This window comes from Pseudomonas saudiphocaensis (genome assembly GCF_000756775.1).
GTDB lineage: Bacteria > Pseudomonadota > Gammaproteobacteria > Pseudomonadales > Pseudomonadaceae > Stutzerimonas > Stutzerimonas saudiphocaensis.
The window spans coordinates 2,890,075-2,947,575 of the sequence record NZ_CCSF01000001.1 but is presented as its reverse complement, the minus strand read 5'-3'; the positions used below and the strand labels follow the sequence as shown (position 1 = coordinate 2,947,575).

Here is a 57,501-nt window from a genome sequence, read left to right as displayed (position 1 = left end):
CGGCGTGCCGTCCGGCGTGGCAGGCCGCAGACCGGTCCAGAACTCGCCGGTGGTCGGATCGCCGCCCTGGGGATAGAGGTCACCGACGACCATCTCCAGTGTCTCGCGGCGACGCGGATCGAGCGACAGGTCATGCCCGGCGATCTCGGCCATGCCGCCAACGCGGATGCGGTTGTCGAAGCGGGTAATGGCTACCTTGTAGGTCTCGTCGAGAATCGTCGAGTTGGGCGCCATCTCGGCATTGGCGATGGGAACCGTCAGCGAGTAGCCCTTCAGCGGATAGATCGGGGCCTTGATGCCCAGCGGCTTGAGCATCTGCGGCGAATAGCTGCCCAGCGCCAGTACGTACTGGTCGGCGCGTTCCAGCTCACCGTCGATCCAGACGCCAGCGATACGCTCGCCGTCGTTTTCCAGACGCTCGATGTTGCAGCCGAAGCGGAACTCGACGCCCAGTTCGCGGGCCATCTCGGCCAGGCGGTTGGTGAACATAAAGCAGTCGCCGGTCTGGTCGTTGGGCAGATGCAGCGCGCCCGCCAGCTTGTGCTTGACGCTGGCCAGGGCCGGCTCGACGCGAGCGATGGCGTCGCGATCGAGCAGCTCGAACGGCACGCCGGAAGCTTTCAGTACGGCGATGTCCTTGGCGGCTGCATCAACCTGCGCCTGGGTGCGGAACAGTTGGGTAGTGCCGCGCTGGCGGCCTTCGTAGCTGATGCCGGTTTCAGCGCGCAGCTCGTCCAGGCAGTCGCGGCTGTACTCGGACAGGCGCACCATGCGTTCCTTGTTCACCGCGTAGCGGCTAGAGGTGCAGTTGCGCAGCATCTGCGCCATCCACAGGTACTGGTCGATATTGCCGGTGAGCTTGATCGCCAGCGGAGCGTGGCGTTGCAGCAGCCACTTCATCGCCTTCAGCGGGACTCCCGGCGCGGCCCAGGGCGACGCATAGCCCGGTGAGACCTGGCCGGCGTTGGCGAAGCTGGTTTCCATGGCCACGGCTGGCTGACGATCAACGACGACGACCTCGAACCCCGCACGCGCCAGGTAATACGCACTGGCGGTACCGATTACACCGCTACCCAGGATCAGAACTCGCATGAATCTTTGCCCTCCATCCGGCACGCCCGGATGCAACCATTTATTGTTGGAGGGGAGTGTAAGGCGCTCAGAGCAGTGTTATTCACTGATTATCGCGTTATTCTTGCTAAAAATTCTCGGCAAAAATCCTTTTACAGGAGTTACATCCACCATGACCGGCCAGTCAAAAAACCGCCGCGAATTGGACCGAATGGACCGCAGCATCCTGCGCATCCTGCAGCAGGAAGGGCGGATCTCCTTCACAGAACTGGGCGAACGGGTCAACCTGTCGACCACTCCATGCACCGAGCGGGTGCGCCGTCTGGAGCGCGACGGAGTCATCCTCGGCTACCACGCCCGACTCAACCCGCAGCTGTTGCGCGCCAATCTGCTGGTGTTCGTAGAGATCAGCCTGGACTACAAATCCGGCGACACCTTTGATGACTTCCGCCGCGCGGTGCTCAAGCTGCCCCATGTACTGGAATGCCATCTGGTTTCCGGAGACTTCGACTATCTGGTGAAGGCCCGTATTTCGGAAATGGCCTCGTATCGCAAGCTGCTCGGCGACATCCTGCTCAAGCTGCCCCATGTACGTGAGTCCAAAAGCTATATCGTCATGGAAGAGGTAAAGGAGTCGCTGGCGCTGCCAGTGCCTGAGTAACCTCCGGCCCGACCGCCCATATGGCAGGCTCTTTGCTCCGCAATTGGCTGCCGATCTACTCTTCCCAGGTCATTCACTTCAGGAGCCATCCATGCGTGCTCGCCAAGCCGCCGTTCATGGACCAGACCACGCAGCGTCCTATTACGCTGCCAGTGCCAACCGACAGCTCGATCTGCCTCGCCTGGAAGGTGAGCAGACAGCCGATGTCTGCATCGTCGGCGGCGGCTTCACCGGGCTCAATACCGCCATCGAACTGGCCGAGCGCGGCCTCTCGGTGGTGCTGCTGGAGGCGCGTCGCATCGCCTGGGGCGCCAGCGGTCGCAACGGCGGCCAGCTGATTCGCGGCGTGGGACATGACGTCGAGCAGTTCGCCCCGCTGATCGGCGAAGCCGGCGTGGATGAACTCAAACGCATGGGCTTTGAGGCGGTGGACATCGTCCGCCAGCGCATCGAGCGCCACCGCATCGATTGCGACCTGACCTGGGGCTATTGCGATCTTGCAACCAAACCCAGGCACTTGAGCAATTTCGCAGAGGAATACGCGGACCTCCAGCGCCTGGGCTATCCGCACCCATTGCGGCAAGTGGCCAAGGCCGACCTGCACCAAGTGATCGGCTCGGATCGCTATCTGGGTGGTCTGCTGGACGCAGGCTCGGGCCATCTGCATCCGCTCAACCTGGCGCTGGGCGAGGCGGCAGCGGCGCAGGCGCTGGGCGCACGGCTGTACGAATACTCTGCGGCCGAGCAGATCGACTACGGCGCGGAAATTCGCGTGCGCACCGCAACCGGCAGCGTGCGCGCCAAGCAACTGGTACTGGCCTGCAATGCCTACCTTGGCCAGTTGCACCCACAACTTGCGGGCAAGGTGCTACCGGCCGGCAGCTATATCATCGCCACCGAGCCGCTGCCCGAACCGCTTTGCCGGGAGCTGCTGCCGCAGAACAGTGCCGTCTGCGATCAGCGTGTGGCGCTGGATTACTTTCGCCTCTCGGCGGACCGCCGGCTGCTGTTCGGCGGCGCCTGTCACTACTCCGGGCGCGACCCCAGCGACATCGCCGCGTATATGCGACCCAAGATGCTGGAGGTGTTCCCACACCTGGCGGGCGTCAACATCGACTATCAGTGGGGCGGCATGATTGGCATCGGCGCGAACCGCCTGCCGCAGATCGGTCGCCTGCCTGACCATCCCAATGTCTATTATGCGCAGGCCTACGCCGGCCATGGCCTAAACGCCACGCATCTGGCCGCGCGCCTACTCGGTGAAGCCATCAGTGGCCAGCTCGAAGGCCGCTTCGATCTGTTTGCCCGAGTACCACACCCGACCTTTCCCGGCGGCCGCATGCTGCGCTCACCGCTGCTGGCATTGGGTATGCTCTGGTACCGACTCAAGGACCAGTTCTGAATTCCGCCGCTTCGCTGGCGTCCAATCGTGAAGGTATTCCAAGGGACTGACAGGCCGTTGAACATCACAGTCAACACGCACCATGTGCAATCACCCAGGCACAGCCCGGATGGCGCGCCACATTCGCCACCCCTCTTGGCATCTGCCAATCTGTACATCTGCCTGCTGATGGCGGCAATGCTGCTGCTCGCCGGCTGTATCGGCCAAGCTTCACCACAAAGCCATTCGCCCTCACTGCCCAACCACTCGTCCGAACTGACACAACGGGTCGAGGCCATTGTCGCTACCCAGCCCGTGGGATATTCAGGCTTTCGTCTGCTGTCATCGAGTAGCGAAGCCTTTGCCGCACGGATGAAGATGATTCGCCACGCCGAAGTCAGCCTCGACGTGCAGTATTACATCGTCCACGACGGCCTCAGCACCCGCGCTCTGGTCGGCGAGCTTCTGCATGCAGCCGATCGCGGCGTACGCGTGCGGATTCTGCTCGACGACACCACCAGCGACGGTAACGACTACCAGATCGCGATCCTCGCCGCGCACCCGAACATCGCCATTCATGTCTTCAATCCGCTGCACCTGGGCCGTAGCAATTTCGTCACGCGCTCCCTAGGCCGCCTGCTGCACCTGTCCCGCCAGCATCGACGCATGCACAACAAGCTGATAGTGGCCGACAGCAGCCTGGCGATTGTCGGCGGACGCAATCTGGGCGATGAGTATTTCGAGATCGACAAGGGGCTCAACTTCACCGATCTCGATCTGCTCAGCGCCGGCCCGGTCGCCGAACAGCTGGCCAACAGTTTCAACCAGTACTGGAACCATTCGCTGAGCGTGCCCATCCGGCAGTTTCTCCACAGCCCGCCAACGACGGCGGAACTGAGCGAGGCCCGCGAGCAGATCGTGTCGTACCTGCATACCGAGCAACGCATGGAAACACCGCGCTACCAGCGACTGATGCTCGATCTGCAGGAGCCGCTGCTAGGGCAATGGCTTGAAGAGCTGATCTGGGCACCCGGCGCAGCACTTTGGGACCACCCCGACAAGATCGAGGCCTCGGGCATTCCCGACGACCATCTGCTGCTGACCACCCAGTTGCAGCCCAGCCTGAACGCGGTAAAGGAAGAGATGACGCTGATTTCGGCCTATTTCGTGCCGACCGCAGACGGCGTCTCCTTCCTTAGCCGGCACGCCGAGGAAGGGGTGACCATCCGCATTCTGACCAACTCCCTGGAAGCCACCGACGTCCCAGTGGTGCATGGCGGTTACGCGCCGTACCGCGAGCAGCTGCTGGAAGCCGGCGTGAAGCTGTTCGAACTGCGCCGGCAACCAGATCAGGACACCTCGATCAACATCACGGGCGAATCCGAATCCAGCCTGCACAGCAAGGCCGTGGTGATCGACCAGCGGAAGGTCTTCCTCGGCTCGCTGAATCTCGACCCGCGTTCAATACTATGGAATACCGAGGTCGGCGTACTGATCGACAGCCCGGAACTGGCCAGCGAAGTTCATCGCCTGACACTCGAAGGTACCTCACCTACGCTGAGCTACGAGGTTCGCCTGGTTGAGCATGAAGGCGGCAAGCGGATGATCTGGATCGCCGAAGATGAAGGGCAACAGAGAGTTCTCACTCGTGAGCCCGGTGGCGCCTGGCGTCGTTTCAATGCCTGGCTAAGCCGGGTAATCGGTTTGGAGCGCATGCTCTAGCGCGCTGTCTGCCGCGGGGCGGCAGCCACCATACCGGGACCTTATGGCATACCGGCCAAGCTTGCGGATCAAACTGACGTAAACGTCCAAATCATCACCTGGGGTGACACTAAAATGCCATCCGCCGGACTAGTCTATCGTGCAGCGCCACTTAGCTGGCACCTGCCAAACAGGCTGCTGAAAGCCCAGAAGCAGTGCATCACTGCCGCGTTCGCCGTCGGGCCGCACCCATAAGCATTAGCCGCAAGCAGCTCTGCGCGGTAGCTTTAAAAATGCCAGCGAAGGCAATTTTCCATAGCGGAAAATAAGAATAAAAAAGGAGAGCGACGATGCATCCATCCAAACGCATTTGGCTACTGGCTCTGCTGATCGGCTGGCTGCCAACTCTAAACAACCCAGCTCACGCCCAGAATTTCGCTGCTCTGGAGAGCATGCAGGTCTATGCCAGTCGGGCGACCAGCAGCCTGCTGCTCTATCGTGGCGAGGGTTTCCAGCAAGCTCACCTCAAACGCCTGGAGGGCGATCTTTCTGCCTTGAACGCCTCCCTGAGCAGCCACCCCGGCACAAACAACGAGCTGCGCGAGCTGCACCAGGTACTGCAAGACACACTGCGCGAAGGTGCCGGTTTCGGCTACGAGGAAGACGATGTGCCCTGGGGTTGGACGCTGCAGATGAGCAAGGCCCTACGTGACTTCCTGAGCGCTGTGCGCAGCCAGCAGGGAACCGATATCCAGGCCGAACTGCCGGCCAAGGTCGAATATCTGGCCGTGCAATACCTGAGCCGCGCCTACGTCGGCTCCTTCGAGACCGCTCGCGAGCAACCGGACACCTATCTGGGGCAGGACGAACGCAGGCTGGTACCCGCCATCGACGCGCAGATCAACAGTCTGGATAGCAGTACCAACCCCGCCGCCGTGGCCAAGTTGAAAACCCGCTGGGGCTTTCTCAAGAGAGCGCTGGAAGACATGAACAGCGGCAACAACAGTTTCAATACCGCTTCCGGTCGCCCGTTCGCGCCGATCATGGTCGATCTGCACGCGCGCAACCTCAGTAATCAGTGGATGGATCTGGAGCCCTGAAACGCGGGGCTGTCAGGCCGTGTGAAAACTAAAGCGCTCGGCCAGGCTGCGTTTTCACACGACCTGTCGTGCCCCGGCCTTACGGCTCGGGGCGATATCCCAGTCGCAGGCCGCCCCAGTGGCGGCCGCGGACCATGATCGGCACCGACAGGTCATGCATCAGCTCGCCGGTGTCACGGCTGTAGGTCTGCAATAGCACCTTGCGCTGGTGGCTGCCGCAGCGCCCGCCGGTACGATCGTTGAACAGCCGCTTGCTGCGGCTCTTGGCCCTGTCTATAACCGGATCACCCACAGGCGGGTGGTTGAAGGCGCGGTTATGCGTTGGCACATAGCCGTCCGGTGTAATGGCGATGGCATAGACCAGGGCATCGTTGCGATCCAGCAGCGGCTCCTGGATTGCCGGCAGCACCTCGTCGGCATAGCGATCGAAACGGGTGCTGTAGCGTATCGGGTCGGTTCCCGGCTGCGCCTTGTAGTCCCGATCGAAGAGATCATCGACCGTCAGCCGGCCGGCCGCCAGATCCGCCTCGAAGCGCTCACTGATGGCATTCGCCCCCTCGCGGGCCAGATCGAAGATACGTTGGTGATAGTCGTCCAGCTGCACTTCAGCAAGCTGCTCGCTGACCGCCTCGGCCTGGCCCACAAGCTTCTCCGACGCCTGTTCCAACTGGCTGGTCTGCTTCTCGCTGTCGAGAGCATCGGCGCGCAGCTGATCCAACGCGGTAAACAGGTGCGCAAGGCGTTCATGGTTACTGCTGGTACCTGCCGTGATTTCCGCCACCTGGGTTTCCACGCTGACGGCCAGCTCGGCGATTTCGGTCAACTGACCGCCAGTGCCGGCGACCTGCGCGGCCGCTTCATCGAGTTCACTGGCCTGCTTCTGGATGTGGCTGACCACCGCCTCGCTCTGGGCACGGATATCGCTGACCATTCGCCCGACCTCTTCGGTGGCGCTGCTGGTACGTCCGGCAAGGTTGCGCACCTCGTCGGCTACCACCGCGAAGCCTCGCCCGCTCTCACCCGCGCGGGCCGCCTCAATGGCGGCGTTGAGCGCGAGCAGGTTGGTCTGGCTGGCAATGGACTGGATTACGTCGGTGATCTGCCGGATTTCCTCGGTACGTGACGAAAGCCCGTCCAGCAACTCGCGGCTGGACTCGGTCTGTGCGCTGAGCTGCTGCATGCGCTCGATGGCCTGTTGCAACGCGGCGCGCCCATCGTCACTGCTTTTGCGCACCCTCTCGGCGGCTTCCAAGGCCTGCTTGGCGCGGTCGGCACTGTCCTGTTCGGTGGCGGTCATCGCCTCGGCGCCGTTGGCAATCTCGCTGATCGCTGCCAGCTGCGAGTGCAGCCGCACGGCCAGCTGCTCGGCGCTGTAGGACACCTGCGCAGCCGCCAAAGCGTTGTGGCAGGTGTGCCGCGAGAGGCTCTTGCTCATTTCGGCAAAGCCCTGACCTTCGGCCGCAGCCTCCAGCTTGTCGTCCCCTGAGGCGCCCCAGGGCACCAGCCAGGGCCAGAGGCCGACCAGCAGCAACAGGGGGACCAGGAATTGGAGCGACAGCTCCAACCAGACATGAAGCATCAATAACCCCAGCAAGGTCACCGCATGCAGCAGGCAGACCTTTGGGTGAAGGCGGAAAGCCGGGCTCATAAAGGCCTCTTCTTTTAATGGGTTGCGAAATCCCTTGTACTCATCCACGCCGGAATTGAACAGCCTTGCCTTGGTAGCATTAGGCCGTCATTCCCACCACCAGCTTAACGGCACCCTTCGCAAAGGCTTGAACTTGACTCCGGTTTCTACATCCAGCCGCGCTCGGCCATGGATAAGGGCTCACCATCGCCGACAATGAAGTGATCGAGCACGCGCACATCGATCAGCGCCAGCGCGTCAGTCAGTTTTCGCGTCAGTTGTCGATCCGCCTGGCTCGGTTCGGCCACCCCCGAGGGATGGTTGTGGGTGAGGATCACCGCCGCCGCGTTCTGCGCCAGCGCCCGCTTGACCACCTGCCGGGGGTAAACGCTGGCGCCGTCGATGGTGCCGTGAAACAGCACTTCGAAGGCTAGGACCCGGTGTTTGGAGTCGAGGAAGAGACAGGCAAACAGTTCGTGGGGCTCGTGACGCAAGCGTGCTTTGAGGTAATCGCGCACCGCCTGCGGGCTTTCCAGCGCCGAGTCGCGACGGATGCGCTCGGCCAAATGGCGCCGCCCCATCTCGAGCACTGCTTGCAGCTGGGCGAACTTGGCAGGGCCGAGGCCCAGATGGCTGCTGAACTGTTCCAGATCGCTTTCCAACAATGCGCGCAAACTGCCGAACTCGCTGAGCAGCTGGCGCGCCAGATCCACTGCGCTTTTGCCGGTAACGCCGGTGCGTAGAAAGATCGCCAGCAATTCCGCATCGGACAAGGCCGCTGCGCCCTGCTCCAGAAGCTTTTCTCGCGGTCGCTCCGCCGCTGGCCAGTCACGAATGCTCATGTTTCCTCCCTGTGAGCAGGCGCGCCGATTGAGCACTCTGAAACCGTCTGCCTCGCCATCGCGGTGTTGAAAACAGGCACATTTACAACGGGTAGACCGTGCTGTTTCGCCTTGCGCTGGTTGCCTCGCCAAGGTTTTAGAAGTGCCCTATTCCCTGTGGGCGCTGTGATATCGTGTCGACCTTTTATCCCCAGTCTCCGGCGCTTGCCGGAACCAGTTCACAGCGTAACAAGGCAGGCCTATGCAGCGGCTTTATCGTAAACGCATCGTCCTTGGCGTGGGTGGCGGGATCGCCGCCTACAAAAGTGCCGAGCTGGTACGCCGGCTCCGTGATCAGGGCGCGGAAGTCCGGGTCGTGATGACCAGTGGCGGTCGCGAATTCATCACTCCACTTACCCTGCAGGCGCTTTCCGGTCACCCGGTCCATCTCGACCTGCTCGATACGGCGGCAGAAGCTGCGATGGGCCATATCGAACTGGCGCGCTGGGCCGATCTGGTATTGATCGCGCCGGCCACCGCCGACCTGATGGCGCGTCTGGCGCAGGGCGTGGCCAACGATCTGCTGACCACCGTGGTGCTGGCTACCAACGCTCCCATCGCCCTGGCGCCAGCAATGAATCAGGCCATGTGGGCCGACCCGGCGACCCAGGCCAATCGCCAGTTGCTGGAGCAGCGCGGCATCCGCCTGTTCGGGCCCGGCTCAGGCAGCCAGGCCTGCGGCGACATCGGTATGGGCCGTATGCTCGAAGCCGACGAGCTGGCCCACGCCGCCGCCGACTGTTTCGACACCGGTCTGCTCACCGGCCTGCATTTGCTGATTACCGCCGGCCCGACTCAGGAAAACATCGATCCGGTGCGCTATATCACCAACCACAGCTCCGGCAAGATGGGCTTCGCCCTGGCCGAAGCGGCTGTCGAGGCCGGTGCCCGCGTGACCCTGGTTTCCGGGCCGGTGTTCCTGCCGACGCCTGACCGCGTGCAGCGCATCGACGTGGTAAGCGCCCGCGACATGCTCGCTGCCTGCGAAGCGGCGATGCCCTGCGACCTGCTTATCGCTGCCGCTGCAGTCGCCGATTACCGTCCGGAAGTAGTCGCACCGCACAAATTGAAGAAAGACCCCACCAGCGGTGAAGGCCTGCTCCTGCAGATGGTGCGCAATCCCGATATTCTCGCCACCCTGGCCGGGCGCGAAGACCGCCCGTTCAGCGTCGGCTTTGCCGCCGAAACTGAAAATCTGCTGGAGTACGCCACACGCAAGCTGCGCGACAAGAACCTCGATCTGATCGTCGCCAACGACGTTGCCAACCCCGGAATCGGCTTCAATAGCGAGGAAAACGCGGTCACCGTCATCGACCGCCAGCAGCGTGAAACCCGCTTCAGCCAGGCCAGCAAGGGGCATATTGCCCGCCAGTTGATCGCCTTTATCGCCGACCGTTACCGACAGGCCTGACCCACCATGCACAAGCTCCAGGCAAAAATTCTAGACCCCCGCCTCGGCCAGGATTTCCCCCTGCCCGCCTACGCCACCCGCGGTTCCGCCGGACTCGACCTGCGCGCCATGCTGCAGGCCGACGCCACGCTGGAACCGGGCCAGACCCTGCTGATCCCCACCGGGCTGTCGATCCATATCGCCGATCCGGGCCTGGCGGCGCTGGTGCTGCCGCGCTCCGGGCTGGGCCACAAGCACGGCATCGTACTGGGCAACCTGGTCGGCCTGATCGATTCGGATTACCAGGGCGAGCTTATGGTGTCCTGCTGGAACCGCGGCCAAAGCGCGTTCAACATCGCCGTCGGCGAGCGGATCGCTCAGCTGGTGCTGGTGCCGGTGATCCAGGCGCAGTTCGAACTGGTCAGCGAATTCGACAACAGCGAACGAGGCGCTGGCGGCTTCGGTCATTCCGGCAGCCACTGAGACACCTCATCCAGGACGACCGAGGAGCTCCATGAAACTCTTCAAGCGCACCGCCAAGGACACCGGCGTACTCAACCCCGCCGCCACCGCCAAACCCTCCACCCGTCGCCCCCAGGGGCTAAGCGCACTGACGCCTGGACTGCTGGCGGGCCTGACCGGGCTCGCCGTAGCCTCCGCGCTGCTCTGGCTCACCTACCAGGCTGGTCAGCAACAGCAGGCCGCGCAACTGGCCCAAGCCTGGGGCCAGAGCCAGGCGTCGGCCCTCCAGCAGGCGCTGAGACAGCTGGCTGCCGACACCCGCAGCGCTGCCGCTGATCCGCAGCTCCTCGAAGCCCTGGGCAGCGGGCAGCCCGAACAGCTGCGCGCTGCCGAGCAGGCATTGACCGACAGCCCAGGCGTAGTCGACGCCCACCTCAATCGTCGTGGTCAGGCTCGTCAGAACACCGAGCGCCCCGGCCCGTTGAATTTCGCCGCGCTGGATATGCTCAAGCGGGTAGAAAATGGCCAGTCTCCGGCGCCCGAGGCGTTCCGCGTGGGTGATCACTGGCTGGTCTACAGCGCCGCCGCCCTGCGCGCCGATGACCAGCAGCCAATCGCAGGCACGCTGCTGCGCGTGACCAGTCTTGAGCGTCTGCTGGCTGCGCTACCAAGCCTGCCCGCCGATGCGGGACAATTGCGTCTGCAACAGCAGTTCGGCAACGCTGCCGCTCAACTGCTGGTGCAGCGCGGTGGCAACGGCCAGGAAAGCCAGGCCCTTAGCCTGCCAAGCGGCAACCCGAACTGGACCCTGAGCTTCCTGCCCGCACCACAGCTGGGCGCCATGCAGGTGTCGCCCGTTCTGTTACTGGGTGCTGCTCTGGCCGCGCTGTGCGGCCTGCTGCTGGGCCTGCAGCTGGTGCTGGGCGCGCAGCAGCGGCGGCTGCGTGAAGATGTCACACATCTCGGGCAGATGGTGCAGGAACTCTCCAATGGCAAGGCCATCAAAACTCCGACCTTGAGCCTTCCGGCGCTTGATGCGCTGGCCAGAAGCCTGGCCCGCCTGACACTACAGCCCGCAGCCAGGGCCGCCAGCACGACGCGGCCGGCTGCGAGTCAGGCTCCATCCACCGAGTACATCGATCCTCTGTTTCAGAACACCGATATTCTCGACATCGACATTCTCGACGAAGACCAGGATTGGCTAGGTCTCGATACGAAGGAGCGAGAAACCGCAATGAGCACCAAAGCCCCGCAACTCCCTGCCAGCATCTTCCGCGCTTACGACATCCGCGGCGTCGTCGGCGATACCCTGACCCCGGAAACCGCCTATTGGGTGGGTCGCGCGGTCGGTTCTGAAAGTCTGGCCAAAGGCGAACCAAACGTATCGGTTGGGCGCGATGGTCGCTTGTCCGGCCCTGAGCTGGCCGAACACCTGATCCAAGGCCTGGTGGACAGTGGCTGCAGCGTCAGCGATATCGGCATGGTGCCGACCCCGGTACTCTACTACGCGGCCAACGTGCTGGCGGGGAAATCCGGCGTGATGCTTACCGGAAGCCACAACCCGCCCGACTACAACGGCTTCAAGATCGTTATCGCCGGCGACACTTTGGCCAACGAACAGATTCAGGCCCTGCGCCTGCGCATCGAGAACAACGACCTGGCCGAAGGCGTCGGCCAGGCCGAGCAGGTCGAGGTGCTGGAGAGCTACTTCAAGCGCATTCGCGATGATATCGCCCTGGCCAAGCCCATGAAGGTGGTGGTCGACTGCGGCAACGGCGCCGCTGGCGTCATCGCCCCGCAGCTGATCGAAGCCCTGGGCTGCACGGTGATTCCGCTGTTCTGCGATGTGGACGGCAACTTCCCCAACCATCACCCCGATCCGGGCAAGCTGGAAAATCTCGAGGACCTGATCGCCAAGGTCAAGTCCGAGAAGGCCGACCTGGGCCTGGCCTTCGACGGCGACGGCGACCGCGTCGGCGTCGTGACCAACACCGGCACCGTGGTCTACCCCGACCGCCTGCTGATGCTGTTCGCCAAGGACGTGGTTTCTCGCAACCCCGGTGCCGACATCATTTTCGACGTCAAATGCACGCGTCGCCTGACCCCGCTGATCAGCGGCTACGGCGGTCGTCCGGTGATGTGGAAGACCGGCCATTCGCTGATCAAGAAGAAGATGAAGGAAACCGGTGCCCTGCTGGCGGGCGAAATGAGCGGCCACATCTTTTTCAAAGAGCGCTGGTACGGCTTCGATGACGGCATCTACAGCGCCGTACGTCTGCTGGAAATCCTCAGCCAGGACAAGCGCAGCGCCGAGCAGGTGTTCTCTGCCTTCCCCAATGATCTCTCGACTCCGGAGATCAATATCCAGGTCACCGAAGAGAGCAAGTTCACCATCATCGAAGCCTTGGGCCGCGAAGCCCAGTGGGGCGAGGCCAGCGTCACCACCCTTGACGGCCTGCGCGTCGATTATCCGAAAGGCTGGGGTCTGGTGCGCGCTTCCAACACCACACCGGTACTGGTGCTGCGCTTCGAGGCGGAAAGCGAAGCCGAGCTCAAGCGCATACAGGACGTCTTCCGCGCCCAGCTTTATACTGTCGCGCCTGATCTCCAACTGCCGTTCTGATTTGCGGAGCCCTGCATGACCCTCAGCCGTGAAGCTGCCACCCAATTCGCCCAAGTCCTGTCCGAAGCGCTGCCCTATATCCGTCGCTTCGTCGGCAAGACGTTGGTCATCAAGTACGGCGGCAACGCCATGGAAAGCGAGGAGCTGAAAACCGGCTTCGCCCGCGATATCGTGTTGATGAAGGCGGTCGGCATCAACCCGGTGGTGGTGCACGGCGGCGGCCCGCAGATCGGTGACCTGCTCAAGCGCCTGAACATCGAAAGCCACTTTATCGACGGCATGCGCGTGACCGACGCACAGACCATGGATGTGGTGGAAATGGTGCTGGGCGGCCAGGTCAACAAGAGCATCGTCAATCTGATCAACCAGCATGGCGGCCACGCCATCGGTCTGACCGGCAAAGACGCCAATCTGATCCGGGCCAAGAAGCTCAAGGCCAGTCGCAAGACCCCGGAAATGACCCAGCCGGAAATCATCGACATCGGCCATGTCGGCGAAGTCACCGGGATCAACACCGATCTGCTGGAGATGCTGTCGCGCGGCGATTTCATCCCGGTCATCGCCCCCATTGGCGTCGGCGAGAACGGCGAGTCGTACAACATCAACGCCGACCTGGTGGCCGGCAAGGTGGCCGAGGCGCTGAAGGCCGAGAAGCTGATGCTGCTGACCAACATCGCCGGCTTGATGGACAAGCAGGGCCAGGTCCTGACCGGCCTGTCTACAGCTCAGGTCGACGACCTGATCGCCGACGGCACCATCTACGGCGGCATGCTGCCGAAGATCCGCTGCGCCCTGGAAGCCGTGCAGGGCGGCGTGCACAGCGCACATATCATTGATGGTCGAGTGCCCAACGCGGTGCTGCTGGAAATCTTCACCGATATCGGCGTTGGAACCCTGATCACCAACAATCAGCACTAAACCGAGCCGGGCGCAATGCCCTGTACTCCTGTCGCTCAGCCCGCCACGACGGCGGGCTGAGCGGCACAGTCATCACTGCTTCACATACGAACACCACTTTGGCGTGCCTCAGCGCTTGCCTGTCTTGCTCGGCTTGTCCGGCTTGTCCGGCTTGCGCAGCCGCACGTAGAGATCCAGGCCACCCGTGGCGCTGCTGCCGCGCGACTCCAAATCGAATCGCGTGGGTTCTGCGGCAATCAGATCGCTGAGCTTCCTGCAGCCGTAAAGCCTGGGGTCGAAGGCCGGGCGCAATTTGCTGATGTTCTGTCCAAGCGTCCCAAGCTGAATCCAGTCATCTTCCTCGGAAAGGTCGTCGAGCACTCTGGCGATGAAATCCACCGGCACCTGTTGGCAGTTGATGGCGGCCTTGCCGGCGGGCTTGGCTGCTCGCTTGTCGATTTCCTCGACCTGGGCAGCCGCAGCAGCCAGTTTTTCCGTAGACGGCGCTTCTGGCGGCTGCTTCAGGGCGGCGGCGCGGAGGATCTCGGTATAGATGAATTTGTCGCAAGCCGAGACGAACGGAGAAGGCGTCTTCTGCTCGCCAAAGCCGTACACCATCAGGCCCTCCTCGCGGATGCGCGCTGCCAGGCGGGTAAAATCGCTGTCGCTGGAAACCAGGCAGAAGCCGTCGAAGCGCCGGGTGTAGAGCAGGTCCATGGCATCGATGATCAGCGCGCTGTCGGTGGAGTTCTTGCCCGAGGTGTAGGCGAACTGCTGGATCGGCTGGATGGAATGGTCGAGCAGCACCTTCTTCCAGCTGCCAAGGTTGGGTTTGGTCCAGTCGCCATAGATGCGCCTGACGCTGGCCACGCCGTATTTGGCTATTTCCTCGAACAGAGCTTCGACAATGGCCGCCGGCGCGTTGTCGGCGTCGATGAGAACGGCGAGGAATTTCTGCTTGTTCGGGGTGCTGGATTTGCTGGCCATGGATCGTCCCTGAAAGAGAAAGTCATGACCATAACGCCAGCGCCCTGCTGCTGGCCAGTCGCGCCAGTCCCGATTTTTGACCGGCGGGAGATGGCGCAATTCAGCGATGACCATTCGGCGGCTACCTATGGTGCTTCGATGAACGGCAGAAAAACAGCGTCAGCAAAGTGACAAAATGACATTACGGCTAATACGCAGCCTTATTCGTCGCCAGGATGACTTTCCGATGCCCGCTGAAAAACGCTATTCCATCATTCTTGAACACACCGGCCAGGTACTGCTCGGGCATGCCTCGCTGTCCCAGATCGAGGCCTTCTGGGATGCCAACGACACACGCTATTTCGGTCTTCGTATCGAAGACGAGCAAAGCGACCATGCCCGCGTGTTCGTCACCGACGTAATCCCCGAAGAGGAAGAAGAGACTCTCTTCGCCTAGCCGCTGTACGGAAGAGCCGCTCGCTGGAGCTCGGTTAACCAGCTCGGAATGTACAGCTCAGAAACTCGTTTTGCCTTGCCCCAGCTAGCACTACGGTTGTCGTCCCACTCCGCTCTGCCCTCGCCTGCCGCTTGTTAGGCATAATCGATTGCTCGCAAGCGGAGCAATGGCATGCAGATCGACGAAGAACTGACTCTCAAGAAGCTGGAAACCTTCCTGGCCTTCATGCGCAACGGCAGCATGGGCAAGGCCGCCGCGGAGCTGAATACCAGCAATGTCAGCGTACACCGGGCCATTCATTCGCTGGAAAGCGCCTTGCGTTGCCCGCTGTTCAAGCATGAGGGGCGTAATCTAGTGCCGCTGGAAAGTGCCTATGTGCTGGAAGAGCGCGCCCAGCAGCTGGTCAAGGACGTAGTCGAAACGGTGCGCCAGACCCGCGAGGCGGCCGGCTTCTCAGCGGAACGCTTCAAGCTCGGCGCGCTCTACTCGCTGACCATCAAGACGGTGCCACAGCTGATCATGGGGCTGAAGCTGCGCCGCAGCGAACTCAACATCGACCTGATCCTCGGCTCCAATGTCGACCTGCTCTACAAGCTGAAGAACATGGAACTGGACGCCATCCTGGTTTCGCTAAACGAAAGCGTCACCGACCAGGATTGCGAGCAGGTGCCGCTGTTTTCCGACGATATCTACCTCGCTACGCCGGCCGACTCGCCTTTTGCCGATCAGAGCGAGGTCGACCTCAGCGACTTGCGCGATGCCACCTTCATCACCCTCTCCCAGGGGTTCGCCACCCATCAGGACGGCAACCGGGTCTTCGATCTCGCCGGTTTCAAGCCGCGGGTAGGGATGGAGGTCAATGACATCTTCACCCTGCTAAGCATGGTCAACTCCGGGGTCGGCTATGCCCTGCTACCGGGCCGAGTGGGAATGGTCTACGAGTCGGGGGTCAGGCTCGTCCCGCTTCAGGCGCGCTATCATCTGCAGCAGCATATTGGCGTGGTCTTCCTCAAAGCCAAGGAGCGTGACCCCAACCTGCTCGCGCTGCTCGCTGAATGCCGCATGTACAGCCTGAAATACAAGCCAGCATAATTGCCCACCGCTACGAATATGTTCAGCAACCCAGGACCAGGCGAAACGGTCAGGCGGCATGCCGCGCAGCATTCGGGCCGCGCTGCCAAAACCGAGCGAAACCGGCTTCGGAATCGTTAACCCAACCGTAACGTTGGCAGATATCTCTTAATTGATCTGCCTTTCAGCACAAGCTAGCTTGACACTCGGCTCGGGCAAGGTCGCCCGCGATAACAACAAGAAATTCCGTAGACGCAATAAAAATAATGATGGGCCGCTGCCGCGGCTCGAATGTCGATCCAGGAGTATGCCAAATGAAAGCCCTAATCCGTACCTCGGTTGCGGCCGCGTTGCTGGCCGCCAGCATCCCCAGCTTCGCCGAAACCGTCTTGCGTGCATCCCACCAGTTCCCCGGCAACCAGGGCGACCCGCGCGATGAGATGGTGCAGATCATCGCCCGCGAAGTGGCTGCTGCCGACGTCGGCCTGAAGATCCAGATCTACCCTGCATCCTCCCTGTACAAGGCCAACGAGCAATGGGGCGCCTTGACTCGCGGTCAACTCGACATGACCGCCCTGCCGCTCGATTACGCCTCCGGCCGCGTGCCCCAGTTTTCCGCCACGCTGATGCCGGGGCTGGTCAAGAACTACGAGCATGCCCAGCGTCTGAACCAGTCCGACTTCATTAAGGAAATCCACGCGATAGCCGAGAAAAATGGCGCGATTATCCTTGCCGACGCCTGGCTGGCCGGCGGTTTCGCCTCCAAGAAGCAGTGCATCACCTCGCCGGAAACCATCAAGGGCCAGGTGATTCGTGCCGCCGGGCCGGCGTTTGAAAACATGCTGGCAGCCGCGGGTGCCTCGATCTCTTCGATGCCGTCATCGGAAATCTACACGGGCATGCAGACCGGCGTGCTGGACGCCGCCAACACCTCCAACGACAGCTTCGTTTCCTACCGTCTGTACGAGCAGGTGAAATGCCTGACTGCCCCAGGCGATAACGCCCTGTGGTTCATGTACGAGCCGGTGCTGATTTCCAAGCGCAGCTTCGAGCGCCTGACTCCGGAACAGCAGCAGGCCATGCTGGCCGCCGCGAAGAAAGCTGAGGCTTATTTCGCTGAGGAAGGACCCAAGGGCGAAACGCGCATGAAGGAGACCTTTACCAAGGCCGGCGTCGAGGTGGTGAGCCTGAGCAAGGAGCAACACGACGCCTGGATGCAGGTCGCCCGCGAGTCTTCCTATCAATATTTCGCCGAGAAGGTGAAAGGCGGCAAGGAGCTGCTGGACAAGGCACTCGCCGTGCAGTGATGCCCACCCAGGCCGCTGCCGAGCGGCCTTCGCTGCGTTCGAGCCTGCTCCGTGCCTTCAGCTGTACGGCACGGGCTCCCAGGAGTTTGTTATGTCCAGACGTTTTATTAGCGTCATCGAGGCGCTATCGCGCTTCGGAGGCATCAGCGCCGTGTTCCTGCTGATCATCGCTATGGTCGTGATGTGCCAGATGATCCTCATGCGTTATCTGTTCAGGGCGCCCACCATCTGGCAGACCGAGGTGGTGGTGTTCGCGGCTACCGCGGCGATCTTCATCGGCGCACCCTACGTGCTGATGAAGAAGGGCCACGTCGGCGTCGATGTGATCGAGCTGATGCTGTCGACACCCAATCGTCGACGCATGCAGTGCCTCGGCGCGGTGCTGGGGCTGACCTTCTGCCTGCTGATGAGCGTGGCCAGCGGCATCTATGTCTACGAAGCCTGGGAAGGCGGCTGGACCACCTCGACCATCGCCGCCATTCCGCTGTGGATTCCCGCAACGCCGATGCTGGTGGGCTTCGGCCTACTTTGCCTGCAATACGTGGTGGAGCTGATGAAAATGATTCGCCCCGAACTGGCCCGCTCGCTGCAGCAGGACGCTGCGGCCCAGCACAATGCCCACAACATGCACAGCCGCCAGGGCCTGGGAGAAACGCCATGAGCCCGACCCTTGCAGGTACGCTGCTGATCTGCGGCTTGCTGGTTTTTCTCGCCACCGGCATGCCGATCGCCTTCGCCCTGGGGCTTGCGGCCATGGGCGGGCTGTTTATGGCGATGGGCCCGGAGGTCATCGGTGTGGTCGCCGAAACCATGTTCGCCGGCATCGGCAACCTGGCCTTCGTTTCGATTCCGATGTTCGTGCTGATGGGCGCCATCGTCGCCGGCACGCCCGCCGGCGCCGACCTGTATCGCGCACTGGATCGCTGGATGTATAAGGTGCCGGGCGGCCTGGTGCTGTCGAACATCGGCGCCTGTGCGGTGTTCTCGGGCATGACCGGCTCCAGCCCCGCGACATGCGCGGCCATCGGCAAGCTGGGCATCCCGGAGATGATCAACCGCGGCTACCCGTCCTCGGTCGCCACCGGTTCGATCGCCGCCGGCGGCACGCTGGGGATTCTGCTGCCGCCCTCGGTGACCATGATCATCTACGGCATCGCCACGGAAACCTCTATCGGCCGGCTGTTCCTCGCCGGCGTGCTGCCGGGACTGATGCTGACGGCGATGTTCATGGCCTGGGCAATGATCGATGCACGGCGCAAGGGCTTCCGCTTCGGCGCCGAGGGCGTGTACTACAGCCTGCGCGACAAGCTGGCCGCGCTGCCACGGATTCTGCCGCTGATGCTGATCATCCTCGGCGTGCTCTACGTGCTGTACGGCGGCGTCGCCACGCCTTCCGAGGCCGCCGGCGCCGGCGCGATGCTCACGCTGGTGGTGGTGGTGCTGGCCTACCGGCTGTTCAAGATGGGCACCTTCCGCGACATCTTCGGCTCCGGCATGCGTGAAAGCGTGATGATCATGATGATCCTCGCCTCCGCCGAACTGTTCGCCTTTGCGCTGTCGTCGCTGTACATCACCCAGTCGCTGGCCGAAACCATCGCCAGCCTGGAGGTGAACCGCTGGGTGCTGATGGCGGTGATCAACGTCTTCCTGCTGGTGGCCGGGATGTTCCTGCCGCCGGTGGCGGTGATCGTCATGTCCGCGCCGCTGCTATTCCCCATCGTGGTGCAGGCTGGCTTCGATCCCTACTGGTTCGCGGTGGTGCTGACCATCAACATGGAGATCGGCCTGATCACCCCGCCGCTGGGGCTGAACCTGTTCGTCATCAACGGCATCGCGCCGCAGGTGCCGACCCGGGAGATCCTCTGGGGCGCGCTGCCCTATGCCCTGGTGATGGTGCTGGCAATCATCATCCTGTGCCTGTTCCCGCAGATTGCCACCATTCTGCCCGACTATGTGATGGGCGAAGCGATCTAGAACTGGATGTTGACCACTGACCGTGTGCCGATTGGCGGGCTTCTTCGGAAGCCCGCTTTTTTATGGCTCTAGACATTACATGGGGCTTGGCACCGGACTGGCAACTTTATGTGCTGAATGAAAGTTTCGCTTTCATGGGCGCTTGCCGAGTTGCTTGATGGTGCGGGTTTCGCCCTGCTGGGCGAGTTACTTTTTTCAGTCGCGAAAAAAGTAACCAAAAACGCTTGCCCCTACATGCGGCCCTGCGCTGCGCGCAGGGTCCGTTCGCTCCACCGCTGCTTCAGGGGCCGGCTTACAAGGGCCGTCCCTGGCCCTTTAAGCCTCTCGCCGCATCCATGCGGCTCGCTCCCTTACGCAACGATTCCGCTCACCCTCCTGAAAGGGGCGGTTGGTGGCGCCTATTGGTTCGACAAAAAGAAGATAAGCCAAGCAAAAACCAATGATCTTCCAGGCGACTCGGACCCCGTTCCCGTTAGGAGGCCGAGTGGAGGTGTTGCTCAGGGGGACGCGAGGCATGGACGCCGAGCGAGGAGCGAAGGGACAGGGACGTCCCTTCGTGACGGCCCCCAGAGCGGCACCGGAGCGAGGGAAGTCTGGCCGCAGGCCAGACCCGGATGTCGGGGTGACCTTCTCTTTGGTTACTTTCTCTTGGCCAGACAAAAGCAACGAAGCGAAGCGGAGTAACAGCCACAGGCTGGCCCGAAGGGCGAGCGTAGCGAGTCAAGTGACTCGGCCGGGGGGAAACCAGAAGGGTTCAGCACACTTGGTAATCGCCTAAACGCTAAGCCAGCTGACAGCACCACCCAATCTTGCCAGTCCGGCGCCAACCCTCGCTTCTTGGAGAAAGCGCGAAATCTTTTCTAGGACCAGAGCAGCAGGGTTCGCCACTCTGGTCCAGGTTTCACGCCGCCTCGGCAGGACGCTTGCTGTGCTTGAAGGCCAGGCCAATCAGGCACACTACCGCCACCGCGATACCGATCGGCTTGCTGTACTCCATCGGCAGATTGAGGCCGATACCCGCCGTCGAGATGTAAGCCACCGTGATGGCTGTACCTACCGCAGCAGGAACACTGGTGATCCAGTGGAAAGCGCCGCGATCGTAAAGGTACTTGGTCGCCAGCCACAGCACGCTGGTGGACAGCAGCATGTTGGAGAAGGCGAAGTAGCGCCAGATCAGCGAGAAGTCCAGGAAGGTCATCAGATAAGCCACACCCAGCAGCGGCGCAGCCAGGGCCAGCCGGTTGACGGTTGTCTGCGAAATCTTGAACGCATCCATGATGGTCAGGCGTAGCGAACGGAAGGCAGTATCGCCGGAGGTGATCGGGAAGACCGCAACCGCAAGAATCGCCATCACACCGCCGAACACGCCCAGGTAGCTTGTGGCGACATGGTTGACCACCAAGCCGGGGCCGCCCTGATCGAGCATGGCCTTCAGTTCCGGATAGCCGCCAGGGAAGGCTGCAATGCCGGCCAGCGCCCAGACGCAGGCGACGATGCCCTCGCAGGTCATGGCGCCATAGAACACCGGACGCGCGTATTTCTCGTTGGTCAGACAACGGGCGATCATCGGCGACTGAGTGGAATGGAAACCACTGATAGCACCACAGGTGATGGTCACGAACAGCAGTGGCCAAACAGGCAGGCCGTCGGGGTTCGGAGTGAGGAAATCGTGCTCCTGATGGTTATGCACGAAGAAATCGAAGATCCCCGACACCTGCGGCAGGTTAGGCGCCTCCAGCAGCAGCGCCACGGCCACCAGGATGGTCATTACGATCATCAGCAAGCCGAACAGCGGATACAGTTTGGTGATGATCTTGTCGATGGGCAGCAAGGTAGCGAGGAAGTAGTAGCCGAGGATCACCAGTACCCAAAAGGTGTTGCCACCCAGAATGGTGCCCTCGAAGAAGGACAGGTTACTCAGCAGCCCGGCGGGGCTCATGATGAACACCACGCCGACAAAGAACAGCAGCATGGCGGTAAACACCAGCATGCAGCCCTTGAAGATCACGTTGTAGTAATGACCGGCGATTTCCGGCAGGCTCTTGCCATCTTCCTTCAGGCTCATGACACCAGAGAAGTAGTCATGCACCGCACCGCCGATCACGTTACCGATCACAATCCAGACCAGCGCGATCGGACCATAGAGCGCACCCAGGATGGGGCCGAAGATGGGGCCGACACCGGCAACGTTGAGAAACTGAATCAGGAAAGCGCGCGCGGGGCTGATAGGCACATAGTCCACGCCATCGCGCAGACGCTCCTGAGGGGTGATGGCAGTCGGGTCTATGCCGGCCTGTTTTTCAACGAACGGGCCGTAGAACTTGTAGCCAAGAACAAGTATGGCAAGGCTGATGAAGAAAAGGAGCATGGGAGCAGGTTCCTCATTATTTTTGGGATTTTCGAGTTTCTGGAAACTCAGCGGCACACAAGGCCGGCGCAGGATACCTGAGTTAGACAGCTCTGGACCGATTTTTGGCGTTCCTGGCGCGCACCTTCAGCGGCTTTTCGGCTGTGCCAGAGCCGTGCACTGACGCTGCGGATAGCAATAACAAGGGGCGCTTGGAATCGCGCGCGCAGGCAGCAAAACCGGGGCGACTAAAACCGGGAAGACTTGCTTTCGGGGCACTTCCGATAACGCAAACGCGCCCCGGGGGGGGGGGCGCTGTGATTTACGTCGAGCGTTAGCTATCTTTCGGCTCAGCCAATCATCCCGCGCATGATGAAGAACAACAGCGACGGGCCCAGCAGGCACCCCAGCGCGGTGTAGAACGCAGCGGTGAGACAGCCGTACGGCACCAGCCTGGCATCCGTTGCCGCCAGCCCGCCGGCGACACCGCTGGAGGTGCCGATCAGGCCTCCGAAGATCACCGCCGAGCGCGGGTTGTTCAGGCCGATCAAAGGCGCGACGAACGGCGTAGCCACCATCACCACGATGGCCTTGACCAGACCTGCGGCGATGGACAGCGCCATCACCTCTGAGCTGGCACCGATTGCCGCGCCGGTAACCGGCCCGACGATGTAGGTCACCGCGCCAGCGCCGATGGTGGTGAGACTAACCGCATCCGTGTAGCCAAAAGCCATGGCAACCCCAACACCCGCGACGAAGGAGGAGAACACCCCGATGAACGGGCCAGAACGCCGACCATGCCGGCGCGCTTGAGCTCTTCGACGCTGACCCCGAAACCAGTGGCAACGATGGCGAAGTCACGCAGCATGGCGCCACCGAGCAGGCCGATGCCCGAGAACAGCGCGATATCCACCAGCCCCTTCTGTCCGCCGGTTACCACGCCACCGATGTAGGACAGCAGCAAGCCGATCAGGATGGCCACGGCCGAGCCATGCAGACGGCCTTTGGTGAGCTTGTCGGAGAGCCAGTAGGACAACCACATGGTGGCGCCGATGATGGCGAAGCCACATCGCTCGGGCGGATGATGGCAGCCGCTCCGCTTACTGCTCTACTCGATACGACCTGCTTCCCTACGCAGCAAAGCGTTCAATGTGTCGAGCCGGGCGCCATCGAAGGCGACCAGCGTGCCCTGCTCGAAAACCCGTCGCGCCAGCCCGGTAAGGACCGAACCCGGCGGCAGTTCGATATGCAGGCGCACCCCGCGCTCGTAGGCAGTGCGCAGGATCCCGTGCCAGTCGACAATGCGGCACATGTTGAAGGCCAGGTCATCGCGCAGTCGCTCGGGGTCGGCGATGGGCCGTGCGGTGGTACTGCTGAGATAACGCAGGCGCGGCGCACGCAGCTTGACCTTGGCGAACGCCTCCGCCAGCTCTGCGCCCGGTTGGTCCAGCAGCGCACTGTGGGAAGGCACGCTAACCGCCAGGCGTCTGGCGCAGGACGCACCCAGGGCTTTTGCCCGTTGCGCCACCGCGGCCATGGCGGCATCGCTGCCGGCAATGACGAGCTGATTGTCGGCATTGATATTGGCCAGGTGAACCGGCATCTGCGGGCTATGAACCTGCTCCAGCAGGCCCTCTACCTGGCCGAGATCCAGGCCCAGGATTGCAGTCATGCCGTAGCCTTGGGGATAGGCGTTCTGCATAAGCTCACCGCGCATCGCCACCAGCTGCAGTGCATCGGCATACTCCAGCGCACCGGCAGTCACCGCGGCGGCGTATGCGCCAATGGACAGCCCGGCGACATAGTCCGGCTCCAGTCCGTCACGCATCAGCAAGCGCGCACCGGCCACACCCGCGATCAGCAGGCAGAGCTGCACGGCACGGGTCGAAGCCAGGGCCTCGGCCGTATCCAGCGCCAGGGCATCTGTACCCAGCACTTCGCTGGCTTCGCTCAGAGCCTCGGCGATTTGCGGCTCATCCGGCAGGCGCTGCAGCATGCCTGGCTTCTGCGCACCCTGTCCCGGAAAGGCGAACAGCGTACTCATGCCGCCAGCTCCGCCAAATCCCAGGGGCTGGTGACCAGCCGTGCACCCGTGGCGCACTTGAGCAGGACGCGCGCCGAGCCACTTGCCCATTCGCGCAAGGCGATGGCACCGGAAGGCGTTTCCAGCTGAAGATCCACCCGACAGGGCACCTCGTCCACCAAGCACTGCAGCTCCTTGGCCAGGGTACGAGACAGCGGCTGCGGCGTTCGCAGCACCAGATCAAGATCGCTGGCCACATGAATGGTCTCGACGCCGGTAGCAAGTTGAAAGCCCACCGAACCGGTCGGCCCCCAGGCCAGGCGCAGCTCGTCCAGATAGGGCTTGAGCAGAGTCAGCGCGCGCAGCGCCGGCAGTTCACCCAGAGCTGGCTGCTCCATCAATTGCTCAGGGCTTACGCAGCGCAGGATCAACGCCAAAGGCATCACCGTCCCGTAACGCTGCCCTCGCGCGGCACCGCGCACGCCCACCGCAATCTGCCCCTTTTCCACAAGTGCACGACGCACCACCACCGGCTGGCCTTCGGCAAGCACCTGTCGCGCCCAGGCCGGCGCCTCGGCGGGCAGTCTTGTCGGGGTCAGGCCCCAGAGCAGGTCATGTGGGCGTGGAATGTGGTGCATCTGCAGCCTCCTCTAGGTCCACTGCGCGCGCAGCATTTCGCGAACTCTGGAAGAGGCCTCGCGGTTCGCTGCGCCGAGGCGGCCACGCAGGTCGGTACTGGCGCCGATGTCCTCGACTGCTTGGCGCAGGCAGTCGCGCACGCGGGTCAGATCGGCTTCGCCCGGCTGCTCGATGTTGTCCACCGAGAGGGTTTCCCAGAGCAGGCCGAGGGTCGCGTAGTTGTCGATATCGTAGGCCATCGGCGGTACCGACTCGGCCAGAGCCTCAAGCTCCTCGACACTGCGCAGGGTGATGCGCGCAGCGGCGTCCTTGCCCATGGCATGCACCATGACCCCGGGGTCGCGCAGGGCGATGATCCGCTGAGCCTGGTAGCCATGGGCGAGGAAGGCGCCAGACATGGCCTTGCCCACCAGCAATGCAATGACCGCATGCCCGGCCAGACGCGCACGGGCATAGCCGTCCACCGCACCAGCCAGAGCCTGATGAATGCCCAGCGCCTCTTCGCGGCGGCCGTAGGCCTGGCTGGGTACGTCCACGACGGCGACCAGCACACGCTTTTCGGTCTTCTCGCGGTCGGCTTCAACGACTTCATCCACGGCCTTGCCGAGCGCCCAGCCTTCCAGCAGCCCAACTTCGCCATTGCGTGCACGCGGGAAAGGATTCTCGGCATCCGGCACCACGGCGATATAGCGCGCCGCACGACCGGTCAGCTCGCCGTCCACAACTTTCACCGAGGCCGGATAACCCGCCAGCGCCGGGCCGCCGGCCAGGGCTTGCAACCAGTTCAATCCACGACTCATTGGGCATCTCCTTGGTAAATGGCACGAACGTCCGCGGCGCTTAGTTGTGCGCCGCTGCCGGCCTGGGCCAGACGTTCCAGAAACCATGCGTGACGCCGGCTGCGCGGTTGCGCCGGTTTGCCCTGGGCGAACAACTTGTGCAGCTCGGCGCGAATGGCATCGGTGTCATCGGCGACATAGCTGTCGGCCAGGCCGCTGGCATGGCGCTGTTCACCGCCGGTCAGGCTCCAGATAAAGGGGCGGTTGGCAGAGTCGTACTCTTCGATACCGGCCTCCTGCTCGATCACCTGCGGGCCGTTCAGGCCCAGACGCGCCTCACGGGTAAGGATCAGATAGCTACACAGCCCGGCGGCGATGCCCATGCCGCCGAAGCAGCCAACCGAGCCGGCGATTACGCCGATCACCGGCTGGTATTCACGCAGCTCGACGATGGCTGCCTGGATCTCGGCGATGGCCGCCAGGCCCAGATTGGCTTCCTGCAGACGCACGCCGCCGGTTTCCAGCAGCAGTACGGCACGGGTGGGAATGCCGTTGCGGTTGTCTTCAGCGGCCAGCTCCAGCGCGCCGGCGATCTTGGCGCCGCCGACCTCGCCCATGCTGCCGCCCTGGAACGCGCCCTCGATGGCTGCAAGCACGGCCGGCTGGCCATCGATGCTGCCCTTGGCCACCACCACGCCGTCGTCGGCCTGGGTGACGATGCCCTGCTTGGGCAGCCAGGGCGAGGTGACGCGATCGAAGGGGTCGATCAGTTCGCGGAAGCTGCCGTCGTCCAGCAAGGCACGGGCACGCTGGCGGGCGCCGAGTTCGACGAAGCTGCGAGACTGCAGCAGACGTGCGATATCACTCATGGCCAATCTCCTCCAGTCCCTGTTCCAGACGCAGGCGTACCACGCCGGGGGTCGCGCCGAAGTCATGAATGTCGATGTTCAGTGCCGGCAGCGTCTGCTCGCGGAACATCCGCTCGAACAGCTGTTGCCAGCGTTGTTCGGCACCGTTGACCGACGTGACCACGCGGATCGCCAGCTTGCCGGCTTGACCCGGTTCGAGCAGCACTTCCAGATCACCCGAGCCGACCACACCGACCAGGGCCTTGCCGCGGGCGGGTTGCCCGGCAGCGAATTCAAAAGACAGGGTTTCCATGATCAATTGCTCCCATTCGTCGTCGTGGCAGGCGCCAGACGGTCGAGGAAAAGAGTGGCGGCCAGCAGATCAGCAGCGCCGCCCGGCGAGGCATTGAGGGCCAGCATGTCGCGATCCAGCTCACGCAACTGCCGACGCCCGGCGAGACTGGCCGCACCACCGGCATCGAGCACGGCGCGGGCACCTTGCTGCATGCGGTTCAGCCCTTTCAGTCCGGCTCGGTGCAGCACGCAGGTATCGGTCAGCTGGCTCATGATCGCCAGCAGCGCATCGAGCCGGGCGTTCTGCTCGCCGGCCCCGTCGCGACGGCTGGTCAGCAGCTGCGGTAAGCCATGTTCGATGACGGCGGGAAAGCCGTGCTGCGCCTGTTCACGTGCGCCCGGCACACCGTAGCGGCGGCACACGCGCGCGCCGTGGCTGTTCGGGTTGTGCGGCGCGGCCGGGTCTTCGAGTCGGGCCAGAGCAGCAGCGCTCATCGCGATAGCCGTGGCGCTGGTATTGCCTTCCAGTGCTGCGGCCGCAGTAAGCAGCCCCAGCGCCCAGATTGCGCCACGGTGGGTATTGACCCCACCGGTGACGCGCAGCATTTCGGTTTCGCCTTCGCGCCCCAGCCGGCCTACGGCTTCGCGCAGCGCCTGGCTGACCTGCCCCTCGGCCTGGGCCGCCTCGGCCATGGCGCTGAAGGTTGGCCACAGCGAACGCGCCGAGGCGTGCATCAGCCCCAGGTGCAGGTCCCGATGCGCGCCGTTGCCACGTCGGTCCACCAGCCCCGGCTTGGGCGACAGATCCGCCTCGTCGATCAGTACCTGCATCGCCAGACCCGCCAGCCGCTCGGCCAGTGCCGGCTGTATCGCAATCAGGGCGCTCATCACCAGCTCCTGAACTTGGCAGGCGGGTTGTAGAGGCCACCGGACCAGTCCACCAGTTCGGCGATGCTTTTGGCCGCAAGCAGCTCGCGGGTGGCATCGGTACGGCGAATGCCAAGGTCTTCCGGCAGCGCGATCAGGCCTTCGCGGCGCATGCGCTCGGTGTCCTTCGGTTCATGGCGCAAGCCGATACTGGTGACACCCGCCACCGCGGCGATCATCGCCTGGCGCTCTTCCAGCGAGCGCGCCTTGTACAGGTAGGCGATGCCTTCCTCGGTGAGCAGGTGGGTGACGTCGTCGCCATAGATCATGATCGGCGCCAGCGGCATGCCGCTCTTCTTCGCCACGTCGACGGCGTCGAGCTGCTCGACGAAGGTGGGTTTGCCGCCCTCCTGGAAGGTCTCGACCATCTGCACCACAAGCTTCTTGCCGCGCTCGAGCATGGTCACAGGCGTGGTCATGTCGAGCCAGGCTGGCGTCGCATGACGGCGGCCGCGCGGATCATGGCCCATGTTCGGTGCACCGCCGAAGCCGGCCAGGCGGCCGCGGGTGACGGTGGATGAATGACCGTCGCCATCTACCTGCAGCGTCGCGCCGATAAACAGGTCCACCGCGTACTGGCCGGCCAGCTGGCACATCATGCGGTTGGAGCGCATGGAGCCGTCGCGGCCGGTAAAGAACACATCCGGACGCTGGGCGATGTAGTTCTCCATGCCCAGTTCGGTACCGAAGCAGTGCACGCTCTCGACCCAGCCAGTCTCGATGGCCGGGATCAGCGTCGGATGCGGGTTGAGGGTCCAGTTGCGGCAGATCTTGCCTTTCAGGCCCAGGGATTCGCCGTAGGTCGGCAGGATCAGCTCGATGGCCGCGGTGTTGAAACCGATGCCGTGGTTGAGCGACTGCACGTTGTGCTTTTCGTAGATGCCGCGGATCGCCATCATCGCCATCAGCACGTGCACCGGCTTGATATGGCGCGGGTCGCGGGTGAACAGCGGCTCGATGTAGAACGGTTTGTCGGCCTGCACCACGAAGTCGACCCAGCTGGCCGGGATGTCGACCCGTGGCAGGTCACGCGGGTCATCGACGATCTCGTTAACCTGGACGATGACGATGCCGTCGGAGAAGGCGGTGGGCTCGACCAGTGCCGGGGTGTCTTCGGTGCTGGGGCCGGTGTAGATGTTGCCCGCGCGGTCGGCGGTGAAGCCGGCCACCAGCGCGACGTTGGGAATCAGGTCCACCAGCAGGCGCGAATAGAGCTCGATGTAGGTATGGATGGCGCCGACTTCCAGCAGGCCGTCTTCCAGCAGCTGGCTGATGCGCAGGCTCTGCGGACCGGCGAAGGAGAAGTCGAGCTTGCGCGCGATCTGCCGCTCGAACAGATCCAGGTGCTCGGCACGGCTGACGCTGGGCATGATCATGTGCAGGTCATGCAGCTTGCCGGGATCGACCTTGGCCAGGGAGCGCGAGAGGAAATCCGCCTGCTTCTGGTTGTTGCCTTCGAGCACCACGCGATCACCCGGGGCGATCAGCATTTCAAGCGCTGCGACGATCTTGTCGCTGGGCAGGACTACCCCGTCGGCGAGGCTGCGCACCTGATCGAGACGGCGGGCTTTCTCAGCGCGCCGACGCGACCACTGCGGCGGTGGGGATATTTTTGTTGTCATGACGACTCCACAGGTTTCCGCGATGTGCAGTCCACAGTAGCAGCGCCCCACCGACCATCAATCAAGCAGCAGAAGCGATCGTTACGATTAAAGTAACCTTCACCTGTTAAGGTCTTTCCGGCTCGCAGCAGCTGAGGCTGTTTAGAGGTCCAAGGGGACAGACCAGATAGCGAGGCCTCCATGCTTATTCAAAACCGCAGCGTTCGGCGCTGCCTGCTGCTGTTCGCCGCACTGCTGACCGTGGCCGGCTGCGCCCAACACGCGCAGATACCGCAGCCCCATCCAAAGGAGGTGCGCGCCAAGATCGTGCGTTTGATGCCCGCCGAAATACCCGACCGCAACGGCTGGGCTACGGATATACAGTCGGCCTTCAGCACCCTGGATATCCCGCCGACCGATGAGAACCTCTGCGCGGTGCTGGCCGTAACGGTTCAGGAATCGACCTTCCAGGCCGCGCCGCCGGTGCCCGGCCTGGCGAAAATTGCCCGCGAGGAGATCTACCGCCGGGCGGCTCGCCTGCACGTCCCGCGCTTTGTGGTGGATACCGCACTGCGTCTTGAATCGCCGGACGGCCAGAGCTACGACAAACGCCTGTCGAAGGTCCGTACCGAGAAGGAGCTGAGCGCCATCTTCGATGATTTCCTCAATGTCGTACCGCTGGGCAGCCAGCTGTTCGGCAAGTTCAACCCGGTACGCACCGGCGGGCCGATGCAGGTCAGCATCGCCTTCGCCGAAGCGCGCGCCCGTGACTACCCCTATGCCCGGGAAGGCACGATTCGTGATGAAGTGTTCAGCCGCCGTGGCGGCATGTACTTCGGCATCGCCCATCTGTTGGACTACCCGGCGAACTACAGCCGCCCGCTGTATCGCTTCGCCGACTTCAACGCCGGCTGGTACGCCAGCCGCAACGCGGCGTTTCAGCAGGCACTGAGCCTGGCGTCGGGCATCGAGCTGGCGCTCGATGGCGACCTAATCATTCATGGCAGCCGCAAGGCCGGCTCCACAGAGTTGGCCGCCCGCTCGCTGGGCAAGCGCCTGAGAATGAGTGACAGCGCCATTCGCCGGGCGCTGGAAAAAGGTGACAGCCTGGAATTCGAGGAAACACGTCTCTATGAGCGAGTGTTCGACCTGGCAGAGCAGATCGAAGGCAAGCCCATGCCGCGCGAGGTCCTGCCTGGCATCAAGCTAAAAAGCCCCAAGATCACGCGCAACCTCACCACCGCCTGGTTTGCCCAGCGCGTCGACGAGCGTCATCGGCGCTGCATGGCGCGTGCAGCGCAGCTTTGATTGCGCTGTCATTTACCAGCAGGTTTCGGCTGGTAACCTCCTCGGAGGGTTTACAGCCCGCCCAGCGCCACTGCTGCCAGCACCAAATAGCGCATGCCCTTCGCCAGCGTCACCAGCAGGAGGAAACTCCACAGGGGTTCGCGCAGCATGCCGGCGACCAGAGTAAGCGGGTCACCGATAATGGGCACCCAGCTCAGCAACAGTGACCAGCGACCGTAGCGGTGGTAGCTTCGCTGGGCTTTTTCCAGCTGCTGGGGGGTGGCCGGGAACCAGCGCTTGTGGCGCAGACGCTCGATGGAGCGGCCCAGCAACCAGTTGACCAGCGAACCCAGCACGTTGCCCAGCGTCGCCACCAGGAGCAGCGCCGTGATTGAGAAGTTTCCGCTGAGCAACAGCCCCACCAGCACCGCTTCGGATTGCGCCGGCAACAGCGTGGCGGCGGCGAAGGCGGCCATGAACAGGCCCAGATAGGCGGAAAGATCGAGCACGGTTTTTTTACCGGGTGTGGTCGGCGGACGCGAACGAAACGGCAGCAGACCCTAGCAGAGGATGTAAATGAAAGGCAGGTTGATCTATCTCGTCGGTCCTTCCGGCTCGGGCAAGGACAGCCTGCTCGATGCCGCGCGCGAGCGCCTGACAGAACGCGGCGTGTGCATCGCCCGACGGGTCATCACGCGCTCGGCCGAAGCCGTTGGCGAAGAAGCTGAGGCGGTCAGCTTCGAGGAATTCGAACGTCTCGAGGCCAGCGGCGCCTTCGCCATGAGCTGGCGCGCAAACGGCCTGGCCTATGGTATTCCGACGCAGATAGATCATTGGCTGGATGAAGGCAATGATGTGGTGGTCAATGGCTCCCGCGCATACCTGTCCCAGGCGCGCCTGCGCTATCCCGAGCTGCTGGCGATCCTGCTGAACGTCAGGCCCGAGGTGCTGCGCCAGCGCCTGCTGGCACGCAATCGCGAAACCGCCGAACAAATCGAACAGCGCCTGGCCCGGAATGCGCGCTTTGAAAACGCGGCGAGCGATCTGCATCTGCTGGACAACTCCGGCGAGCTGGAGCAGACAGTGCAGGGGCTGCTGAAAATGCTGGAGACTGCCTGAAAAGCAGGGTCGCTCTGCAGCGCGCGCAGAAAGAGCCGGCTTTAAAATCCTGCCCCGGGCCGGTCTAGATAGTCCTGCTCGGCTTCGCTCGATGTGCGGCCAAGGATTGCATTGCGGTGGGGAAAGCGGCCAAAGCGGGCGATCACGTCGCGATGCCGATGGGCATAGTCGAGAAAATCCTCAAAAGCGGGTAGCTCGCCTGCTCCGGCCAGGTCACGCAACTCGGTGAATTTCTCCACGGCCAGATCCTGATCCGCCAGGTTCTCGGCGTGCTCCAGCACCAGATAAGGGAAGACCCGCTCAATGGGAGTGAGCAGCCTGTCGAACCCCTGCGCCATGCCCTCGCTGAGCACGTCCCGGGCACGCTGATCGCCGGCAAATGCCCGTGGTGTGCCGCGGTGGATCATGCGCGGCAGCTGGTCAAGCAGCAGGATCAGCGCCAACCAGCTCTGCGCGGAGCGCAACCAATCCTGCAGGCCGCCAGCAAGGGCCTGCTCGCACAGATCGCCGAAGCGCTCACGCGCCTCGCGGTCCTGCTTGGGTTTGTAGCCGAACCACAGGCTGTGCTTTTCCTTGACGATCTGCTGCGCCGTGCGGCTCTGGCCAAACCACCAGTTCAGCAGCTCCTGCCACGGCGCGGACACAATCAGCCCTTGTGATAACCGGTGACGCGCTCGACCTCTTCCGGCGAGCCGAGGAATACCGGTACACGTTGGTGCAGGGAGGTCGGCTCGACTTCGAGGATGCGCTGCTTGCCATCGGTGGCAGCACCGCCGGCCTGCTCGATGATGAAGGACATGGGGTTGGCCTCGTACATCAGACGCAGCTTGCCGGGCTTCTCCGGCTCGCGAGCGTCCCAGGGGTACATGAACAGACCACCGCGGGTGAGGATGCGATGCACATCGGCCACCATCGAGGCGATCCAGCGCATGTTGTAGTTTTTGCCCAGCGGGCCTTCTTCACCGGCCAGCAGCTCGCTGACGTAGCGTTTGACCGGCTCGTCCCAGTGACGCTGGTTGGACATGTTGATGGCGAATTCGGCGGTGCTGTGCGGTACCCGGATATTGTCGTGGGTAAGCACGAAGCTGCCGAGCTCGCGGTCCAGGGTGAAGCCCATGACCCCGTCACCCAGAGTCAACATCAGCATGGTCTGCGGGCCGTAAATGGCATAGCCAGCCGCGACCTGCTTGGTGCCGGGCTGGAGGAAGGCTTCATCGCCAAGGGAATCATTCTGGCTGAAGCAATTGCCCGGGCAGCGCAGCACCGAGAAGATGGTGCCAACCGAAACGTTGACGTCAATGTTCGATGAGCCGTCCAACGGATCGAAGAGCAGCAAGTAGGCGCCCTTGGGATAGCGACCGGGAATCTGGTACGGTTTGTCCATCTCCTCGGAGGCCATGCCGGCCAGGGTGCCGCCCCACTCGTTGGCTTCGAGCAGGATTTCGTTGGACAGCACGTCCAGCTTCTTCTGCACCTCACCCTGTACGTTCTCGGTTTCCATGCTGCCCAGCACGCCGCCCAGCGCGCCCTTGGAAACCTGATGGCTGATTGCCTTGCACGCCCGCGCCACCACCTCGATAAGGAAGCGCAAATCCGCAGGGGTGTTGTTGCTGCGAGTCTGCTCGATCAGGTAGCGGCTCAGGGTTACGCGTGACATGGAATGACTCCGGGAGAGAAAAAAACCTGCGCAGTTTAGCAGGGCATGGGGTACTAGGCTTCGTTCCCGTTTCATTCATATTCACGCCCGCGCCTGTTTTATGCGAGACAGGCGCCAGTTGCGAAGTTCGCCGCTGCAATATAGGCGACATGAAACGCGCGTCGTGCAATCAAGCCCGGTTTCTCGGGTCGCGCGGCATATCGCCTTGCAGCATTGCGGCCGAGCGCCCTTTGGCCGAAGCGATGGGTCGCAACGAAACGGGAACAAATCTATTCCCACTCAGACCGGCCAGAATCAGAAGGAGTTCAGCGAAACGGCGAAAGCGCCGTCTCGCTCGGCCCGCCCGGCTTACAACACCTTCCAGATATCCTCGGCGTATTCGCGGATGGTCCTGTCTGACGAGAACCAGCCGGTACGCGCGGTGTTGAGCACCGCCGAGCGCCACCAGTTGTTCGGGTCGCGCCAGCGCGCCTCTACCTCGAGCTGCGCGTGCCAATAGGCCTCGAAATCAGCGCAGACCATAAAGGTATCCTGCCATTTGAGGCCATCGATCAGCGCCGTGTAGCGAGCCGGATCATCGGCGGAAAAGGCCCCATCGCGAATCGACAGGAGTGCTTCATTGAGCCGCGACGAGCCAAAGATGGTCGCTTCGGCGTTGTATTCCCCCGCCTGCTTGCGCGCCTCCACCTCCTGCGCGGTAAGGCCGAAGATAAACATGTGCTCCAGGCCGATCTGCTCGCTCATTTCCACATTGGCGCCGTCCAGGGTGCCGATGGTCAGCGCGCCATTGAGGGCGAACTTCATGTTGCTGGTGCCCGACGCCTCCAGTCCGGCAGTGGAAATCTGCTCGGAAAGGTCCGCTGCCGGAATGATGCGCTCGGCCAGGCTGACGTTGTAATTGGGCAAAAACACCACCTTGAGCAGACCGCGCACCGTCGGATCGTCGTTGATGGTGCGAGCGATATCGTTGGTCAGTTTGATAATCATCTTGGCGGTGTGATAACTGGCTGCCGCCTTGCCGGCGAAGATCTTCACCCGCGGCACCCAGTTACCGCCCGGATCGGAGCGAATCGCCTGATACAGCGCCACGGTGTGCAGCAGATTCAGCAGCTGGCGCTTGTATTCGTGGATACGTTTGACATGCACATCGAACAGGGCGGAAGGATCAACTTCAATGCCCAGCTGTTCCTGAATAATCCTCGCCAACAGCTGCTTGTTTTCCAGCCTTTGGGCAGCGAAGCGTGCCCGGAACTGCGCCTGCTCGGCATAGGGCTCAAGCTGGCGCAGCATGTTTTCCGGGTCATCGAGCAGCTCCTCACCGAGGTGCTCGACCAGCAGAGCGGTCAGTTGCGGGTTGGACTGGTACAGCCAGCGTCGAAAGGTAATGCCGTTGGTCTTGTTACTGATACGGTTCGGAAACAGCGAATGCAGATCGGTAAATACCGTCTCGCGCATCAGGCCGGTGTGCAGCGCCGAAACGCCATTAATGCTGTGCGAGCCGAGAAATGCCAGGTTGCCCATGCGCACCCGCCGGCCATTACTTTCCTCGATCAGCGACACGGAGCGCAGCAATTCCAGGTTGTGAATGCCGCGCTCGCGCAGGGCGTCAAGATGATGCGCATTGATCAGGTAGATGATTTGCATATGGCGCGGTAGCAATCGCTCCATCAGGCCGACGGACCAGGTTTCCAAAGCCTCAGGCAGCAACGTGTGGTTGGTGTAGGACATGGTCGCTACCGTCAGCTCCCAGGCCTTGTTCCAGGCGATGCCGTTAACGTCCACCAACAACCGCATCAGCTCCGCCACGGCAATCGCCGGATGGGTGTCGTTGAGCTGAATGGAAGCGAACTCCGGCAGGTTCAGCAGGGTACCGCGCTGATCCATATGCCGCCGCAGCAGGTCCTGCAGCGATGCCGCAACGAAGAAATACTCCTGGCGCAGGCGCAGCTCCTGCCCGGCTTCAGTGCTGTCGGCGGGATAGAGCACTCGCGAGATGCTTTCGGCCCGCGCGCCCTCGCTCACCGCTCCCACATGGTCGCCGGCATTGAAGCGCTCCAGATGAAAATCCGCTTCAGCCCTGGCACGCCACAACCGCAAGGTATTCACGCTGGCGCCACGCCAGCCAACGATGGGCGTGTCGTAGGCGATGGCCCGCACGCCTTCGGACCAGTGCCAGAAATGTCGCGGCTCCTTGCCCGGCCCTTCGGCGGGCAATGCCATGACGCTGCCGCCAAAGCCGATCAGGTAGCTGACCTCGGGTCGCTCGAACTCCCAGGGATTGCCGAAGTTCAGCCAGGTCTCGGTCTGCTCGTGCTGCCAGCCGTCGACAATGGCCTGGCGGAACAGGCCATGGTCGTAGCGGATGCCGTAGCCGTGGGCGGCGATGCCCAGGGTAGCCATGCTTTCCATAAAGCAGGCGGCCAAGCGGCCCAGGCCGCCATTGCCCAGCGCCGCATCCGGCTCGGTCAGGCGGATGCGTTCGAAATCCACATTGATGCCGGCCAATGCCTGGCGCGCGGTTTCCAGCAGACCGAGGTTGCTCAGGCTGTCGATCAGCAGCCGGCCGATCAAGAATTCCAACGAGAGGTAGTAGACGCGCTTCTTGCCCTGGCGATAGCTCTCGCGCGTGCGGTCCATCCACTGGTCGATCATGCGATCCCGGGTGGCCAGCGCCACCGCCTCGAACCAGTCGTGATCGGACGCGTGCTCGGGGTCCTTGCCGATGGAGTAAGTCAGTTTGGCAAGAATGGTCTCGCGAAAGGCTTCGACCTCATCGGCTGTGGGGGCGTGCAATTGTTGCGTCATGGACGGACCTCGTAGCGCTGCGCATTTGGCGATGTAGGGAGGTTTCCAGGTAGCCGGCGCCGGGCGACCCTGTCGGGGGTTCGACTCGTCGGAATCACTGGAAATTCCGCTCCGCGCCGTTATGATCGCGCCTCCTCATTGCCAAACTGCGCATCGTGCCCCGACTAATCGCTTCTGCCGACCCTGATCGCCTGGAATCCTGGGCGCGCTATAGAAGTGGTCTGTGCCACGACTGCCGCGCAACGTGCTGCACACTGCCGGTAGAGGTGCGCATTGACGACCTGATCCGCCTGGAGCTGGTCGATGCATTCGAGCGCGAAGAGCCGGCCAAGAGCATTGCCCGGCGACTGACCAAGGCCGGCGTCATCGAACACTTCAATCAGAAAAACGGCACCTTCACCCTGACTCGTCTGACCAACGGTGACTGCCTCTACCTGGATCGCCAGACCCGCCTGTGCACCGTCTATGAGCGGCGCCCCGACACCTGCCGCAATCACCCGAAAATCGGCCCAAGACCCGGCTATTGCGCCTACCAGCAGAAAATCACCGCACGCTGAGACAGTTACGGCCCCTTGCGTACATAAACCGCTGGGCGCGTCTCCAACACGGCTCGGCAATAAGGCAAGGGACACTGGCAATATCGTGACTCAGCAGTCATGCTTTGCGTCTGCCTGTATCTGCAACGTTTAGGAACCCACTCGGCATGAGTCGCGACAGCCGCTATCTGGAAGAGCTTCTGCACCATGACATCCCCTTGACGCGCGCGCTGGGGCTGCGTGTTGAGCAATGGGAAAATCACGAATTACGCGTGAAGGTGCCGCTGCAAGAGAACATCAATCACAAGAGCAGCATGTTCGGCGGCAGTCTTTACTGCGCCTCGGTACTCGCTGGCTGGGGCTGGCTGCACCTGCGCCTGCGCGAGGCCGGCATCGAGGATGGGCATATCGTCATCCACGAAGGGCAGATTGCCTACCCGCTGCCGGTGGTCGACGACGCCACGGCTATCTGCTCGGCGCCTGATGACAGCGCCTGGGAGCGCTTCGAGACCATCTACCGTCGCCGAGGCCGCGCGCGCCTCACGCTGCATAGCCGCATCCTGACCGAAGATGGCCGCGATGCCGTGCGCTTCACCGGGCAGTTTGTGCTGCATAAATAGGCAACCAGGCGACGCTCACCCGACTTTAGAGCGAAGCCTCGACCCGGCATCCTCGCAACCCACGCATTGGGGGAACGGGCCTGACCAGCCCGCAGTACTTATTCGGCAGCAGAACCGCCCTAGGCTCTGTACGAAAAGTGCCTGCGCTCGGTGATGCTTCGTTAAAAACGGGTTCGGAATGCTCATTTACAGCTCGTAAACACTGCTTCCTCACCCGTTTTTGCCTCGCCTGACCTTCGCTCGGCGACTTTTCGTACACATCCTAAAACTAGCGCGATAAGTACGCTTCCAGGGGTTTAAACCGGTGCAGTCATCGTAGCCAGTCTTAACAGGCAGTCGCAAAACTGCCTGTTAAGACGTTCTTCAGACGTAACGCGACTTGGGCGTAGCCATCGGCAAAGGCCCATCGCCAATCAGACGGAACTCGCCACGCGCTGCGTCATAAGCGCGGATTTCACTGGTGCCGATGTTGTAGAGCCAGCCGTGGATAAACAGCTGCCCGCTGGCCAGACGCGCCGCCACCGAAGGATGGGTGCGAAGGTGCTCAAGCTGCGCCAGCACGTTTTCCTCGGTGAGAATGCGCAGGGTGCTTTCATTGGCACAGCCGCAGTTCTCCTCCACCACCGTACGAGCCACCTCGGCATGCCGCAGCCAGCTCTTGACCGTGGGCATGCGCTCCAGGCTGGACGGCTCGAGCACCGCCTTCATCGCACCACAGTCCGAATGCCCACATACAATGATGTGCTTGACCCCAAGCGCCATTACGGCGAACTCGATGGCGGTCGAGACACCGCCGTTCATCTGCCCGTAAGGCGGCACGATGTTGCCCACGTTGCGAGTGACGAACAGGTCGCCCGGTGAGCTCTGGGTAATCAGCTCCGGCAGAATTCGCGAATCAGCACAGGTGATAAACATCGCCCGCGGTGTCTGCTCGTGGGCCAGTTTGGCAAACAGCTCACGCTGCTGCGGGTACACATCCTCGCGAAAGCGCATAACGCCTGCGACAAGGCTGTCGAGCGCTTCCTGCGCAGTTTCGTTGGGAATGTTTTCGAGGCACATGTTTCAAACTCTCTTCTGATTGATTGCCCCACCCCATTGCGGCAGGCGAGCGGACACCGTCGGCGCCAGGCGGACACGGACGCGATTATTGACCGCGAATGTATTGCTCCAGATGCTGAATCAGGCTTTCCTTCTCAGCGACCAGTTCCTTGACCACGTCACCGATGGAAAGCATGCCGACCAGTTGGCCCCCCTCCAATACCGGCAGGTGGCGCAGGTGGCGATCGGTCATCAGCTGCATGCACTCTTCCAGCCCCTGATGCGGTTCGACGGTCACCAGGCTGGCGGTCATGATGGTGCTCACCGGAGTGGCGAACGATGAACGCCCCTTGAGCACGCCTTTGCGCGCGTAGTCGCGTTCACTGACGATCCCGACCAGCTGGCCATCGGCATTGACCACCGGCAAGGCGCCGACGTTCTTTTCCGCCATCACCTGCAACACCTCGAGCACACTGGCTGTCTCGACGATGGTGTGCACGCTGACATCCGCTTTGGCGCTGACGACCTGTCCAACCGTTTTCATCGTTCTCTCCTTATCGGTCCGTATCGGGCGGCTTCTAGCAGGCCGTTGAAACGTAGGCGAGGCAGGCAAGACAAGGCAACAACAGGCGAGGACGCGGAGTTTATTAATCTAACTGAGCAGTACTCACTTCGTTCGCCCTTCGGGCCGCGCTAAAGGGCGTTAGCCGCAAGCGGCTTGCCGAGCCAGTTTTTAATGCAGTATTGCCAACGCAGGCAGTTTCAACAGCCTCCTAGGATTGTCCGTGAAACGAGGCCAGTAAAGCCTTTTCACGCCATGCGGAAGCCGGCTTTGTATCGGACTGCAACCGGCAGAAGGAAGCCACATTTTTCTGCCGGGTGTCAGGGTCTGTTGGCGTGTGTCCTTGCAACCCGAAGGACCGGGCGCAGGCGCTATGAACATCAACAGACCTCAGGCCTCAAGCGATCTCGATCAGCAGGTCACCGGGGGTCACACGGTCACCCTTGCCGACGTGAACGGCCTTCACCGTACCGGCGATGGGCGCCTGGATCTCGGTTTCCATCTTCATCGCTTCGCTGATCAGCACCGGCTGCCCCGCCTTGACCACATCACCTTCCTTGACCAGCACATCGACCACATTGCCCGGCATGCTGGTGCTGACGTCGCCCGGTGCGCTGGCCTGCTTGCGCTTGCCGCCGCCTTCACCGACGAAATTGTTCAGCGGCTCGAACACCACCTCTTCCGGCATGCCATCGATGGAAAGGAAGAAGTGACGCTTGCCCTCGCCCTTGACGCCAACGCCGGTGATATCCACGCGGTAGCTTTCGCCATGCACGTCGATGATGAATTCGGTCGGAACACCTTCGTCGGCCGGAGAGCTGACGCTGCTGCCATCAGGGATCGGTAGCAGGACTTCGGGAGCCAGCGTGCCGGCAGCGCGCTCCTCAAGGAACTTGCGGCCGATGTCGGGGAACATCGCATAGGTCAGCACGTCTTCCTCACTCTGCGCCAACTGACCGATCTCGCCACGCAAACGCTCCATTTCCGGCTTGAGCAGGTCGGCCGGGCGGCAGACGATGACTTCTTCATGACCGATGGCCTGGAAGCGCAAGCGCTCGCAAATCTCACCTGCCGCCTTGCCGTAGCGGCCCTGCAGATAGAGTTTCACTTCATTGGTGATGGTCTTGTAGCGCTCGCCTGCCAGCACGTTGAAGAACGCCTGAGTGCCGACGATCTGCGAAGTGGGCGTGACCAGCGGCGGATAGCCAAGGTCCTTGCGCACGCGAGGAATCTCGGCGAGCACCTCATCCATCAGATGCAGCGACCCCTGCTCCTTGAGCTGGTTGGCCAGGTTGGAAATCATCCCACCGGGCACCTGGTTGACCTGCACCCGGGTATCGACGCCGGTGAACTCGCTTTCGAACTGGTGGTACTTCTTGCGCACGGCATAGAAGTACAGACCGATCTCCTGGATCAGCTTGAGATCAAGGCCGGTGTCGTACTCGCTGCCCTTGAGCGCGGCAACCATGGATTCGGTGCCCGGATGGCTGGTGCCCCAGGCCATGCTGGAGATGGCGGTATCGATGCGATCGGCACCGTTCTCGATGGCCTTGAGCTGACACATGCTGGCCACGCCGGCCGTGTCATGGGAATGCACCACCACTTCCAGCTGCGGCAGAGCATTCTTGAGCGCCTTGACCAGCGCACCGGTGGCGTACGGCGTCAGCAGGCCGGCCATGTCCTTGATGGCGATGGAATCCACGCCCATATCGGCCATGGTCTGCGCCTGGGCAACGAAGGCTTCGGTGGTATGTACCGGGCTGGTGGTGTAGCAGATGGTGCCCTGGGCATGCTTGCCGGCCTTTTTCACGGCGCGGATGGCGGTTTCCAGATTACGCACATCGTTCATCGCATCGAAAATGCGGAACACATCAATGCCGTTCTCGGCTGCCTTGGCAACGAAGGCTTCCACCACGTCGTCGCTGTAGTGGCGGTAGCCGAGCAGGTTCTGGCCGCGCAGCAGCATCTGCAGACGGGTGTTGGGCAGTGCGGCGCGCAGCTTGCGCAGGCGCTCCCAAGGGTCTTCCTTGAGGAAGCGCACGCAGGCGTCGAAGGTGGCGCCGCCCCAGACTTCCAGCGACCAGTAGCCCACGCGATCCAGCTTTTCGCAGATCGGCAGCATGTCCTCGGTGCGCATGCGGGTAGCCAGCAGGGACTGGTGGGCATCGCGCAGGATGGTATCGGTGACGGTAATTTGCTTGCTCATGATTCAGTCCCTTACAGGCCGGCGTGGGCGGCAATGGCTGCCGCGATGGCCAGGGCCAGCTGGCCCGGCTTGCGCTTGATCGAGTAGTTCAGCAGTTCGGGATGATTGTCCACGAAACTGGTATTGAAGTTGCCACTGCGGAAATCCGGATTGGCGAGGATCTGCTGATAGTAGGTAGCCGTGGTCTTCACACCCTGCACACGCATGTCGTCCAGCGCGCGGGAGCCGCGGGCGATGGCTTCTTCCCAGGTGAGAGCCCAGACGATCAGTTTCAGGCACATCGAGTCGTAGAACGGCGGGATGGTGTAACCGGTATAGATCGCGGTATCAGTACGCACACCGGGGCCGCCGGGAGCGTAGTAGCGGGTGATCTTGCCGAAGTTGGGCAGGAAGTTGTTGCGCGGCTCCTCGGCATTGATCCGGAACTGGATGGCAAAGCCGCGGTACTGGATATCTTCCTGCTTGACTGAAAGCGGCAGGCCGGAGGCGATACGAATCTGCTCGCGAACGATGTCGATGCCGGTGATCTCTTCGGTGATGGTGTGCTCCACCTGCACCCGGGTGTTCATCTCCATGAAGTACACCTCGCCATCGGCGAGCAGAAACTCCACGGTACCGGCGTTCTCGTAGCCCACCGCCTTGGCGGCACGTACAGCGAGATCGCCGATATAGGCGCGCTGCTCCGGCGTGAGCTGAGGGCTTGGGGCAATCTCAATGAGCTTCTGGTTGCGCCGCTGAATGGAGCAGTCGCGCTCGAACAGGTGCACGGTGCTGCCGAAGCTGTCGGCCAATACCTGCGCCTCGATATGACGAGGATCGACGATGCACTTCTCAAGGAACACATCTGCCGAACCGAAGGCTTTGGTCGCCTCGGAAATCACCCGCGGATAGGCGTGCTTCAGCTCCTCGGCGCTATTGCAGCGGCGAATGCCGCGCCCGCCGCCACCCGAAGTCGCCTTGAGCATCACCGGGTAACCGAGGCGCTCGGCCTCGCGCAGGGCCTCATCGAGATCGGCGACATTGCCTTCGGTGCCGGGTGTGACCGGAACGCCAGCAGCAATCATTGAGCGGCGCGCTTCGGTCTTGTCGCCCATGCGGCGAATCACGGACGCCGAAGGGCCGACGAACTTGATTCCGCACTCTGCGCAGATCTCGGCCAGCTCAGGGTTTTCCGACAGGAAACCATAGCCGGGATGCAGCGCATCGCAGCCGGTTTCCACCGCCAGGTTGACCAGTTTGCGCGGGTTCAAATATCCCGCCAGCGGATCTTCGCCAATGAAATACGACTCGTCGGCACGCTTGACGTGCAGTGCATGACGGTCGGCCTCGGAGAAAACCGCCACCGAGCGCACGCCCATTTCGGCGCAGGCCCGCACAATGCGGACGGCAATTTCACCTCGGTTGGCGATCAGCAGCTTCTTGATCACACTGTCTTCCCTCGGATCGATGAACAGGCGACCCGAGCGTCGGGCCGATGATCACTCGCACACAAGCGAGTGTTTTCACCCTACGCCCATTAGGGGGATTACCGAAAATGAATAATTATTTGAATGGCAATAAGTAAAAGCTTATAGATATACCGAAATGCCTTGCCGACGCGCGTTTGCCGGCAGAAAGACAAAGGAAAAAGGCTGCGAAAACCCATGCGAAGATCGCTGATGCGCATCACCTTCCGCCAGCTTCAGGTGTTTCGCACCGTGTGCGAAACGCGCTCCTATAGCCGTGCGGCGGAAGAGATGGCGCTGACCCAACCCGCCGTTAGCCTGCAGATTCGCCAGCTTGAAGAGCTGGTGGGGCAGCCGCTGTTCGAGTATCTGGGCAAGAAGCTCTACCTCACCGACGCCGCCGAAGCGTTGCAACGCGCCAGCACCGATATTTTTGGGCGGCTGGACAACCTCGACATGCAGCTGTCCGACCTGCGCGGCTCGATGCAGGGACAACTGAACCTGGCGGTGGAATCGAGCGCCAAATACATCACACCACACCTGTTCGCCGCCTTTCGTCGTGAGCATCCGGAAGTCAGCCTGCAACTGCTGGTCGTCAACCACGCCCAGGCGGTCAAGCGCCTGTCGGTCAGCCGTGACGACCTGCTGATCATGTCGCAGGTGCCTACCGACATGGATCTGGAATTCCTGCCCTTCCTCGACAATCCGATTATCGCCGTAGCGCCACCCGAGCATCCCTTGAGCCATGCCGCCAAGCTGTCGCTGCAGGACCTCACGGCCTGGCCGTTACTGGTGCGCGAACCCGGCTCAGGCACACGCAAGGCCGGCGAAGAGTATTTGCGGCAGAAACGCGCGCATTTCGCCCAGACGATCCAGGTAGCCTCGCTGGACGCCCTTTGTGAAGGTGTAATAGCCGGCCTCGGCGTGGCGCTGCTGCCACGCCACGCCGTACATCTGGAGCTGGCCAGCGGGCTGCTGCGCGAGCTGCCGGTAGCGGAACTGCCGCTGTACCGCAGCTGGTGCCTGGTGCATCCGCGCGGTAAACGTCTGAGCCCTGTGGCCCAGGCGTTTTTCACTTTTATCCGAGAGGAACGCAGCCAGATCAGCGCACTGGCGATGCGCTTTGCCGGTACGCCGATACGCCCCGATCAAGGCTGAGCAGGTCGGGAAATTCCATCAGCTGCGCCTGTAACTGACGCTGCTCGGCATGGTTTTCAATGGCGCGACGGAAACGCATGCGGCGCTCGTCCAATTGCTTGCGGCGGGCGCGGGCTTCGAGATTGACGTAGGCTTCGCGGTACTGGGACATCTGCTGTTCTCCCGAAACATGGACTGGGGAGAACAGCATCGAAGCCAAGGATGACGGCATAAGGTCAGGACGATGACAAACCGGTGACGCCGCACCGGAAGAGCGAACCCGCCCGAGCCTTATTATTCCCGCCACCGTCGAAAAGCTCGCAGACAGCCCTCCTACCAAGCGCTGTCAGTCTTCCTGCGTCTTCAATGATTTGGGCGACAGACGCAAGCTGCGCAGGCTGCGCTTGACGCTTTTCAGGTGGTTGACCAGGTCCGGCCCGCGCGCCATTGCCACGCCCATGGCCAGCACGTCGATTACCACCAGGTGGGCGATACGTGAGGTCAACGGGGTATAGATCTCGGTATCTTCCTGCACGTCGATGGCCAGATTGACGGTGGCCAGTTCGGCCAACGGCGTCTGGCTGGGACACAGGGTGACTAGAGTCGCACCGCTTTCACGCACCACATTGGCGGTAATCAGCAGATCCTTGGAACGCCCCGACTGGGAAATGCAGATCGCCACGTCGCTGGGTTTGAGCGTCACCGCCGACATCGCCTGCATGTGCGGATCCGAATAGGCGGCAGCACTGAGCAGCAAACGGAAGAACTTGTGCTGGGCGTCGGTAGCCACCGCACCGGACGCACCGAAGCCGTAGAACTCCACTCGCTCGGCCCTGGAGATGGCATAGATGGCCTTTTCCAGCGCAACGGGATCGAGATGCTCGCGGACTTCCATCAGCGTATGCAGCGTGGTATCGAAGATCTTCTGGCTGATATCGCTGGTCGAATCGTTCTCGCTGATGGCGAACTGACCGAAGCTGGCGCCGGCAGCCAGGCTTTGCGCCAGCTTCAGCTTGAGGTCCTGAAAGCCCAGGCAGCCAATCGCACGGCAGAAACGCACGATGGTCGGCTCACTGACACCGACCACATGGGCCAAATCAGCCATGGAACTGTGCATCACCGATGTCGGATCGAGCAGTACATGGTCTGCCACTTTCAGTTCAGACTTGCGCAGCAGGCTTCTCGATTGGGCGATGTGTTGCAGCAGGTTCACAGATAGGCTCGCTTTGCTCGGCATCTGACGACCGGCAATGCGCAAAGGCGCTATAACCCTGGCCGACAGACTCTTGTAGTGGGCTTGTAGTTATACTACAAGAGTTGCAACATCGCCCACCCCAGACTGTCAAAAACCGTCTGTAGTCGACTTGTATCAGCTAGAGGAGGTTGCCGTGTCCATTTCCTGCGACATGCTGGTTTTTGGCGGCACTGGTGATCTTGCGCTACACAAACTCATCCCGGCGCTCTATCACCTGCATCGCGAGGAGCGCCTGCATCAGGACGTGCGCATCCTTGCCATCGCTCGCAGGCAACTGGAGCGCTCCGCCTATCTTGCCTTGGCCGAACGCCATTGCCGGGCGCAGGTGTCACGCGATGATTTCACTGCGAGCGTCTGGCAGGCCTTTGGTGAGCGTCTCGATTATTTCGCCATGGACGCCTCCCAACGCGGCGAATTCGTCCGCCTCGCGCATCATTTGGGGCAGACCAAAGGCCGAGTGCGCGTGCATTACCTGGCCACAGCACCCGACCTGTTCGAACCGATTACCTCCAACCTGGAAAGCGCCGGCCTGGCTGGCGATAACGCGCGCATCGTGCTGGAAAAGCCCATTGGCCATTCACTTGAATCAGCGCTGTCGATCAATGCCGCCATCGGCCAGATGTTTCCCGAGCCGAGGATCTATCGGATCGACCACTACCTGGGCAAGGAGACCGTGCAGAACCTTATGGCACTGCGTTTCGCCAATGCGCTGTTCGAGCCAATCTGGCGCTCCGGGCATATCGACAGCGTGCAGATCACCGTGGCTGAAACCCTGGGTGTGGAAAATCGCGGCAGCTACTACGACAAGGCCGGCGCCATGCGCGACATGCTGCAGAACCATCTGCTGCAACTGCTCTGCCTGGTGGCTATGGAAGCGCCGGTACGCTTCAACGCCGAGGCGGTGCGCAACGAAAAGGTCAAGGTGCTCGAAGCACTCAAGCCCATCACCGGCAGCGACGTGCTGGACAAGACCGTACGCGGCCAATACAGCGCCGGGCAGATCGGCGGCCAGGACGTGCCGGCCTATTACTTCGAGAAGAACATCGACAATGACAGCGACACCGAAACCTTTGTCGCGGTAAAGGCCGAGATCGACAACTGGCGCTGGGCCGGGGTGCCCTTCTTCCTGTGCACCGGCAAGCGCATGGCCAGCAAGCGCTCGGAAATCATCATCACCTTCAAGCCGGTACCGCACATGCTGTTCAGCAAGGGCGAGACCAACCGTCTGGTGATTCGTCTACAGCCGGAAGAAGGCATCAGCCTGCAGCTGATGGCCAAGGCCCCCGGCAAGGGTATGCAGCTGGAGCCGGTGGAACTGGATCTGAACCTGATCCACGCGTTCAGTAGTACCAGACGCTGGGATGCCTACGAGCGCCTGTTGCTGGATGTCATCGAAGGCGATTCGACGCTATTCATGCGCCGCGATGAGGTGGAGGCAGCCTGGCGCTGGGTCGACCCGATCCTGCGCGGCTGGGAGAGCCACTACCGTAAGCCGCGGCCCTATCCCGCCGGTACCGATGGCCCAGAGCAGGCCCAGCTCCTTGTCGAGCGTCGGAGTCGCCAGAGACAGCGCTGAGAATTCGGGCGAGGCAGCTAACTTCGCCGAAATGCATGGAACGTGCACGCTAAAGTCGCCATATGTACCGCAACAACTTCCTGCAATTCTTGCTTATAACTTAGCGTGAACTTTCTCGGCACTTCCGCGCGATACGAGAACCACAGCGGATATCAGCGCGGAATATATGAGCGATATCCCATGCCAGAGCGCTTCATATATCTTCGGGATTATCACGGCTCCACTTGCCACGCATTACCTCATTGCACACCAGCACTCCAGCCGAAGCCTGAAGAACGCCGCTAGATCACCTGAAACCCAGCAGCCATGCAGCTTCCACAGATATCTCTCAACATGTTCCTGCGTCTTTTTCATTTGCGCGGCAGACTTCCCGTGTCGCACTGAGCATATATCCAGAACACTTTGCTTATATTTCAGAGTGTGTCAGGTGGCGTATAGGCGTTTACCACGCAGGCTGCAGCCGATATCAGCTCGGATAATGAACGAGAGATCACGGGTAGCGCGGTTGTGAATTGAATTTTTATGTGTTTATGCTGTTTAAGGACTTGTATCAGCAACCCCAAAGGATTTGTTTTGAGTGTTCCTACCGTAACGCTCCGTCGCCCTACCGACGGCGACGGTTTCTCCCTCCACCAACTGGTAGCACGCTGCCAGCCGCTGGATACCAACTCGGTCTACTGCAACCTTCTGCAGTGTTCCGATTTCGCCGATACCGCCATTGCTGCTGAAGATGCACAGGGCCAGCTGGTCGGTTTCATTTCCGGTTATCGCCCCCCTTCGCGTCCCGACACCCTGTTCGTCTGGCAGGTCGCGGTAGACGCCTCGATGCGCGGCCAGGGCCTGGCGCTACGCATGCTGCTGGCTTTGACCGAACGGGTCGCCGCCCAGGGCGTGCGCTTCATGGAAACCACCATCTCGCCGGACAACGGCGCTTCCCAGGCCCTGTTCAAGAAAGCCTTCGCTCAGCTGGGCGCTGATTACAGCACCCGCACGCTATTTTCCCGCAGCGAGCACTTTGCTGGCCGGCACGAAGATGAAGTGCTGTACCGGGCCGGTCCATTCGACCTTCCGCATTCAAAAGAAAAATCAGAGGAAACCGCATGAAAACCTTCGAACTGCACGAATCTGGCGTTCGCAGCTACTGCCGCTCCTTCCCCGTCGTATTCAAGCAGGCGCGTGGCGCCGAACTGATCACCCGCGACGGCAAGACCTACATCGACTTTCTCGCTGGCGCCGGCACCCTGAACTACGGCCACAACCACCCGGTGCTCAAGCAGGCACTGCTGGAGTACATCACCCACGATGGCCTGACCCACGGCTTGGACATGTATTCCGAAGCCAAGGAACGCTTTCTGGAGACCTTCGACCGGCTGATTCTCAAGCCGCGCAACATGAGCTACCTCATGCAGTTCACCGGCCCCACCGGTACCAACGCGGTGGAAGCCGCGCTGAAGCTGGCGCGCAAGGTCACCGGGCGCAACAACGTCATCAGCTTCACCAACGGCTTCCACGGTTGCAGCATCGGTGCCCTGGCGGCCACCGGTAACCAGCATCACCGTGGCGCCGCCGGCGTGCCGCTGACCGACGTCAGCCGCATGCCCTACGCCAACTACTTCGGTGACAAGGTCAACACCATCGCGATGATGGACAAACTGCTCGAGGACCCCTCCAGCGGCGTCGACAAGCCGGCGGCGGTGATCGTCGAAGTGGTCCAGGGCGAAGGCGGTCTGAATGCCGCATCGGCCGAATGGGTACGCAAGCTGGAAAAGCTCTGCCGCAAGCACGACATGCTGCTGATCGTCGATGACATCCAGGCGGGCTGCGGGCGTACCGGCACCTTCTTCAGCTTCGAGGAAATGGGCATCAAGCCGGACATGATCACCCTGTCCAAATCCCTATCGGGCTTCGGCCTGCCGTTCGCCATGGTGCTGCTGCGCAAGGAGCTGGACCAGTGGGCGCCGGGCGAGCACAACGGCACCTTCCGCGGCAACAACCACGCCTTCGTCACCGCCGCTGCGGCGCTGGAGCATTTCTGGCAGGACGACAGCTTCGCCCAGAGCGTGCGCGCCAAGGGCAAGCGCATCGCCGACGGCATGCACAAGATCGTACGCCGCTATGGCCCCGACTCTCTGTTCGTCAAAGGCCGCGGCATGATGATCGGCATCAGCTGCCCGGATGGCGACGTCGCCGCCGCCATCTGCCGCCATGCCTTCGAGAACGGCCTGGTGATCGAGACCAGCGGCGCCCACAGCGAAGTGGTCAAGTGTCTCTGCCCGCTGGTGATCAGCGAAGAGCAGATCGACAAGGCCATGAGCATTCTGGACAAGGCGTTCGCTGCCGTGATGTCCAGCCAGACCCGCGAACAGGCCGGTTAAGTCATTGCGAAGGTCAGGCGAGCCACAGGGTTGTCTGACCGCGCGACCATGCACCGGCCCGCACCACGTTTTATGAGGAATTGAATAATGATCGTACGCACCCTCGCCGAATGCGAGCAGTCCAACCGCAAGATTGTCACCGAAACCTGGGACAGCACCCGCATGCTGCTCAAGGACGACAATATGGGCTTCTCTTTCCATATCACCACCATCTATGCCAACACCGAGACGCACATCCACTACCAGAACCACCTGGAGTCGGTGTACTGCATGAGCGGCAATGGCGAGATCGAAACCGTTGCCGACGGCAAGATCTACAAGATCGAACCCGGCACCCTGTACATCCTCGACAAGCATGACGAGCACCTGCTGCGCGGCGGCAGCGAGGACATGAAAATGGCTTGCGTCTTCAATCCGCCGCTCAATGGCAAGGAAGTACATGACGAAAGCGGTGTCTACCCGCTGGAGGCCGAAACCGTCGCCTGATGCGTCGCTTTTTCATCTAACCGTAAGTGGACACCGTGAAGCGCTGTCCACCTACCCTGGAAGGAGGAACCCATGAACACTCCGCAAGCTGACCTGTATCCCTCACGCCAAAAGGATCAGCCCAGCTGGCAGGAACGCCTGGACCCGGTGGTCTACCGTACCGACTTGGCCAACGCACCCATCTCCCCGGAACAGATCGAACGCTTCGAGCGTGACGGCTATCTGGTTATCCCCCACCTTTTCAGCGCTGAGGAAGTCACCCTGTTTCGCGACGAACTCGAGCGCATGCGCCAGGACCCGGCCGTCGCCGAATCCGGCAAGACCATCAAGGAACCCGGCAGCGGCGCGATTCGCTCGGTGTTCGCCATTCACAAGGACAACGCCCTTTTCGCCCGGGTAGCGGCGGACCAGCGGATCGCAGCCATTGCAAGCTTCATCCTCGGTGGCGACGTCTATGTGCATCAGTCGCGGATGAACTTCAAACCCGGCTTTACCGGCAAGGAATTCTACTGGCACTCGGATTTCGAGACCTGGCATGTGGAAGACGGGCTGCCGCGCATGCGCACCCTCAGCTGCTCGATCCTGCTGACCGACAACGAGCCGCACAACGGCCCGCTGATGCTGATCCCCGGCTCGCACCGGCATTTCATTCACTGCGTGGGTGCGACGCCGGAAAACCACTATGAAAAGTCCCTGCGCAAGCAGGAGTTCGGAGTGCCTGATAACGACAGCCTGACCCAGCTGGCCGAGCGCTACGGAATCGACACGGCCACCGGGCCAGCCGGCAGTGTGGTGTTCTTCGACTGCAATACCATGCACGGCTCCAACAGTAATATTACGCCCAGTGCGCGCAGCAATCTGTTCTATGTCTACAACCATGTGGATAATGCTGCCCGGGCGCCGTACTGTGGACTCGCACCACGCCCGGGCTTCGTTGCCGAGCGTGAGGACTTCACCCCTCTGCAGATCCGGAAACAACAGTATCTCTGACCTTATGAAAGCCTGCCCCGGCACGGTAATGGCTTGCGTCTGGCTGCGAAGCCGGTCCAGGGATAAATTCACCCCCAAGACGGGACGTTGAATCGATGCATACCGTAGAAAAAATCGGCGGCACTTCCATGAGCCGCTTCGATGAGCTACTCGACAACATCTTCATCGGCCAGCGCGAAGGTACTCAGCTATACCAGCGGATCTTTGTCGTTTCGGCCTACAGCGGCATGACCAACCTGCTGCTGGAACACAAGAAAACCGGCGAGCCCGGCGTCTACCAGCGCTTTGCCGACGCGCAGAACGAAGGTGCGTGGCTGGACGCCCTGCAGACCGTGCGCCAGCGCATGCTGGATAAGAACGCTGAACTGTTCTCCGGCGAGTTCGAACGCCACGCCGCCGACCAGTTCATCAACGCGCGCATCGACGATGCCCGCGAATGCATGAGCAGCCTGCAGCGCCTGTGTGCCTACGGCCACTTCCAGCTCGGCGAACACCTGATGAAGGTGCGCGAGATGCTCGCCTCCCTCGGTGAAGCGCACAGCGCCTTCAATGCCGTGCTGGCGCTCAAGCACCGCGGCATCAACGCGCGCATGGTCGACCTGACCGGCTGGCACTGCGACTCGCCGCTGTCTTTCGAGGACATGGTTCAGGACAGTTTCAAGGACGTCGACCTGAGCCGCGAACTGGTGATCGCCACCGGCTACACCCATTGCAGCGAAGGCCTGATGAATACCTTCGATCGCGGCTACAGTGAAATCACCTTCGCCCAGATCGCTGCAGCGACCGGTGCCCGTGAAGCGATCATTCACAAGGAATTCCACCTGTCCTCTGCCGACCCGAACCTGGTGGGTGCCGACAAGGTGGTCACCATCGGTCGTACCAACTATGACGTGGCCGACCAGCTGTCCAACCTCGGCATGGAAGCGATTCACCCGCGTGCAGCCAAGACCCTGCGTCGTGCCGGTATCGAATTGCGCATCAAGAACGCCTTCGAGCCACAGCACGCCGGCACGCTTATCAGCCAGGACTACAAGAGCGAGAAGCCCTGCGTGGAGATCATCGCCGGCCGCAAGGATGTATTCGGCATCGGCGTGTTCGACCAGGAAATGCTCGGCGATACCGCCTACGACATCGAGATCAGCCGGCTGCTCAAGCAGCTCAAGCTCTACGTCGTGAACAAGGATTCGGACGCCAACAGCATCACCTATTACGCGTCGGGCTCGCGCAAGCTGATCAATCGCGCCGCGCGACTGATCGAGGAAGCCTATCCGGCTGCTGAGGTCACCGTACACAACGTCGCCATCGTCTCGGCCATCGGCTCGGACCTCAAGGTCAAGGGCATCCTGGCCAAGACCGTTGCGGCGCTGGCCGAGGCCGGCATCAGCATCCAGGCGATCCATCAGTCGATCCGTCAGGTCGAGATGCAGTGCGTGGTCAACGAGGAAGACTACGACAAGGCCATCGCCGCGCTGCACCGCGCGCTGATCGAGCCGGAAAACCACGGGGATGTGATCGCCGCTGCGTAAGCACCGCGGCCATCCTGCAACGCAACCGCCGGGCCTGATCTTCTCGCCCGGCGGTTTGCTTTCTAGCGATTCATAACCGCTGCCGGCACGCGCCGCCCTGCCTCGCGATACCAGCCGGCAAACAGCAACAAAGCCAGCACCATCTCCGCCAGGTTCCCACCGTAATACATCAGCTGCGCCGCCACCTCGATTTCCGCAAGCCCATGGCCGGCATCACGCGGATAACCGTAGCCATACATCAACTTGCTCAGAATCGAGTGCGCCGCGGTAGCGAGGAACAGCGCCGCCAAACGGGTATGAAAGGTTCCTCGATGGGGTGCCGGATCCGGGCCGGCAATGGCCCAGCAGAACAGATAGCCGGCGAGGATAAAGTGCAGGTGCAACCAAAGATGCAGCCCCGGATTGCTCAGGCTCAGCTGATACAGCGGCGTCATATACAGCAGGTAAAGCGCCCCGACATCCAGCAACAGCGCGGTGAACGGATGAGTTAGCACACGAGCCGGCGACGAGGCCAGGAGTGTGGCAATCCCCCGCGCCAGGCTGACCGGCACGCTGCGCAACAGCAAGCTCACCGGCTTGCCGAGCATCAGCGCAACTGGCGCGAACATTCCCAATGCCAGGTGCTGGGCCATATGCCCACGCAGGTCGACATGTCCCCAGGACATCAGCGGCGGGGACAAGGCCGCAACCAGCAGTGCTGTACCGCAGGTAAAACTTGCCAGGCGCCAGAACGGCCAGCCAGCCTGGCGCTGCATCTGCCAGAGGGCCGCAAGCAGATAAGCGAACCACACCGTGACCACCAGCAGCAGAAGTACGAAGGCGCCGGTCATCGCCTGCATATGCACCTGATGTGGCACGCCGCAGGCCTATCGCTCTACGGCCCGGGCGCGGCGCCAGAGCAGAAAGCCTATGGCCAGCAATACCAGGCTGAAGCCATTCCAGGCGAGATCGTAGATCCATAGCTCTTCCACGTAGCGCACCTGATGGAGTCGCAGCAGCTTGTGATTGACGATGCCGTCGAACAGCTGAAAGCCGCCCGCGCCGATAAACAGCCCGGCCCATGCATGCAGTCGCGCGATGGCACCGGCGCGGCTCAGGTGCATGAACAGATAGAACCCGGCGGCAAGCAGCAACAGCTCCGCAGCATGCAGCAACCCGTCGGACAAGAGCCCGATGGTCGGGGTCGAGCGATCGAAGAAGTGATGCCAGGCGAGGATCTGGTGAAACAGGATCTCGTCCACCGCCGCCATCAGACCGATCCCGAGAAAAAGCGTGGCGCGCAGACTTCGTCTGGTATCCATCGCATTGGCTTGCATGGGCGTCTCCGTCAGCTGAAAAACCGCTAGAACTGCCCTGCCCCACGCGCCTCCAGGCATCTGGCAGAGCCTTAAGTGCTGACCGGCGTTTTCCGCCAAGAGTTCGGGACCTTGATCTGCACAGGGCGCAAGGGTAGGGAAACTTCAGTAGAATTCGCGCACTTTTTGTACGTTCACGAGTCACCGTCCCAATGACCATCACCCTGCGCACCGAACTGCTTTCCCCCGCCGGCACCCTGAAATCCATGCGCTACGCCTTCGCCTACGGCGCCGACGCGGTGTACGCCGGGCAACCGCGTTACAGCCTGCGCGTGCGCAACAACGAGTTCGATCACGCCAACCTCAAGCTCGGCATCGACGAAGCGCACGCCCTGGGCAAGCAGTTCTACGTGGTGGTCAACATCGCCCCGCACAACGCCAAGCTGAAGACCTTTATCAAGGACCTGGAGCCGGTGGTGGCCATGGGGCCGGACGCGCTGATCATGTCCGATCCCGGCCTGATCATGTTGGTGCGCCAGCATTTCCCCGAGATGACCATCCACCTTTCGGTGCAGGCCAACGCGGTGAACTGGGCCACGGTGAAGTTCTGGCACCAGCAGGGCGTCAGTCGGGTGATCCTGTCCCGCGAACTTTCGCTGGAGGAGATCGAAGAGATCCGCCAGCAGGTCCCGGACATGGAGCTGGAAGTGTTCGTCCACGGTGCCCTGTGCATGGCCTACTCGGGGCGCTGCCTGCTGTCGGGCTACATCAACAAGCGCGACCCTAACCAGGGCACCTGCACCAACGCCTGTCGCTGGGAGTACAAGACCCACGAAGCCAAGGAGAACGAGCTGGGCGAGGTCGTGCATCAGTACGAGCCCATCGCCGTGCAGCGGGCTGAACCCACCCTGGGCGTGGGCAAGCCCACCGACGAGCTGTTTCTGCTGGAAGATTCCAGCCGCCCCGGCGAATTCATGGAAGTCAGCGAAGACGAACACGGCACTTACATCATGAACTCCAAGGATCTGCGTGCCGTGCAGCATGTGGAGCGCCTGGTGCAGATGGGCGTGCACTCGCTGAAGATCGAAGGCCGCACCAAATCCCACTACTACGTGGCGCGTACCGCTCAGGTCTATCGCAAGGCCATCGACGACGCCCTGGCGGGCAGGCCTTTCGACAAGTCGCTGATGGATACCCTCGAATCCCTGGCCCATCGCGGCTATACCGAGGGCTTTCTGCGCCGCCATGTGCACGACGAATACCAGAACTACGAACGCGGCTTCTCGCTGTCCGAACGCCAGCAGTTCGTCGGCGAGCTGACCGGCGAACGCCGCGATGGCCTGGCCGAGGTCAAGGTGAAGAACCGCTTCGCCGTTGGCGACAAGCTGGAGCTGATGACGCCCCAGGGCAACCTCAACCTGCGCCTGGAGTCACTGCAGAACAAGCGCGGCGAAGCCATCGAGGTCGCACCGGGTGACGGCCACACCGTCTACCTGCCCGTGCCGGAAGACGTGGACCTGCGCTACGCCCTGCTGATGCGCGAGCTGGACGGCACCACGACCAAAGGCTAGGCAGCCGGATACCGCTTGCCGCGCTCGGGGATCACACCTGGATCACCACCCCCTAAGAAGCCCAAGCTTCGCGCCGGGTGCGGCGTGCACAGCGTGCTTTTATGGGGCGCGCCCTCGCAGCGAATGCAGGCGACAGGGCGACCGCTGTAGGGTGGATATCGCTCTTTACTAGGCCACCCGGTGGATCGATAAAGCGCGCCCCACCCTACGACGCAGCCAGCAACTCGGCAAACTGTGCGGCCGGCACCGGGCGACTGATCAGGTAACCCTGCAACTCGTCGCAGCACTGCTCCTTGAGGAAGTCCAGCTGCCCCTGGGTCTCGACGCCCTCAGCCACCACTTGCAGCTCAAGGCTATGCACCATGGCGATGATGGCGCGGACAATCGCGGCATCGTCGCCGAAGTGCTCCAGTTCGGAAATGAAGGAGCGGTCGATCTTGACGAAATCCACCGGAAAACGCTTGAGGTAGCTAAGTGAGGAGTAGCCGGTGCCGAAGTCGTCGATGGCCAGCTTCACTCCCAGCGCCCGCAGCTGCTGGCTGATGCTGATGGAGTTGTCGATATCGTCCAGCAGCTGGCTCTCGGTCAGTTCCAGCTCCAGCAGATGCGCCGGCAGCCCGGTTTCCTCCAGCACCTGACGAACCAGGGTGACGAAATTGCCCTGGCGCAACTGCTTTGCCGAGAGGTTCACCGACACCCGTATCGTCGTCCCGTCCAGCTGCCACTGGCGTGCCTGGCGGCAGGCCTGACGCAGGACGAACTCGCCAAGCGGAATGATCAGCCCGGTCTCTTCGGCCAGCGCAATAAAGTAGCCCGGCGCCAACAATCCCTGCTGCGGATGATTCCAGCGCACCAGCGCCTCGGCCGCCTCGAGCCGGTCCGCAGTCAGGCTCAGTCTCGGCTGATAGAACAGCTCCAACTGGCCTTCCTCGATGGCCCGACGCAGCTGGTTTTCCAGCTTGAGATTCTCCAGGCTGGGAACCTGCAGACGCTCGGTAAAGAACTGTAGGGTATTGCCGCCCAGGTGCTTGGCATGCCGCATGGCCATATTGGCCTGCAGCAGCAGGGTGGTGGAATCGCGCGCGTTGTCGGGCATCAGGCTGACGCCGATGGAGGCGCCAAGGACCAGCTCCTGGCCATCGACAATGATCGGCTTGCCGATACGCGACAGCAGGCGACTACCACTGTGGGCCAGGTTCGAGAGACTGCCATAGGCTTCGAGGACCACCACGAACTCGTCACCAGAAAGCCGCGCAATGGTGTTGGCATTGGAAAAGGTATGGGTCAGGCGCCGGGCGATTTCGCACAGCAACTGGTCAGCCGCCTCATGGCCCAAGCTTTCGTTGAGGATCTTGAAGCGGTCGAGGTCGATATAAAACACCGCCAGACCATGGCTGCTGTGGCGCACACGCTCGCAGGCACCTTGCAGACGCTCCTTGAGCAGGTTGCGGTTGCCCAGCCCGGTCAGCTCGTCGAAGCGCGTGAGGTAGCGCATGCGCTCCTCCACCTGACGCCGGGCGCTGAGGTCGGAGAGAAAGGCCACCACATGGGCTATCTCGCCATCGGCATCACGCACCACCTGCAGCTGCACCCACTGCGGATAGACCTCACCGCTCTTGCGGGTCTTGATCAGCTCACCCTGCCAACAACCCTCGCGCAGCAGCACGGTGCGCATCGCTTGGTACTGCTGGCGGCTGCTCTCGCTGCTGGCCAGCTGCTCCAACTGATAGCCGACCAATTCTTCACGGCCATAGCCGGACAGGGCGCAGCAGGCATCATTTACAGCCAGCAGGCGGAAGTCAGCGTCCATGATGACCATGCCTTCGCCCGCCGCCTCGAACAGGGTCGGCGCCACCTGCAGCAAGACGTCGTCGCAAGACTCGGCCTGAGCTTCGGTGGCCGGCTCGGGCGCTTCGTCGGCCAGCTCGCCCTGCCCGATCAGGAGGCGCTGAAGCTGCCAGGCAACCAGACATAGTGTCAGCAGAATGATCAGCGAAAACGCCCCCCACCCCTGCTGCGAGGCGTGGGCGCTGGTGAGCAGCGCCGTGCCTGTCGGTAACAGGCTGGGCAGAAGAAGGGCCAGGAAGTCTCGCCAGGAAACTGCACTGGCAATGCCGCCAACGATGACGACTGAGCCAAGTACCCCATACAGCAGGGCTTGCTCGACGAACCCTTCGGCGGGGATCAACGCGACCAGGCCGTAACTTAGCGTCAGCCCCGTCACGGCATTGCCGAGCAGGAAGGAGTATCGCCACCAGGGTCGCTGCTGCTGGCTCACGTCAGCGTGGATAAAGGCAATCGCCTGCTGCAAGCGCACCGCCACCAGCAGCAGCGTCCAGCCAAACCACAGCCCCAGCGTGGTCACCTGCCCCCAGAGCAGTCCAACGCAGAACAGGCCGGCCAGCCCCAGAAACACCAGCCAGGCGCACGAGCCCTGATAGAGGAGTCGCGTCCGCGTGGCCTGCAGGGCAATGTCCGAAAAGCTATAAACGGTGCGGTCCTCCCTTGCCGACGATGCCGATAAGCTTGCTTGAGCGGGATCAATCATCAGTTGTTCAGTAATAGTTGTTGTAAAAACCTGAATCCGGCCGGTGATGGCAGCGGCGGATAATGGCACGTTGGCAGCCCAAGGCAATAGCCCTACTCAGACCAATGAATGAGCCGACCGTCCGTCGACAGTCCAAACACAGCGAAGCAGGACAATTCGCAGGCAGCCGGCAAGGTTGAAAAACGCAGCCGTTCAGACACAGGTAGTTTTCCAACAGCCTGCTAGAATGGCGGCCATGTCTGAAGATCTCTCCCTCCTCCTGAACTCCCTTAACGATGCCCAGCGCCAGGCCGTAGCCGCGCCGCTGGGACGTCAACTGGTCCTCGCCGGTGCCGGCTCGGGCAAGACCCGCGTGCTGGTGCACCGCATTGCCTGGCTCAACCAGGTCGAACGTGCCTCGCTGCATTCGATCCTGTCGGTGACTTTCACCAACAAGGCCG

At 62.1% G+C, this 57,501-nt stretch carries 51 protein-coding genes and 1 pseudogene (2 of these 52 cut by a window edge); 26 read left to right on the top strand and 26 right to left on the bottom strand.

Translation table 11 applies throughout. The features are described 5' to 3' along the window. Positions 1–1,092, bottom strand: partial view of a D-amino acid dehydrogenase gene (gene dadA, locus BN1079_RS13640; RefSeq protein WP_037025291.1) — the 5' portion only. It extends 207 nt beyond the left edge of the window; only the first 1,092 of its 1,299 coding nucleotides appear in the window; the start codon lies at positions 1,090–1,092; the stop codon falls past the left edge of the window. Between the two features lie 151 nt (positions 1,093–1,243). Between dadA and BN1079_RS13635 the strand changes: the two genes are divergently transcribed. The 4 genes from BN1079_RS13635 (at position 1,244) to BN1079_RS13620 (ending at position 5,914) form a co-directional block, all read left to right on the top strand. Further along, positions 1,244–1,732 carry an Lrp/AsnC ligand binding domain-containing protein gene (locus BN1079_RS13635; protein WP_037025288.1) on the top strand — a complete coding sequence of 163 codons (489 nt, stop codon included), beginning with the start codon at positions 1,244–1,246 and terminating at the stop codon, positions 1,730–1,732. Between the two features lie 91 nt (positions 1,733–1,823). Then, complete coding sequence (locus tag BN1079_RS13630; RefSeq protein WP_037025286.1) at positions 1,824–3,134, top strand: NAD(P)/FAD-dependent oxidoreductase; 1,311 nt, start codon at positions 1,824–1,826, stop codon at positions 3,132–3,134. Positions 3,135–3,302: 168 nt separating this feature from the next. Next, entirely contained in the window at positions 3,303–4,835 is a 1,533-nt protein-coding gene (locus tag BN1079_RS13625; RefSeq protein WP_037026972.1) for a phospholipase D family protein, read from the top strand. 329 nt (positions 4,836–5,164) lie between these two features. Continuing rightward, the gene (locus BN1079_RS13620) at positions 5,165–5,914 is read left to right on the top strand and encodes a hypothetical protein (RefSeq protein ID WP_037025283.1); all 750 of its coding nucleotides are present in this window, start codon (positions 5,165–5,167) and stop codon (positions 5,912–5,914) included. 79 nt (positions 5,915–5,993) lie between these two features. On the opposite strand, the gene BN1079_RS13615 is transcribed toward BN1079_RS13620, so the two are convergent. Both BN1079_RS13615 and radC read right to left on the bottom strand, forming a co-directional pair. Continuing rightward, positions 5,994–7,211, bottom strand: coding sequence for a methyl-accepting chemotaxis protein (locus BN1079_RS13615; protein WP_414860269.1), 1,218 nt, complete (start codon positions 7,209–7,211; stop codon positions 5,994–5,996). 497 nt (positions 7,212–7,708) lie between these two features. After that, positions 7,709–8,383, bottom strand: coding sequence for a RadC family protein (gene radC, locus BN1079_RS13610; protein ID WP_037025279.1), 675 nt, complete (start codon positions 8,381–8,383; stop codon positions 7,709–7,711). Between the two features lie 241 nt (positions 8,384–8,624). Here radC and coaBC point away from each other — a divergent pair, with 241 nt between their 5' ends. From coaBC to argB, 4 genes are all read left to right on the top strand, one after another. Next, a complete protein-coding gene (gene coaBC / locus BN1079_RS13605) occupies positions 8,625–9,833 on the top strand; it encodes a bifunctional phosphopantothenoylcysteine decarboxylase/phosphopantothenate--cysteine ligase CoaBC (RefSeq protein ID WP_037025278.1) in 1,209 nt (402 codons plus the stop codon). 6 nt (positions 9,834–9,839) lie between these two features. After that, positions 9,840–10,295: a dUTP diphosphatase gene (gene dut, locus BN1079_RS13600; protein WP_037025276.1), complete on the top strand. Its 456-nt coding sequence runs from the start codon at positions 9,840–9,842 to the stop codon at positions 10,293–10,295. A gap of 1,213 nt (positions 10,296–11,508) precedes the next feature. After that, positions 11,509–12,897, top strand: coding sequence for a phosphomannomutase/phosphoglucomutase (algC, locus tag BN1079_RS17760; protein ID WP_197538861.1), 1,389 nt, complete (start codon positions 11,509–11,511; stop codon positions 12,895–12,897). Between the two features lie 15 nt (positions 12,898–12,912). Beyond that, positions 12,913–13,815 carry an acetylglutamate kinase gene (gene argB, locus BN1079_RS13590; RefSeq protein WP_037025272.1) on the top strand — a complete coding sequence of 301 codons (903 nt, stop codon included), beginning with the start codon at positions 12,913–12,915 and terminating at the stop codon, positions 13,813–13,815. A gap of 108 nt (positions 13,816–13,923) precedes the next feature. Here argB and BN1079_RS13585 read toward each other — a convergent pair whose 3' ends face one another. Next, on the bottom strand, positions 13,924–14,781 hold the full coding sequence (locus BN1079_RS13585; RefSeq protein WP_037026968.1) for an NYN domain-containing protein: 858 nt from the start codon (positions 14,779–14,781) through the stop codon (positions 13,924–13,926). A gap of 226 nt (positions 14,782–15,007) precedes the next feature. Here BN1079_RS13585 and BN1079_RS13580 point away from each other — a divergent pair, with 226 nt between their 5' ends. The 5 genes from BN1079_RS13580 to BN1079_RS13560 all read left to right on the top strand — a co-directional run bounded on the left by BN1079_RS13580 (position 15,008) and on the right by BN1079_RS13560 (position 19,569). Further along, positions 15,008–15,217 carry a hypothetical protein gene (locus BN1079_RS13580; protein WP_037025271.1) on the top strand — a complete coding sequence of 70 codons (210 nt, stop codon included), beginning with the start codon at positions 15,008–15,010 and terminating at the stop codon, positions 15,215–15,217. A 171-nt stretch (positions 15,218–15,388) separates the two neighbouring features. Further along, positions 15,389–16,309, top strand: coding sequence for a LysR family transcriptional regulator (locus BN1079_RS13575; RefSeq protein ID WP_037025266.1), 921 nt, complete (start codon positions 15,389–15,391; stop codon positions 16,307–16,309). A 293-nt stretch (positions 16,310–16,602) separates the two neighbouring features. Further along, the gene (locus tag BN1079_RS13570; RefSeq protein WP_037025264.1) at positions 16,603–17,595 is read left to right on the top strand and encodes a TRAP transporter substrate-binding protein; all 993 of its coding nucleotides are present in this window, start codon (positions 16,603–16,605) and stop codon (positions 17,593–17,595) included. A 91-nt stretch (positions 17,596–17,686) separates the two neighbouring features. Beyond that, positions 17,687–18,256, top strand: a complete 570-nt coding sequence (locus BN1079_RS13565) for a TRAP transporter small permease subunit (protein ID WP_037025262.1) — start codon at positions 17,687–17,689, stop codon at positions 18,254–18,256. Next, positions 18,253–19,569 carry a TRAP transporter large permease gene (locus BN1079_RS13560; protein ID WP_037025260.1) on the top strand — a complete coding sequence of 439 codons (1,317 nt, stop codon included), beginning with the start codon at positions 18,253–18,255 and terminating at the stop codon, positions 19,567–19,569. Before BN1079_RS13565 ends, BN1079_RS13560 begins: the two co-directional genes overlap by 4 nt. 901 nt (positions 19,570–20,470) lie before the next feature. Here the strand turns inward: BN1079_RS13560 and BN1079_RS13555 are convergent. From BN1079_RS13555 to mdcA, 9 genes and pseudogenes are all read right to left on the bottom strand, one after another. Continuing rightward, a complete protein-coding gene (locus BN1079_RS13555; protein ID WP_037025258.1) occupies positions 20,471–21,937 on the bottom strand; it encodes a carbon starvation CstA family protein in 1,467 nt (488 codons plus the stop codon). Between the two features lie 329 nt (positions 21,938–22,266). After that, a pseudogene (madM, locus tag BN1079_RS13550) lies at positions 22,267–22,958 on the bottom strand (malonate transporter subunit MadM). Between the two features lie 66 nt (positions 22,959–23,024). After that, entirely contained in the window at positions 23,025–23,960 is a 936-nt protein-coding gene (mdcH, locus tag BN1079_RS13545; protein ID WP_037025251.1) for a malonate decarboxylase subunit epsilon, read from the bottom strand. Beyond that, positions 23,957–24,577, bottom strand: coding sequence for a malonate decarboxylase holo-ACP synthase (locus tag BN1079_RS13540; protein ID WP_037025248.1), 621 nt, complete (start codon positions 24,575–24,577; stop codon positions 23,957–23,959). Before BN1079_RS13540 ends, mdcH begins: the two co-directional genes overlap by 4 nt. A gap of 12 nt (positions 24,578–24,589) precedes the next feature. Beyond that, entirely contained in the window at positions 24,590–25,378 is a 789-nt protein-coding gene (gene mdcE, locus BN1079_RS13535) for a biotin-independent malonate decarboxylase subunit gamma (RefSeq protein WP_037025247.1), read from the bottom strand. Then, entirely contained in the window at positions 25,375–26,226 is an 852-nt protein-coding gene (locus BN1079_RS13530) for a biotin-independent malonate decarboxylase subunit beta (protein WP_171819304.1), read from the bottom strand. The genes mdcE and BN1079_RS13530 overlap by 4 nt, the downstream gene beginning before the upstream one ends. Continuing rightward, a complete protein-coding gene (locus BN1079_RS13525) occupies positions 26,219–26,518 on the bottom strand; it encodes a malonate decarboxylase subunit delta (RefSeq protein ID WP_014854606.1) in 300 nt (99 codons plus the stop codon). Before BN1079_RS13525 ends, BN1079_RS13530 begins: the two co-directional genes overlap by 8 nt. A gap of 2 nt (positions 26,519–26,520) precedes the next feature. Continuing rightward, positions 26,521–27,387: a triphosphoribosyl-dephospho-CoA synthase gene (locus BN1079_RS13520; protein ID WP_037025243.1), complete on the bottom strand. Its 867-nt coding sequence runs from the start codon at positions 27,385–27,387 to the stop codon at positions 26,521–26,523. Then, on the bottom strand, positions 27,387–29,048 hold the full coding sequence (mdcA, locus tag BN1079_RS13515; protein ID WP_037025241.1) for a malonate decarboxylase subunit alpha: 1,662 nt from the start codon (positions 29,046–29,048) through the stop codon (positions 27,387–27,389). The genes BN1079_RS13520 and mdcA overlap by 1 nt, the downstream gene beginning before the upstream one ends. A gap of 180 nt (positions 29,049–29,228) precedes the next feature. Between mdcA and BN1079_RS13510 the strand changes: the two genes are divergently transcribed. Beyond that, entirely contained in the window at positions 29,229–30,335 is a 1,107-nt protein-coding gene (locus BN1079_RS13510; protein ID WP_052114485.1) for a DUF1615 domain-containing protein, read from the top strand. A 50-nt stretch (positions 30,336–30,385) separates the two neighbouring features. On the opposite strand, the gene BN1079_RS13505 is transcribed toward BN1079_RS13510, so the two are convergent. Continuing rightward, the gene (locus BN1079_RS13505; RefSeq protein ID WP_037025239.1) at positions 30,386–30,823 is read right to left on the bottom strand and encodes a YqaA family protein; all 438 of its coding nucleotides are present in this window, start codon (positions 30,821–30,823) and stop codon (positions 30,386–30,388) included. 67 nt (positions 30,824–30,890) lie between these two features. Here BN1079_RS13505 and phnN point away from each other — a divergent pair, with 67 nt between their 5' ends. Beyond that, a complete protein-coding gene (phnN, locus tag BN1079_RS13500; protein ID WP_037025236.1) occupies positions 30,891–31,433 on the top strand; it encodes a phosphonate metabolism protein/1,5-bisphosphokinase (PRPP-forming) PhnN in 543 nt (180 codons plus the stop codon). A gap of 41 nt (positions 31,434–31,474) precedes the next feature. Here phnN and BN1079_RS13495 read toward each other — a convergent pair whose 3' ends face one another. From BN1079_RS13495 to BN1079_RS13485, 3 genes are all read right to left on the bottom strand, one after another. Then, positions 31,475–32,077 carry a DUF924 family protein gene (locus BN1079_RS13495; protein WP_037025233.1) on the bottom strand — a complete coding sequence of 201 codons (603 nt, stop codon included), beginning with the start codon at positions 32,075–32,077 and terminating at the stop codon, positions 31,475–31,477. A 2-nt stretch (positions 32,078–32,079) separates the two neighbouring features. Continuing rightward, on the bottom strand, positions 32,080–33,090 hold the full coding sequence (locus BN1079_RS13490) for a class 1 fructose-bisphosphatase (RefSeq protein WP_037025230.1): 1,011 nt from the start codon (positions 33,088–33,090) through the stop codon (positions 32,080–32,082). Between the two features lie 348 nt (positions 33,091–33,438). Continuing rightward, positions 33,439–35,895, bottom strand: a complete 2,457-nt coding sequence (locus tag BN1079_RS13485) for a glycogen/starch/alpha-glucan phosphorylase (RefSeq protein WP_037025229.1) — start codon at positions 35,893–35,895, stop codon at positions 33,439–33,441. A gap of 137 nt (positions 35,896–36,032) precedes the next feature. Between BN1079_RS13485 and BN1079_RS13480 the strand changes: the two genes are divergently transcribed. Further along, complete coding sequence (locus BN1079_RS13480) at positions 36,033–36,452, top strand: YkgJ family cysteine cluster protein (RefSeq protein WP_414860268.1); 420 nt, start codon at positions 36,033–36,035, stop codon at positions 36,450–36,452. 146 nt (positions 36,453–36,598) lie between these two features. Beyond that, complete coding sequence (locus BN1079_RS13475; protein ID WP_037025227.1) at positions 36,599–37,051, top strand: thioesterase domain-containing protein; 453 nt, start codon at positions 36,599–36,601, stop codon at positions 37,049–37,051. A gap of 363 nt (positions 37,052–37,414) precedes the next feature. Here BN1079_RS13475 and BN1079_RS13470 read toward each other — a convergent pair whose 3' ends face one another. The 4 genes from BN1079_RS13470 to BN1079_RS13455 form a co-directional block, all read right to left on the bottom strand. Next, on the bottom strand, positions 37,415–38,110 hold the full coding sequence (locus tag BN1079_RS13470) for a carbonic anhydrase (protein ID WP_037025226.1): 696 nt from the start codon (positions 38,108–38,110) through the stop codon (positions 37,415–37,417). An 85-nt stretch (positions 38,111–38,195) separates the two neighbouring features. Further along, positions 38,196–38,633, bottom strand: a complete 438-nt coding sequence (locus BN1079_RS13465) for a CBS domain-containing protein (RefSeq protein WP_037025225.1) — start codon at positions 38,631–38,633, stop codon at positions 38,196–38,198. 415 nt (positions 38,634–39,048) lie between these two features. Further along, positions 39,049–40,857, bottom strand: a complete 1,809-nt coding sequence (gene oadA, locus BN1079_RS13460; protein ID WP_037025223.1) for a sodium-extruding oxaloacetate decarboxylase subunit alpha — start codon at positions 40,855–40,857, stop codon at positions 39,049–39,051. An 11-nt stretch (positions 40,858–40,868) separates the two neighbouring features. After that, positions 40,869–42,284, bottom strand: coding sequence for an acetyl-CoA carboxylase biotin carboxylase subunit (locus tag BN1079_RS13455; protein ID WP_037025216.1), 1,416 nt, complete (start codon positions 42,282–42,284; stop codon positions 40,869–40,871). A gap of 231 nt (positions 42,285–42,515) precedes the next feature. On the opposite strand from BN1079_RS13455, the gene BN1079_RS13450 reads away from it, so the two are divergent. Next, positions 42,516–43,460, top strand: a complete 945-nt coding sequence (locus BN1079_RS13450; protein ID WP_171819338.1) for a LysR family transcriptional regulator — start codon at positions 42,516–42,518, stop codon at positions 43,458–43,460. On the opposite strand, the gene BN1079_RS13445 is transcribed toward BN1079_RS13450, so the two are convergent. Both BN1079_RS13445 and hexR read right to left on the bottom strand, forming a co-directional pair. Next, complete coding sequence (locus BN1079_RS13445; RefSeq protein ID WP_037025210.1) at positions 43,405–43,611, bottom strand: PA3496 family putative envelope integrity protein; 207 nt, start codon at positions 43,609–43,611, stop codon at positions 43,405–43,407. The genes BN1079_RS13450 and BN1079_RS13445 overlap by 56 nt on opposite strands. A 174-nt stretch (positions 43,612–43,785) precedes the next feature. Beyond that, positions 43,786–44,652, bottom strand: coding sequence for a transcriptional regulator HexR (gene hexR, locus BN1079_RS13440; RefSeq protein WP_037026962.1), 867 nt, complete (start codon positions 44,650–44,652; stop codon positions 43,786–43,788). A gap of 175 nt (positions 44,653–44,827) precedes the next feature. Here hexR and zwf point away from each other — a divergent pair, with 175 nt between their 5' ends. From zwf to BN1079_RS13410, 6 genes are all read left to right on the top strand, one after another. Continuing rightward, entirely contained in the window at positions 44,828–46,270 is a 1,443-nt protein-coding gene (gene zwf / locus BN1079_RS13435; protein ID WP_037025207.1) for a glucose-6-phosphate dehydrogenase, read from the top strand. A gap of 573 nt (positions 46,271–46,843) precedes the next feature. Next, positions 46,844–47,374 carry a diaminobutyrate acetyltransferase gene (gene ectA / locus BN1079_RS13430; protein ID WP_037025205.1) on the top strand — a complete coding sequence of 177 codons (531 nt, stop codon included), beginning with the start codon at positions 46,844–46,846 and terminating at the stop codon, positions 47,372–47,374. Next, positions 47,371–48,645, top strand: coding sequence for a diaminobutyrate--2-oxoglutarate transaminase (ectB, locus tag BN1079_RS13425; protein ID WP_037025202.1), 1,275 nt, complete (start codon positions 47,371–47,373; stop codon positions 48,643–48,645). Before ectA ends, ectB begins: the two co-directional genes overlap by 4 nt. An 87-nt stretch (positions 48,646–48,732) precedes the next feature. Next, a complete protein-coding gene (locus tag BN1079_RS13420; RefSeq protein ID WP_037025201.1) occupies positions 48,733–49,131 on the top strand; it encodes an ectoine synthase in 399 nt (132 codons plus the stop codon). Positions 49,132–49,203: 72 nt separating this feature from the next. Then, a complete protein-coding gene (gene thpD, locus BN1079_RS13415) occupies positions 49,204–50,121 on the top strand; it encodes an ectoine hydroxylase (protein ID WP_037025200.1) in 918 nt (305 codons plus the stop codon). A gap of 95 nt (positions 50,122–50,216) precedes the next feature. Continuing rightward, positions 50,217–51,647: an aspartate kinase gene (locus BN1079_RS13410; protein ID WP_037025199.1), complete on the top strand. Its 1,431-nt coding sequence runs from the start codon at positions 50,217–50,219 to the stop codon at positions 51,645–51,647. A 62-nt stretch (positions 51,648–51,709) separates the two neighbouring features. Here BN1079_RS13410 and BN1079_RS13405 read toward each other — a convergent pair whose 3' ends face one another. Together BN1079_RS13405 and BN1079_RS13400 are read right to left on the bottom strand one after the other, a co-directional pair. After that, a complete protein-coding gene (locus tag BN1079_RS13405) occupies positions 51,710–52,504 on the bottom strand; it encodes a cytochrome c oxidase assembly protein (protein ID WP_139053062.1) in 795 nt (264 codons plus the stop codon). A 9-nt stretch (positions 52,505–52,513) separates the two neighbouring features. Continuing rightward, a complete protein-coding gene (locus tag BN1079_RS13400) occupies positions 52,514–52,963 on the bottom strand; it encodes a DUF2243 domain-containing protein (RefSeq protein WP_037025197.1) in 450 nt (149 codons plus the stop codon). 191 nt (positions 52,964–53,154) lie between these two features. Between BN1079_RS13400 and trhP the strand changes: the two genes are divergently transcribed. Beyond that, a complete protein-coding gene (gene trhP, locus BN1079_RS13395; protein ID WP_037025196.1) occupies positions 53,155–54,513 on the top strand; it encodes a prephenate-dependent tRNA uridine(34) hydroxylase TrhP in 1,359 nt (452 codons plus the stop codon). A gap of 205 nt (positions 54,514–54,718) precedes the next feature. Here the strand turns inward: trhP and BN1079_RS13390 are convergent, their stop codons facing one another. After that, positions 54,719–57,061: a putative bifunctional diguanylate cyclase/phosphodiesterase gene (locus BN1079_RS13390; protein ID WP_037025195.1), complete on the bottom strand. Its 2,343-nt coding sequence runs from the start codon at positions 57,059–57,061 to the stop codon at positions 54,719–54,721. A gap of 235 nt (positions 57,062–57,296) precedes the next feature. Between BN1079_RS13390 and uvrD the strand changes: the two genes are divergently transcribed. Next, positions 57,297–57,501: the 5' portion of a DNA helicase II gene (gene uvrD / locus BN1079_RS13385; protein WP_037025193.1), read on the top strand. Its footprint extends 1,985 nt past the window's final position; the window shows 205 of its 2,190 coding nt (coding positions 1–205); it begins with the start codon at positions 57,297–57,299; its stop codon lies beyond the right edge, outside the window.

Excerpts from the sequence above, each read along its gene's own strand:
- BN1079_RS13620 (WP_037025283.1), top strand. The coding sequence starts at position 5,165 with ATGCATCCATCCAAACGCATTTGGCTACTGGCTCTGCTGATCGGCTGG.
- phnN (WP_037025236.1), top strand. The coding sequence starts at position 30,891 with ATGAAAGGCAGGTTGATCTATCTCGTCGGTCCTTCCGGCTCGGGCAAG.
- BN1079_RS13575 (WP_037025266.1), top strand. The coding sequence starts at position 15,389 with ATGCAGATCGACGAAGAACTGACTCTCAAGAAGCTGGAAACCTTCCTG.
- oadA (WP_037025223.1), bottom strand. The coding sequence starts at position 40,857 with ATGAGCAAGCAAATTACCGTCACCGATACCATCCTGCGCGATGCCCAC.
- mdcE (WP_037025247.1), bottom strand. The coding sequence starts at position 25,378 with ATGAGTCGTGGATTGAACTGGTTGCAAGCCCTGGCCGGCGGCCCGGCG.
- ectB (WP_037025202.1), top strand. The coding sequence starts at position 47,371 with ATGAAAACCTTCGAACTGCACGAATCTGGCGTTCGCAGCTACTGCCGC.
- BN1079_RS13400 (WP_037025197.1), bottom strand. The coding sequence starts at position 52,963 with ATGCAAGCCAATGCGATGGATACCAGACGAAGTCTGCGCGCCACGCTT.
- BN1079_RS13560 (WP_037025260.1), top strand. The coding sequence starts at position 18,253 with ATGAGCCCGACCCTTGCAGGTACGCTGCTGATCTGCGGCTTGCTGGTT.
- BN1079_RS13565 (WP_037025262.1), top strand. The coding sequence starts at position 17,687 with ATGTCCAGACGTTTTATTAGCGTCATCGAGGCGCTATCGCGCTTCGGA.
- BN1079_RS13465 (WP_037025225.1), bottom strand. The coding sequence starts at position 38,633 with ATGAAAACGGTTGGACAGGTCGTCAGCGCCAAAGCGGATGTCAGCGTG.
- BN1079_RS13490 (WP_037025230.1), bottom strand. The coding sequence starts at position 33,090 with ATGTCACGCGTAACCCTGAGCCGCTACCTGATCGAGCAGACTCGCAGC.
- thpD (WP_037025200.1), top strand. The coding sequence starts at position 49,204 with ATGAACACTCCGCAAGCTGACCTGTATCCCTCACGCCAAAAGGATCAG.
- dut (WP_037025276.1), top strand. The coding sequence starts at position 9,840 with ATGCACAAGCTCCAGGCAAAAATTCTAGACCCCCGCCTCGGCCAGGAT.
- BN1079_RS13470 (WP_037025226.1), bottom strand. The coding sequence starts at position 38,110 with ATGTGCCTCGAAAACATTCCCAACGAAACTGCGCAGGAAGCGCTCGAC.
- argB (WP_037025272.1), top strand. The coding sequence starts at position 12,913 with ATGACCCTCAGCCGTGAAGCTGCCACCCAATTCGCCCAAGTCCTGTCC.
- BN1079_RS13475 (WP_037025227.1), top strand. The coding sequence starts at position 36,599 with ATGAGTCGCGACAGCCGCTATCTGGAAGAGCTTCTGCACCATGACATC.
- trhP (WP_037025196.1), top strand. The coding sequence starts at position 53,155 with ATGACCATCACCCTGCGCACCGAACTGCTTTCCCCCGCCGGCACCCTG.
- BN1079_RS13420 (WP_037025201.1), top strand. The coding sequence starts at position 48,733 with ATGATCGTACGCACCCTCGCCGAATGCGAGCAGTCCAACCGCAAGATT.
- BN1079_RS13630 (WP_037025286.1), top strand. The coding sequence starts at position 1,824 with ATGCGTGCTCGCCAAGCCGCCGTTCATGGACCAGACCACGCAGCGTCC.
- BN1079_RS13625 (WP_037026972.1), top strand. The coding sequence starts at position 3,303 with ATGGCGGCAATGCTGCTGCTCGCCGGCTGTATCGGCCAAGCTTCACCA.
- BN1079_RS13525 (WP_014854606.1), bottom strand. The coding sequence starts at position 26,518 with ATGGAAACCCTGTCTTTTGAATTCGCTGCCGGGCAACCCGCCCGCGGC.
- algC (WP_197538861.1), top strand. The coding sequence starts at position 11,509 with ATGAGCACCAAAGCCCCGCAACTCCCTGCCAGCATCTTCCGCGCTTAC.
- BN1079_RS13530 (WP_171819304.1), bottom strand. The coding sequence starts at position 26,226 with ATGAGTGATATCGCACGTCTGCTGCAGTCTCGCAGCTTCGTCGAACTC.
- coaBC (WP_037025278.1), top strand. The coding sequence starts at position 8,625 with ATGCAGCGGCTTTATCGTAAACGCATCGTCCTTGGCGTGGGTGGCGGG.
- BN1079_RS13570 (WP_037025264.1), top strand. The coding sequence starts at position 16,603 with ATGAAAGCCCTAATCCGTACCTCGGTTGCGGCCGCGTTGCTGGCCGCC.
- BN1079_RS13510 (WP_052114485.1), top strand. The coding sequence starts at position 29,229 with ATGCTTATTCAAAACCGCAGCGTTCGGCGCTGCCTGCTGCTGTTCGCC.
- BN1079_RS13520 (WP_037025243.1), bottom strand. The coding sequence starts at position 27,387 with ATGAGCGCCCTGATTGCGATACAGCCGGCACTGGCCGAGCGGCTGGCG.
- mdcA (WP_037025241.1), bottom strand. The coding sequence starts at position 29,048 with ATGACAACAAAAATATCCCCACCGCCGCAGTGGTCGCGTCGGCGCGCT.
- BN1079_RS13540 (WP_037025248.1), bottom strand. The coding sequence starts at position 24,577 with ATGCACCACATTCCACGCCCACATGACCTGCTCTGGGGCCTGACCCCG.
- BN1079_RS13555 (WP_037025258.1), bottom strand. The coding sequence starts at position 21,937 with ATGCTCCTTTTCTTCATCAGCCTTGCCATACTTGTTCTTGGCTACAAG.
- BN1079_RS13635 (WP_037025288.1), top strand. The coding sequence starts at position 1,244 with ATGACCGGCCAGTCAAAAAACCGCCGCGAATTGGACCGAATGGACCGC.
- BN1079_RS13390 (WP_037025195.1), bottom strand. The coding sequence starts at position 57,061 with ATGATTGATCCCGCTCAAGCAAGCTTATCGGCATCGTCGGCAAGGGAG.
- BN1079_RS13410 (WP_037025199.1), top strand. The coding sequence starts at position 50,217 with ATGCATACCGTAGAAAAAATCGGCGGCACTTCCATGAGCCGCTTCGAT.
- BN1079_RS13580 (WP_037025271.1), top strand. The coding sequence starts at position 15,008 with ATGCCCGCTGAAAAACGCTATTCCATCATTCTTGAACACACCGGCCAG.
- mdcH (WP_037025251.1), bottom strand. The coding sequence starts at position 23,960 with ATGAGTACGCTGTTCGCCTTTCCGGGACAGGGTGCGCAGAAGCCAGGC.
- BN1079_RS13485 (WP_037025229.1), bottom strand. The coding sequence starts at position 35,895 with ATGACGCAACAATTGCACGCCCCCACAGCCGATGAGGTCGAAGCCTTT.
- radC (WP_037025279.1), bottom strand. The coding sequence starts at position 8,383 with ATGAGCATTCGTGACTGGCCAGCGGCGGAGCGACCGCGAGAAAAGCTT.
- BN1079_RS13615 (WP_414860269.1), bottom strand. The coding sequence starts at position 7,211 with ATGACCGCCACCGAACAGGACAGTGCCGACCGCGCCAAGCAGGCCTTG.
- BN1079_RS13585 (WP_037026968.1), bottom strand. The coding sequence starts at position 14,781 with ATGGCCAGCAAATCCAGCACCCCGAACAAGCAGAAATTCCTCGCCGTT.
- BN1079_RS13445 (WP_037025210.1), bottom strand. The coding sequence starts at position 43,611 with ATGTCCCAGTACCGCGAAGCCTACGTCAATCTCGAAGCCCGCGCCCGC.
- BN1079_RS13450 (WP_171819338.1), top strand. The coding sequence starts at position 42,516 with ATGCGCATCACCTTCCGCCAGCTTCAGGTGTTTCGCACCGTGTGCGAA.